Genomic DNA, 56,555 nt, shown 5'->3' on the forward strand with positions numbered 1-56,555 from the left:
ATAGCCAAGCCGACCTCGACGAGGTCGCCCGCGAGCTCAACGGGCGCCCCCGTGAAACCCTGAACTGGAGAAACCCCGCCGAAGCCCTCAACCACCACCTCGTTGCAACAGCTCTTTGAAACCGCCCTGCACGGAGGCCACAAACTCTGGCCTCTCGACGGTGGGGTTGCGGCGGGTCAGCCCCTGTCAGCCCATGTGGGCCGGAGCGGCTCCGTCGGTGGCGAGCTCCTGGTGGCGCACGTGCAGCGCCACGAGGGTCACGATGCCGCCGACCGCGATCATGATCGCGGCGACGAGGTAGGCCCGGCTCGCACCGTAGGTGAACGCCTCGTCGGCGATCATCTTCTGCGCGGCGGCCAGCTGCTCCTTGGACGGAGCCGGACCGCCCTGCGGGAGCTTGGCGCTCAGCTCGGCGACCTTGCTGTTGAGGTTGTTGACGAAGATCGTGCTCAGGGTCGCGAGACCGAGGGTGCCACCGACCTGCTGCATCGTGTTGAGCACCGCGGAGGCGACCGAGGAGTCCTCGTGCGCCACGCCGTGCACGGCGGTCAGGGTGAGCGGGACGAAGATCAGGCCGAGCCCGAACGCGAGGACGACGATCCACGGGAGAAGGCCGGAGGCATACGTGCTCTGCGGCGTCAGGTGCGTGAAGCCCCACATGCCGAGCGTCGCGAAGCCGGCGCCGGCGCCGGAGATCCAGCGGGGGTCGACCTTGGCGATGAGGAAGGACGCGACCTGCGCCGCGACGACGATGCCGACCGAGAACGGCAGGAACGCGAGGCCGGTCTTGAGCGGCGAGTAGCCGAGGATCGTCTGGATGTAGATCCCGAGGAAGTAGAACATCGCGAACATGCCGGCGCCGACGATGAGCATGACGAAGTACGACGTACCGCGGGTGCGGTCACCCGGGATGCGCATCGGCAGGAGCGGGTGCGCGACCCGGGTCTCGATGACGACGAAGGCGACGAGCAGGGCCACGCCGACGGCGAGGTAGGTGATCGTCGTCGCGTCGCCCCACGAGGTGCTGGCGGCGTGCGTCAGGCCGTAGACGAGCGAGGACAGCCCGGCGATCGAGGTGATGGCCCCGGGCACGTCGAGCGAGCCGCGCCCGTCCTCGGACTCGGTGAGGATGCGCTGCGCGAGGAAGGCGACGACGATGCCGATGGGCAGGTTGATGAAGAAGTTCCAGCGCCAGTCGATCTCGGTCAGGGCACCACCGAGGATGAGGCCGATGGCTGCGCCGGCGCCCGACATGGCGGCGAAGACGCCCATGGCGCGGTTGCGCTCCTTGCCGGCCGGGAAGGTCGTCGTGATGAGGGCCAGCGCGTTGGGCGCGGCGAGGGCGCCGCCGAGACCCTGCACGGCGCGGGCGGCGAGCATCATCGTCTCGTTCTGGGCGATGCCGGCGACGAGCGAGGCGATGGTGAAGAGCACGATGCCCCACACGAACATCCGGCGCCGACCGTAGAGGTCGCCGAGGCGGCCGCCGAGCAGCAGCACGCCACCGAAGGCGAGCGTGTAGATGGTGATGACCCACTGGAGGTTGGCCTGGCTGAAGCCGAGGTCGGTCTCGATGTGGGGGAGCGCGATGTTCACGATGGTGCCGTCGAGCACGATCATGAGCTGCGCGGCGCAGATGACGAAGAGCGCCAGGCCGAGCCGCTTGGGCGGGGTGTCGTGGGAGGTGAACTCGCCGGTTGGCTCGTCCACCTGCGGCGCCGTGGTCGACGACATGGGTGTTCCTCTCGAAGGCATGCGGGAATGGTGGTGTGGACGCCTGGTCGCGGTCCGGCTCAGCGGGTGCTGGGCGCGGCGGCGAGGGTGGCGGCGCAGGCCGGCAGGACGACGTTGTCCACGAACTCGGCGATGCGGTCCGGCCCGGGTCGTCGTCCCGAGAGCAGCGCCTCGTGGATCGACAGGGACGGCAGGATCATCAGCAGGGTGTCGAGGTCGGCGTCGTCGCCGATCTCACCGCGCTGTCGGGCGTGCTCGAAGATGGTGCGGGTGGCCTCGATCTTCGGGGCCAGGAACCGCTCGTGGATGCCGCGGGCCAGCTCGGGCTCGCGGTGGATGACGGGGAGCAGCGCCCCCCACGTGCCGACGACGACCTCGTCGTCGAGGCCTCCGTCCGCGCAGGCCTGGGCGAGCAGGTCACCGCGCAGCGTGCCGGTGTCGGGGTCCTGCTCGGCGGGGCAGTCGATGAACAGACCGACCGCGTCGATGACGAGGTCGCGCTTGTGCGGCCAACGTCGGTAGAGCGTCGCCTTGGAGGCACGGGCCGTCGTGGCGACGGCGTCGAACGTGAGCCGGTCGTAGCCGAGCTCGCGCAGGACGTCGATGGCGGCCTCGAGGATCTCGACCTCGCGGTCACCGGCGACGCGCGGACGGCTCGCGTGTGCCGTGTCCGTCGCGTCCGTCGCGTCCGTCGTGCTGGCGCTGCCGGCGCTCGTCGTACCCATGCTCACCCCGTCCCCCCGGATAGAACGAAACTGTTTCGTTTCATCGACAGCGTAAGTCGGCCGCGCCGGAATGGCAAACGTGCCCTCAGCCCCGCTCCACGGGCGGGCTCGTGCGCACGACCCACAGGCCCACGGCGACGCCGCCCAGACCGATGACGTATGCCGCGGGCACCAGTCCCGGGGGACGCCCCGCGAGCAGCCCGGCGAGCACGGCGACGGGCACGGCGGCGGCGAAGGCCACGGCGGTGTGGCGTGCCCAGCGCCGCGCCGTCCGGACGGTCAGCGAGCCGGCGGGAGGCGACGAGGCCGACAGCGCGGTCGCCGCGTGCGCGACGATGCATCCCGCGGCCGCCGGCAGGGACCACCACGAGAAGCTGCCGGCGGGGGTCAGGGTGAACCAGCCCACGAGCAGGAGGGCCCAGTAGGTGAGGGGAGCCGCGGACCCCGCCCACCCCATGGTCAGCAGCGGCAGCAGGACGAGCGCCCACCAGACGGCGTCGAAGCCGCCGGACGCGAACGACAGGCTGGCGAGGTAGACGGCGACGCCGCCCATCGCCGCCGCGGTCGCGCCGAGCTGGCTCAGGGACCACTCGGACCCGGTGCCGAAGTGCACCGTGCGACGCATGGTCGGCACGGTCACCGCCTCGCCATCCGCGGAGCGGCCGCCCGGCGGGCGATGTCGCGCAGCACCTGGTCGGGCGACCCGGGACCCCGCCAGGGCACGACAGGCACCCCGCGCTGGCGCAGGGCGTGGATCTCCGCGTCGCGCGAGAGCAGGCGCATGCGCCACGCCAGGGCGAGGTAGACGCTCGTCGGGTCGGCGACGAGGTGGTCGGGGAAGGTGTCGACGACGACCACCGTCATCCCCCGCGCGGCGAGGGTGTGCGCCAGGGCCACCATCGTCGGGTCGATGAGCGGTGACAGCACGAGGCAGAGGGCGTTCGGGTCGACCCCGCGGATGGCGCGGTCGCCAGCGTCACGACGCTCCGTGGCCGGCGAGATCGCCGCGAGCGTGTCGAGCACGCGGCGCAGGTGGTTGGTGCCGGAGCCGACGCCGAGGGTCGGGACCTCGGCCGCGCCGACGGTGCGCAGGGTCAGCCGGTCGTTGCTGCGCAGGAAGTGCTCGCTGATGGCGCCCGCCGCCCGCACCGTGACGTCGAGGCTCGTCGGGCGCCCGTCGATGCCCTCCCTGGGTCCGACGTCGCTGAAGCAGTCGACGAGGAGGAAGACGTGGGCGTCCTCGTCGGTGAAGGTCGAGGTGACGTGCAGGGTGCCGGTGCGCATCGAGACGGGCCAGTGGATGCGGCGCAGCCGGTCGCCCGGGTGGAAGCGGCGGATCGTGTTGAACTCGGAGCCGGACCCCGGCCGGTTGGAGCGGTTGAGGCCGACGATGCCGCGCGGGTGGGGAGTGGGTGCGCTCGTGTCGAAGGCGGCCGGGACGGGCAGGGTGGCGCAGTCGAGGTCGGGGAGGTCGACCGGACCCGCCCGGAAGGCTCCCCATGTGCTGACGAGCGCGATGCTGACCGTGCCGATCCTGCGCCGTCCCCAGCGCGTGGAGCGCACCCCGAGGACGGCCGCGCCGTCCTCGAGCTCGGCGATCCCGCTCGAGGGCTTGCGCTCGACCCACGGCGCCTGGGCGAGCGTGGCGATCCCGTGCACGTCGGGCAGGGGTGGGTCGATGCTGACGCGCAGGCCGGTCACGGCGCCCTCGCGCATCGTCGTGTCGCCGAGGCGAGCGGTGCCGGTCACGTCCACGCGAGGTCGAGCCAGGTGGCCCCAGAGCGCCGCGACGACGAGCGGCGCGACGATGACGAGCAGGTCGGGACGCCGCCCGACGACCGCGACGATGGCGCCCGCGCCGGCGAGGACGATGGCTCGTTCGTGGGCAGCGGTCGTCTCCCATCCGGTCAGTCGACGGGTCACGGCCTTGTGCGGGCGCCACGCCGGCATGTCGACTCAGACGTCCGCGGTCGGCCCGGGCGCGAGGTGCTCGCGCGCCGACGGGGTGGCGACGGTCCGGAGCAGGCTCTCGACGATGCTGTGTCCCGAGGCGTTGCTCATCCACAGCTCCGGCTTGACCGTGATGCGGTGCGCCAGGACGGGCACCGCGACCGCCTTGACGTCCTCGGGGGTCACGTAGTCGCGGCCGTCGACGACGGCATACGCCCGGGCGCACAGCAGCAGACCGAGCGCGCCGCGCGGCGAGGCGCCCATGAGGACGTCGGCGTGGGTGCGGCTCGCCGCCGCCAGGGCCACGCAGTAGCGGCCGACCGACTCGTCGACGACGGTCGCCTCGACGGCCGCCTGCATCGCGAGCAGCTGCTCGGCGTCGACGACGGGCTCGAGCTCCTGCTCCTCGCGCCGGCGGGCCATCCGGTTGGACAGGATCTCCCACTCCTCGTCGAGCGTCGGGTAGCCGAACGAGATGCGCATGAGGAAACGGTCGAGCTGGGCCTCGGGAAGCGGGTAGGTCCCTTCGTACTCGACGGGGTTCGCGGTCGCGAGGACGTGGAAGGGCCGGGGCAGCTGGAAGGTGCGGCCCTCGACGGTGACCTGCTTCTCCTGCATCGCCTCGAGCAGCGCCGCCTGCGTCTTGGGCGGGGTGCGGTTGATCTCGTCGGCGAGCAGCAGCCCGGCGAAGAGCGGGCCCGCCCGGAACTCGAACTCGCTCGTGCGCTGGTCGTAGACGAACGACCCGGTGATGTCGCCGGGCAGCAGGTCCGGGGTGAACTGGGCCCGCCGGAAGTCGAGCCCGAGGGTCTGCGCGAAGCTGCGCGCGGCGAGGGTCTTGCCGAGCCCGGGGAAGTCCTCCAGGAGGACGTGCCCGCCGGCGAGGATGCCCGACAGGACGAGCCGCAGCGCCTCGCGCTTGCCGACGACCGCGCGGTCGACCTCGTCGAGGACGGCGCTGCTCAGCTGACTGACCCGGGCCAGGTTCATCTCGGTCATGCGTTACCACTGCTCGATTCGTCGGAGGATGGGGTCGAGGCGCTGCGGGCGGTAGAGGTCTGGCGGGGGGAGCCCGACGAGCAGGTCCCACAGCTCGGGTGGCGTCGCGCCCTCAGCCCAGCGGGGCTCGTCCTCGGCCACGATGCCGTGCTTGGCGTAGAGGCGCTCGCGGATGAGCACCTGCAGCTGGCGGTGGACGTCGTGCACGACGGTCTCGCGGCCCTCACGCCGGGTGTCGGCTGCCTCGAGGCGTGCCGCGAGGTTGGCGACGCGGAAGTCGTTGCCGCGCGAGTGGTTGCCGAACTCCCCGTCGACGAGGGGCCAGACGGTCAGGTGCATCGGTGCCGTGTGGTCGATGAGGTGCCACACGAGGAGGGCGACCGCGACGAGGATGGCGAGCAGCACCGGCACGTCCGGCTCGAGGCCGAGCACGGCGGTCAGCGCCGAGAGCGCGACCCACGTCAGCAGGAGCAGGACCAGACGTCGTCGCCAGGGTCGCAGGGCGGCCGCCACCGCGCGCAGGGAGGTCGGTCTGCGGCGCCGAGCGCCCTTCGGCAGCGCCGAGACTGCCTTCGCGCGCTCCGGGGCCTCACGTCGGGTCCGTGCGGGTGTGTCGTCGGGCCGGCTGCTCATGGCCGTTCCCTGCGACGGGTCGACGAGGGGCCTTGTGTGCCAGGCGTGCCCACCTGCCCGGCGACCAGCGCCCCGGCTCGTTCGGCCGCCTGCCGGGTCGCCACCCTCTCGAGGTCGGCGATGAGCGTCCGGAGGTCGGAGATGGCGCGGTCGCGGTGGCTCTCGTCGAGCGGGTGCACCGAGAAGCGGGCCTCACGGTAGAGCGCGGCGAGGTCGCCGAGCCGCTCCGCGTCCACCGGCCAGACGCCGATGACGCGCTGGGTGTACTCGCTGGAGGTCTCGGCCGCCAGCCGCGGCAGTCCTGTGGCGGCAGCCGACGTCTCGAGGCCGAGCCACGCCGCGACGATGGCGTTGCGCGGCTCGCCGGACTCGAGGTCGAGCAGGCGCTGGCGGGCCTCCTCGAGCAGCTCGGCCGGCACGAGCGGGATGGCGAAGTCGGGCTCGACGTGCAGCTCGAGGTGGGGCCGTCGCCCCAGGAGCGAGCGGATGAAGAAGCCCAGCACCACGAGCAGGGCGATGATCGTCAGGACGACGAGGATCTGGACGAGGGTGATGAGCACCGGGGACGGGTCGAAGGGCTCGCTGTTCGTGTTGGCCGCCGCGGCCGGGGTCGCGGACGCCGGCGGGGTCGAGGTCAGGGTCGGCCGTCGCGTGACCGTCTGGGTGTCGGCGGGCCGCGACAGCACCGCCATCGGTGCGCCGATGGCCGCCACGACCAGGGCGACCATGACGACGACGCCACCGGCGATGGCGATCCGCAGCCCCCGTCCCGACATGCGAGAGACCTTATGCCAGCCGGGGGCCCGTGGGTCCGGTAGCGGGCGGATCGTTGCCGTCCCGAGAGGTCGGGACGGCAACGAGAGACGTCAGGCCGATCGCGACGGTCGGTCAGGCCTGGCTGGGCTGCTTCTCGACGGGCACGAGCTCGGCGTCACGGACGGCGACGGTCTCGCCCTCGGCATACGTCATCTCGCTGATGCGGCCGCTGGCGCGCAGGTCGGCCTCGGCCGCCTGCACGTGCGCGACCGACGCCGCGGGGGCGACGAGCGTCATGGTGCGCACCTCGGCCCGCATGCCGACCTTGGCCTCGGACTTGACCTTGCGCACGCCGGCGAGGGCCGCACCGACCGACGGGAGCAGCATGGCGTCACCACCGGCGGGCAGCTCGTCGCGCGTCGGCCAGGACTGGCGGTGCACCGAGCCCTCACCGAACCACGACCAGACCTCCTCGGTCGCGTAGGGGATGAACGGCGCGAGCAGGCGCAGCAGTGTCTCGAGCGCCAGACGCAGGGCGGCACGGGCGCTGGCCGCGGCCTCGTCGCCCTGGCCGCCGTAGGCGCGGTCCTTGACGAGCTCGAGGTAGTCGTCGCAGAAGGTCCAGAAGAAGGTCTCGGTGGCCTCGAGCGAGCGGGTGTAGTCCCAGCTCTCGAAGCCCTGCGTCGCCTTGTCGACGACGTCGGCGAGCGCGGCGAGCATCGACAGGTCGAGGGGGTGCGTGACGGCAGCCCGCAGGTCGCCGTCGACGTCACCGAAGCCCAGCGCGAACTTGCTCGCGTTGAGCACCTTGATCGCCAGGCGGCGCCCGACCTTCATCTGGCCGGTGTCGTAGGCGGCGTCGGTGCCGAGGCGTCCGGAGGCGGCCCAGTAGCGCACGGCGTCGGCGCCGTTGGACTTCACGACGTCCTCGGGCGTCTCGGCGTTGCCCTTGGACTTGCTCATCTTCTTGCGGTCCGGGTCGAGGATCCAGCCGCTGATCGCCGCGTGCTTCCACGGCGCGACGCCGTGCTCGAGGTAGGAGCGGGTCACCGTGGCGAAGAGCCACGTGCGGATGATGTCGTGCGCCTGCGGCCGCATGTCGTAGGGGAAGAGCGAGGCGAAGAGCGCCTCGTCGGAGCCGAGACGGTCGCCCTCGGCCGCGCCCTCGCGCACCGGCCAGCCGGCCGCGATCTGCGGCGTCAGCGACGACGTCGCCCACGTGTCCATGATGTCAGGGTCGGCGACGAAGCCTCCGGGCACGCCGCGCTGGCTCTCCTCGTAACCCTCCGGCACGTCGATCTGCGGGTCGACGGGCAGCGCCGACTCCGGGGCGACGATCGGGTGGGCGTGGTCGGTCTCGCCATCGGCGGTGACGGGGTACCACACGGGGAAGGGCACGCCGAAGAAGCGCTGGCGCGAGATGAGCCAGTCGCCGTTGAGGCCCTCGACCCAGTTCTTGTAGCGCGAGCGCATGAAGGCCGGGTGGAAGTCGACCTCGTCGCCCATGCCGACGAGCTTGCCGCGCAGCGCCTCGTCCCGGCCGCCGTTGCGGATGTACCACTGGCGCGAGGTAACGATCTCGAGGGGCTTGTCGCCCTTCTCGTAGAAGTTGGCCTTGCGCTGGGTCTTCTGCGGCTCGCCCTCGAGGTCGCCGGACTCGCGCAGGGCTGCGACCACGGCCTCACGGGCGCTGAACGTCGTCTTCGTCGCGAGCGACCCGGCATACAGCTCCTCGCCGGGGCCACCGACGAGCCACTCGGGCGTCTCGGCCTGGAGGCGGCCGTTGCGGGTGATGAGCGAGCGGATCGGCAGCTGCAGCTCACGCCACCAGATGACGTCGGTGAGGTCGCCGAAGGTGCAGCACATGGCGATGCCGGCGCCCTTGTCCATCTCGGCCGCGTGGTGCGCGAGCACGGGCACCTCGACGCCGAACAGGGGCGAGGTCACGGTCGTGCCGAAGAGCGGCTGGTAGCGCTCGTCGTCGGGGTGGGCGATGAGCGCGACGACCGACGGGATGAGCTCGGGACGCGTCGTCTCGATGTGGACGGGCTCGCCACCCGCACGGTGGAACGCGACCCGGTGGTAGGCGCCGGGGTAGTCGCGCGCCTCGAGCTCGGCCTGCGCGACCGCGGTCTGGAACGTCACGTCCCACAGGCCGGGGGCCTCGCTCTGGTAGGCCTCGCCGCGCGCGAGGTTGCGCAGGAACGCCTGCTGGGCGACGGCACGCGAGCGCTCGTCGATGGTGCGGTAGGAGATGTCCCAGTCGAGGCTGAAGCCGAGGCGGCGGAAGAGCGACTCGAAGGTCACCTCGTCCTTGACCGTCAGCACGTCGCACAGCTCGATGAAGTTCTTGCGGCTGATCGGGCGCTGGTCGGCCGGCTTGATGGCCTTGCCCTTGGCGTCGACGCCCTCCTCGAAGGGCGGCGTGAAGCCCTCCTCGTAGGGCAGGCTCGCGTCGCCGCGCACGCCGTAGTAGTTCTGCACCCGGCGCTCGGTCGGCAGGCCGTTGTCGTCCCAGCCGATGGGGTAGAAGACCTCGAGGCCCTGCATGCGCTTGTAGCGGGCCATGCAGTCGGTGTGCGTGTAGCTGAAGACGTGGCCCACGTGCAGGCTGCCGCTCGCCGTCGGCGGCGGGGTGTCGATGGCGAAGACCTGCTCACGGGGGAGGGAGAGTGCCTTCTCGCGGTCGAAGGAGTAGGTGCCCTGCTCGGCCCATGCCTGCATCCACTTCTCCTCGAGCCCGTCGAGCGAGGGCCGCTCGGGGATCCGCGAGGTCGTGGTGGCAGGCGTGTCAGTCATGCGCCCAATCCTTCCATGAGCGCCGGGGTGCCCTCGACCGCGTTCCCGGCCGCGTGCCGTGCCGCAGATCCCGTATGCCGTGTCGCCGGGGTGTCCATGAGCTCGAAGGAGAAGAGCGGGCCGGCGGCGTCGGCGGTCGCGAGGTCCGCGCGGAAGCCCAGGGCCTGGATCCGCGGGCCCACCCGGCATACGCCAGATGCGGCAGTCCCGCCGAGCCCGTGCTGTGCGTGGCGTACGTCACTGCGACGGTCGTGCTCACGGTCATCCCCTGTTCGCCGGCACCCCTGGTTGCCGGCATCGGCGTGCCGAAGCGTAGGCACGCAGGGCAGAGTGTCCCCATGGAGCCCGTCTACTCGTCCGTCATCGGTTTCGCCCGTGGGGTGTTCGCGATGCAGGGACTGAAGTTCACCATCCTCGGCGACGACAACGTGCCACGCACCGGGGGAGCGGTGATGACGATCAACCACACCGGCTACATGGACTTCGCGTACGCCGGGCTCGCCGCGAACCCGTCCGGGCGCCTCGTGCGCTTCATGGCCAAGGACGGCGTCTTCTCCCACCCCGTCAGCGGCCCGCTCATGCGGGGGATGCACCACATCCCCGTCGACCGCACCGCCGGCGCCACGTCGTATGCCGCGGCCGTGGCGGCGCTCCGGGCCGGTGAGATCGTCGGCGTCTTCCCCGAGGCGACGATCTCGCGCTCCTTCGAGCTCAAGGACTTCAAGACCGGTGCGGCGCGCATGGCGATCGAGGCGGGGGTCCCCGTCCTGCCGACCGTCATCTGGGGATCCCAGCGGGTCTGGACCAAGGGCCACCCCAAGCGTCTCGGCCGCACCAACGTCCCGATCCTCATCAACGTGGGGGAGCCGATCCCCGTCGCGCCCGACGCCGACCCCGTCGCCGTGACGGAGCAGTACAAGGCCGTCATGGCCGAGCTGCTGGCCGTCGCCCGGGCCGCCTACGAGCCGCTCACCGGGCCCGACCTGAAGTTCCTCCCGGCCAGCATGGGCGGCACCGCACCGACCCTCGCCGAGGCGACCCGCCTCGACGACGCGGAGACCGCTGAGCGGCAGCGCCGCGCGGACGAGCAGCGCGGGTTCCCGACCGACTGAACGGTGCACCGGCCGGTCGCCGGTAGCCTTCCGGGCATGGCTCGTCAGGCACGTCAGCGCGTCCCCGAGGGTCCGGCCCCGGACCCCGCGGTCCAGAAGCTCCGGATCCGCTACACGAAGCGGGGCCGGCTGAGGTTCACCTCCAGCCGGGACTTCCAGCGCGCGCTCGAGCGGGCGCTGCGTCGCGCCGACGTGCCGATGGCGTTCTCCGCCGGCTTCCACCCGCACCAGAAGATCAGCTACGCCAACGCGGCGGCCACCGGCACCGGCAGCGAGGCGGAGTACTTCGAGATCTCGGTGACCCAGCGCGTCGATCCCGACTCGGTCCGGGTCGCCCTGGACGAGGCGCTGCCCCGGGGGATCGACATCCTCCAGGTCGTCGAGGCCGCACCCGGGGCGCTCGCCGACCGCCTCGAGGCGAGCGACTGGCTCCTCGAGTTCGCCGGCCTGCCGCTCGAGGTCCTCGAGGCTGCCGTGGGCGCCCTGCTCGAGCGCGACACGGCCGAGGTGACCCGCCTGACGAAGTCGGGCCCGCGCACCTTCGACGTGCGCGGCTCGATCGTCTCCGCTCGCGTGCTGGCGCCCCGCGACGCGCTCGACGACACGGTCACGACTCACGAAGTCGGGGCCGACTGTGCGATACTGCGCATGGTCGTACGGCACACCACACCGGCTGTACGCCCCGACGACATTCTGACCGCGCTGCGTGAGATCGCCGACCTGCAGCCTCCGCGTCCACCCCTGGTGACGCGTCTGGCGCAGGGACCGCTCGACACCGCAAACGTGCGGGTGACCGACCCGCTGGAATGACCTGCCAGGTCATGACGGCGAACCGGTTGCCGACCAGGACGTCGACGGCATTCGATCACGGGGCCGCGCCCAGCGCGAACCGTTTTCGGATGTAGCGAGACGACTTCCGTCCCGTCGCACACGCGGCGCGACGACTGCAACCGCACTCGTGCGGTGACGGCGGCTCCGGCCGGGTGTGGGTCGCACCGCACCTGACGGGAGACTGCCTGATGGCACCCAACGACACCCCCTCCGGCGACGACGCGACCCTGTTCCCGGCCAAGCACGACCACGGCGGCAACGGACAGCAGGACACCTTCTCCCCGCAGGACGCCCCGACGGCCGAGGCCCCGGCGCCGCGCCGACGCGCGCCGCGCCGCAGCACCAAGAAGGCGACGACGATCGAGCCCAGCCCCGCTGCCGAGGCGGACGCGGCTGCCGCTGCGGCGCCCACGGACGAGGCGGGCGCATCCGCCGTCGGCACCACCGAGACCGGTGCGACCGGCGAGAGCTCGCAGGCCACCCAGCCCGCCGACGCCGTCGACGCCGTCGACGCAAGCGAGCCCGACGTCGCGACCGAGACCAAGCGTCCGGCGCGCAAGCGAGCCACCCGCAAGAAGGCCGACGGGGGCGATGCCGCCGCGGCGCCCAGGACCGCCAAGCGTGCCTCGCGCACCAAGGCCGACCGCGCCACCGCCGCCGTCGAGGAGCTCGTCGCGGGCGTCCAGGCCGAGGCTCCGACGTCCGTCGAGCCCGCGGCCACGCCGGCTGCCGAGGCTCCGACGGACGGCGACGAGGTCCTCGACCCTACCGCCCTCATCGACACCGACGCGTTCGACGAGACCGAGAGCACCGACGACCTGCCCGTGCTCGGCGCCGGCGACGCGGACTCCCGCCCGTCGGCCGTGGTCCCCAGCTTCAGCGTGCTGTTCCAGGCGCCCGACGCCAGCCAGGCGACGCCCACGCGCCGTCGCCGGGGCGCGGCCCAGGCCGAGACTCCCGAGCCGGTGGACGAGCCGGTCGAGGAGCAGCTCGACGAGGTCCAGGACCACGAGCCGGAGACCGGCGACGAGGGCCGGGCCGACGAGCAGTCCGACGAGGACAACGGTCCCCGCCGGTCCCGTCGCCGCCGCGGCGGCAAGGGCCGCCGTGGGCGCACCACCGACGAGGACGAGACGCAGGACCAGCCGTCCGACGCCGGCGACTCCCGCCGCTCGGGCGACGCGCGTGCTGCATCCGCCGACGACAGCGACGACGCCGACCACGAGGCCGAGGGCGACACCGAGGCCGAGGGCGACACGGACGACGAGGGCGTGTCGAGCCGTCGTCGCCGCCGTCGGCGCCGCGCGGGCTCGGCAGCCGACGCGGGTGACGACACCCCCAACGTCTCGACGCGGGTGCGCCAGCCGCGCAGCCAGAGCGACGAGCCGGTGGCCGTCAAGGGCTCCACGCGTCTCGAGGCCAAGAAGCAGCGCCGCCGCGAGGGCCGCGAGGCCGGCCGTCGCCGCACGATCATCACCGAGGCCGAGTTCCTCGCCCGCCGTGAGGCTGTCGACCGGGTCATGGTCGTGCGCAACAAGGACGGGCGCACCCAGATGGGTGTCCTCGAGGACGGCGTCCTCGTCGAGCACTACATCGACCAGGCGACCAACGTCTCCATGGCCGGCAACATCTACCTCGGCCGGGTCCAGAACGTCCTGCCCTCGATGGAGGCCGCCTTCGTCGACATCGGCAAGGGCCGCAACGCCGTGCTCTACGCCGGCGAGGTCAACTGGGACGCCGCGGGCCTCGAGGCCAACCAGCCCAAGCGCATCGAGAACGCCCTCGGCTCCGGCCAGACCGTGCTCGTCCAGGTCACCAAGGACCCCATCGGCCACAAGGGTGCGCGCCTCACCTCGCAGATCTCGCTGCCCGGCCGCTACCTCGTCTACGTGCCGAACAGCTCGATGACCGGCATCAGCCGCAAGCTGCCCGACACCGAGCGCGCCCGCCTCAAGAAGATCCTGCGCGACGTCGTGCCGGACTCCGCCGGCGTCATCGTCCGCACCGCGGCCGAGGGCGCGAGCGAGGAGGAGCTGCGCGCCGACGTCGAGCGCCTGACCCGCACGTGGGAGGACATCCAGGCCAAGGCCGAGGCCGCCTCGACCCCGCGTGCCGGCAAGAGCAAGGGCAAGAAGAAGAACGGCGCTGCTGGTTCCGTCACCGGCGGGCAGGCCCCGATGCTCCTGCACGGCGAGCCCGACCTGACCGTCCGCGTCATCCGCGACGTCTTCAACGAGGACTTCAAGCAGCTCGTCGTCGCCGGCGACCAGGCGTGGAACGAGATCCACCCCTACATCAGCTCCGTCGCGCCCGACCTCGCCGACCGCGTCAGCAAGTGGACGGCCGAGGAGGACCTCTTCACCCACCACCGCGTCGACGAGCAGCTCTCCAAGGCGATGGACCGCAAGGTGTGGCTGCCCTCGGGCGGCTCCCTCGTCATCGATCGCACCGAGGCGATGACCGTCGTCGACGTCAACACCGGCAAGTTCGTCGGCTCGGGAGGCAACCTCGAGGAGACGGTGACGAAGAACAACATCGAGGCGGCCGAGGAGATCGTGCGCCAGCTGCGACTGCGCGACATCGGCGGCATCATCGTCATCGACTTCATCGACATGGTCCTCGAGAGCAACCGCGAGCTCGTCGTGCGTCGACTGCTCGAGTGCCTCGGTCGCGACCGGACCAAGCACCAGGTCGCCGAGGTCACCTCGCTCGGCCTCGTCCAGATGACCCGCAAGCGGGTCGGCTCCGGCCTCATCGAGGTCTTCTCCGAGACCTGCGACCACTGCAACGGCCGCGGCTTCATCATCCACACCGACCCCGTCGACAAGGGCGCCCACTCGCACGAGCAGGGCCAGCCCGACAACGGCGGCAGCACCGGCAGCCGCCGCCGCGGTCGCGGCCAGGGTGCCGCCCAGGGCTCCGGCCAGGGGGGCAGCAACCAGAACGGCAACGGCCAGAACGGCAACGGCCAGTCGGGTCAGTCGGGCTCGCAGGGTCAGCAGGCCGCCCACGCGGAGTCCAAGAGCGGTGGCCCCACCGCCGCCCAGATCGCGGCGGCCGCCCACGCGGCTGCCCTCAAGAGCGCCTCGGGCCAGCCCGCCGGCGAGGCGGCGGCCGAGGCCATCGCCGAGGTGAGCGCCGAGGTGGCCGCCGGCCACGCGTTCCCCCAGGACGACGGTCCGTGGTCCGGTGACGACGCCCACGCCGTCGACCCCGCCGACGACCAGGCCACCCAGGGTGGCACGCACGTCGAGCTGGAGTCGGACGTCAGCGACGCCGCCGAGGCCCGCCCCGATGCCCAGACCGATGCCCAGACCGAGGCCCAGGCCGACGCGCAGGCCGACGCACACACCGACACCCGGACCGAGGAGCGCCCGGAGCCCGAGGTCCAGGCCCCGCCGGCCGCACGCGGTCGACGCCGTCGCGGACGGGTCGTCGCTCCGGCGGGTCCGCCGCGGGGAGCGGGCGACGGCGCCAGCTGACCTCGGTTTGGAGCTGGGCCTTCCCAGCCGGTAATCTTTGTCCTTGGTGCGCCCACCGGGCCCGTGTTGACGGGCCGGTGCCGAAAGCGGCGATACCAACCCTTGATGAGAGAGTGAGTTTCACTGTGTACGCGATTGTTCGCGCTGGCGGTCGCCAGGAGAAGGTGTCGGTGGGCGATGTCCTGCTCGTCGACAAGGTGACGGGTCAGCCCGGCGATGCCATCGAGCTCACGCCGCTGCTCCTCGTGGACGGGACCACGGTCACGTCCGACGCCGACAAGCTGTCGAAGGTGTCGGTCAAGGCCGAGGTCGTCAAGGCCGCCAAGGGCCCCAAGATCGTCATCATGAAGTACAAGAACAAGACCGGCTACCGCAAGCGTCAGGGCCACCGTCAGCCGCTGACCCAGGTCAAGATCACCGCCATCAACGCGTGATCCGCCCGGAACCCAGAGACTCACGAGAGAAGGACTGACATGGCACACAAGAAGGGTGCGTCCTCGACCCGCAACGGTCGCGACTCGAACGCACAGTTCCTCGGCGTCAAGCGTTTCGGTGGCCAGAAGGTCAACGCGGGCGAGATCCTCGTCCGTCAGCGCGGCACGCACTTCCACCCGGGTGAGGGTGTGGGTCGCGGTGGCGACGACACGCTGTTCGCCCTCGTCGCCGGCGCCGTCAAGTTCGGCACCAAGCGCGGCCGCAAGACGGTCAACATCGAGCAGCCGGAGCCGGCTGCCGCTGAGTGATCGCCTCGATCACGCACTGAGCTTTTTCCGGAAGGGCGGGCCCGCGTGGCCCGTCCTTCCGTTTTTCTTTCCCGGGCGACCCGACCTATGCGATCTTGCGTATGCCGTCCGCCCACCCTGATCTGGAAGAGTGACCTCCCATGGCAGTGACCTTCGTCGACCGCGTGGTGCTGCACCTCAGCGCCGGGGCGGGCGGGCACGGTGTCGCCTCCGTCAAGCGCGAGAAGTTCAAGCCGCTCGGCGGCCCCGACGGCGGCAACGGCGGCCGGGGAGGCTCGGTCATCCTGCGCGTCGACCCGTCCTCGACGACGCTGCTCGACTACCACCGCCACCCGCACCGCAAGGCCGGCAACGGCGCGCCCGGTGCCGGTGACGAGCGCAACGGAGCCGACGGCGACGACCTCGTGCTGGCCGTGCCCGAGGGCACCGTCGTCAAGGACGCGTCCGGCCAGATCATCGTCGACCTCGTCGGCATGGGCACCGAGCACGTCATCGCCGCCGGCGGCCGGGGCGGCCTGGGCAACAAGGCGCTGTCCAGCGCCCGCCGCAAGGCACCCGGCTTCGCCCTGCTCGGTGAGCCCGGCGAGGACGTCGACGTCGTCCTCGAGCTGAAGTCGCTCGCCGACGTGGCCCTCATCGGCTTCCCGAGCGCCGGCAAGTCCTCGCTCGTCTCGGTGCTCTCTGCCGCCAAGCCCAAGATCGCCGACTACCCCTTCACGACGCTCGTGCCCAACCTCGGGGTCGTCACCGCGGGCTCCAGCCGCTTCACCGTCGCCGACGTCCCGGGCCTCATCCCCGGCGCGCACGAGGGCAAGGGCCTGGGCCTGGAGTTCCTGCGCCACGTCGAGCGCTGCTCGGTGCTCGTCCATGTCATCGACTGTGCGACGCTCGAGCCGGGGCGTGACCCGATGAGCGACCTCGACGTCATCGAGAACGAGCTCTCGCTCTACGTGCCCGACGCCGACCTCGGCGGCCGCCCGCTGTCCGAGCGCACCCGCATCGTCGTGCTCAACAAGGCCGACGTGCCCGAGGCTCGCGAGCTCGCCGAGATGGTCAAGCCCGACCTCGAGGCCCGCGGCATCGAGGTGTTCATCGTCTCGGCCGTGGCGCACGAGGGCCTGCGCGAGCTGGGCTTCGCGATGGCCCGCCACGTCGACGCCGCCCGCAAGGAGATCGGCGAGGCCGTGCCCAAGCGGGTCGTGCTGCGACCGCGGTCGGTCGACGACCAGGGCTTCACGGTGACCAAGGAGGACGGCCCCGACGGCGTCTTCTTCCGCGTCACCGGGGCCCGTCCCGTGCGCTGGGTGCGCCAGACCGACTTCAGCAACGACGAGGCCGTCGGCTACCTCGCGGACCGGCTCGGCCGGCTCGGGGTCGAGGACGAGCTCTACAAGGTCGGCGCGGTCGCCGGCGACACCGTCGTCATCGGTGCCACCGACGACGCCGTCGTCTTCGACTGGGAGCCCACGCTGCAGGCCGGCGCCGAGCTGCTCGGCTCGCGCGGCACCGACCTGCGCCTGTCCGAGTCGGCGCGTCCGACCCGTGACGAGAAGCGCGAGGCGCAGAAGGACCGCTACGCGGCCCGTGCCGCAACGCAGGAGGAGCTCGACGCGGAGCGTCGGTCCGGCCTGTGGCACGTCGCGGCCGACGAGGACGACGACCAGAGGGCCTGACCCCCTCCGCCTCACAATCAGCCGATTCGATGTAGGTGCGCGGCCCCAGGACCGCGCACGTACATCGAACGGAACAGGCGCGTCGGGCGTCAGCGGGCCGCATACAGTGTCGCCATGAGCTCGTGGGGCGCGCTGCTGCGTCGCGGTCACCTCGGCACCGAGGCCGACCGCGCCACCTACCGCACCCTGCACACGGCCCTGCTGGCCTCGCCGCCGCTGCGCATGGGACTGACCCCAGCGGCCGCCGAGCGCTCGCTCAAGCACCTGCGCTCGCTCCTCGGGGCGACCGCTGTGGCGATGACCGACACCAACGGGCTGCTCGCGTGGGACGGCGGCCGGTCGCACCACGCCCCGCAGACCGCCGTGATCTCGGCGGGCACGCTCGCGCACGGTCGCACGACCGTCGTGGACGGCGCGGACGTGGCCTGCGCCGAGCCGTCCTGCGTCGTGCGCCAGGCGATCGTGGCCCCGCTCGACGTCGACGAGAAGGTCATCGGGACGCTGCAGGTCTTCACCGACCGCGCCTCGGCCGGCCTCGTCCGGGCCACGAACGAGGTGGCCGGCTGGGTGTCGGGGCAGCTCGAGCTCGCCGAGCTCGACGCCTCGCGCACCCGCCTCATGGAGGCCGAGGTCCGGGCGCTCCGGGCGCAGATCAGCCCGCACTTCATCTACAACTCGCTGACGGCGATCGCGTCCTTCACCCGGACCGACCCCGAGCGGGCGCGCGAGCTGCTGCTCGACCTCGCCGAGTTCACCCGCTACTCCTTCCGCCGGCACGGCGAGTTCACGACGCTCGCCGAGGAGCTGCGCTCCATCGAGGCCTACCTCGTCATCGAGAAGGCGCGCTTCGGCGACCGGCTCACCGTGACCGTGCGGGTGGCGCCGGAGGTGCTGCCGGTCGTCGTGCCGTTCCTGTGCCTGCAGCCGCTCGTCGAGAACGCCGTCCAGCACGGCATCGAGGGCCGGGAGGGGAGCGGGGAGATCAGCATCCTGGCCCAGGACGCGGACCACGAGTGCGTGGTCACGATCGAGGACAACGGGGTGGGTGAGGACCCGGAGCGGGTGCGGCGGGTGCTGGCCGGCGACCCGGGCAGCGACTCCGTGGGGCTCGCCAACGTCGACGAGCGCCTGCGCACCGCTTTCGGCGACGACTACGGCCTCGTCGTCGAGACCGCTCCCGGCGCCGGCACCAAGGTCGTGGTCCGGCTCCCGAAGTTCCGACCGGGGGTGCACGTGTGACCGGACCTGCCAGCACCACCGAGGCCCACGGCGACGCTCCGTCCTCGCCCGAGGCGGCGCCGCTGCTCAAGGTGCTCGCCGTCGACGACGAGGCGCCAGCCCTCGACGAGCTGGCCTGGATGCTCGGCCGGCACGAGTGCGTGCGCCAGGTCGTGCCGGCCGGCTCGGGCGAGGCCGCGCTGCGCGTGCTGCACGAGGAGCAGGTCGACGCGATCTTCATGGACGTGCAGATGCCCGGCCTCAGCGGGCTCGACCTCGCGCGAGTGCTGTCGCGCTTCACCACGCAGCCGCCGATCGTCTTCGTCACCGCGCACGAGCAGCACGCCGTCGACGCCTTCGAGCTCAACGTCGTCGACTACGTGCTGAAGCCGGTGCGCGACGAGCGGCTCGACCAGGCCGTGCGGCGGGTGGTGCGGCAGGTCAGTGGCCGGGAGCCCGCCGCGGCGTCCGCCGACGAGAGCATCGTCGTCGAGCTGGCCGGAGTGAGCCGGCTCGTGCCGCGCTCCGAGGTGCTCTTCGTCGAGGCCCAGGGCGACTACGCCCGCCTGCACACCGCCACCGAGAGCCACCTCGTCCGCGTCCCGCTCACGACGCTCGCCGACCAGTGGCGCGAGGCGGGCTTCGTGCGGATCCACCGCTCCTCCCTCGTCGCGCTCGGTCACATCAGCGAGTGGCGCACCGAGGGCGGACGCACGACCGTCGTCGTCGGGGGCCACGAGCTCGTCGTGAGCCGCAGGCACACCCGCGCGCTCCGCGACCTGCTCGTCCGCCGCGCCCAGCCGCTCGGACGCGCCGGCTCATGACCGTCCCCGAGGCGCCCGACCCCGGTCCCGACCCACGCGGGCGTATGCCGTCCGCCGACCCGCGAGGCAGGGGGGACCGTGCGCGGACGGCGGGGGAGACAGGCTCGCGCGCGAGGGTGCGCGTCACGAGCCCGCGCACCTCCGCTGCCCGGACCCGCAGCGTCTCCATCGCGTCCGAGATCGACGAGCAGACGCGACTGGGCGAGGTCTACATCTCCTCCCTGATGCGCAGCCAGCTCCGCCTGGCACTGACGGTCCTGCTCGTCCTCGCCGCGACGCTCGGCCTGCTGCCCCTCGTCCTCACGGCCGTCCCCGGGATCTCGGACATCGACGTCGTCGGGGTGCCGCTGCCCTGGGTGCTGCTCACCGTCGTCGCGTTCGCGGAGATCATCGCCCTGGGATGGTTCTACGTGCGCCAGTCCGAGCGCAACGAGGACGACTTCAGCGACCTCCTCGAGGGCCGGTGAGCGGCGGTGCGTGACCGGTGAGCAACGCCGCGAGCATCGTCGCCGTCGTCATGGTCTCGATCGCGTCCCTCGCCGTCGGCGCGTTCGGGCTGCGGCTCTCCAGGACCATGAGCGACTTCTACGTCGCGTCCCGCGGCGTGAGCCCGGTGCTCAACGCGTCGGCGATCAGCGGGGAGTACCTCTCTGCCGCCTCGTTCCTCGGCGTGGCCGGTCTCATCCTGGCGCGCGGCGTGGACATGCTGTGGCTCCCCGTCGGGTGGACCGCGGGCTACCTGCTGCTGCTCGTCTTCGTCGCCGCGCCGCTGCGCCGGTCGGGCGCCTACACCCTGCCCGACTTCGCCCAGCTGCGGCTCGAGTCGGTCGTGGCGCGCCGGGCCTCGAGCCTGCTCGTCGTCGCCATCGGGCTGCTCTACCTCATCCCGCAGTTCCAGGGCGCGGGCCTGACGCTGCGCACCCTGACCGGTGCCCCGTCCTGGGTCGGCCAGCTCGCCGTGGCCGTCGTCGTCTGCCTCAACGTGCTGCCCGGCGGCATGCGCAGCGTCACCCTCGTGCAGGCGTTCCACTACTGGCTCAAGCTGCTCGCCCTGCTGACGCCGCTCTTCTTCCTGCTCGGGGCGCTCGGCAGTCGCAGCGGCGGCCCCGGCGCCGGAGCCGTCCTCGTCTCCGACTGGGTGGAGCCGTTGCGTGGCGACCACGCCCTCTACCTGACCTACTCGCTCGTGCTCGCGACGTTCTTCGGCACGATGGGCCTGCCCCACGTCGTCGTCCGCTTCTACACCAACCGCGACGGCCGGGCCGCCCGGCGGGCCACGCTCGCGGTGCTCGTGCTGCTCTCCGGCTTCTACCTGCTGCCCGTCCTCTACGGCGTCATCGGCCGCTACGTCGCCTTCGACCTCGTCGCCGCGGGACGCGCCGACTCGGTCGTGCTCGAGCTGCCGAGCCGGCTCTTCGACGGACCGGTCGCCGAAGGGCTCACGGCGCTGCTCGCCGCCGGTGCCTTCGCAGCGTTCCTGTCGACCTCAACCGGTCTCGTCGTGTCGGTCGCCGGAGTCGTCAGCCAGGACCTCGTGCGCTGGGGAGCCGGCCACCGCCCGGGGCACCGCCAGGGGATCCGGACCTTCCGGCTCTCGACCGTCCTCGTCGTGACCGTCTCGCTCGCCCTCACGGTCGTCTCGGCGGGGGTCCCCGTCGCCCACGCCGTCGAGCTGACCTTCGCCGTGGCCGCGTCGACGTTCGGCCCGATGCTCCTGCTCGGCATCTGGTGGCGCGGCCTCACGGCCCGCGGAGCCATCGCCGGCATGGTCGTGGGTGGTGGGCTGTCCATGGGCGCCGTCGTGTCGACGACGTTCGGCATCGCGACCGGAGGCTGGTTCGGCGTCGTCATGACCCAGCCGGCAGCGGTGAGCGTGCCCCTGGCCTTCACGACGATGGTCCTCGTGTCGCTCGCCACCCGAGCCAGCGCGCCGGAGCACCTCGCCCAGACGATGGTGCGGCTGCACGCGCCGGAGCACATCGACCTCAACCGCGGCTCGTTCCACCCCGAGCGGTGGGACCGGCGTCAGTCCCCGACGCCCCCGACGCCCCCGGCGACCTCGGCACCGGGCGGCGGGGACGTGACCCCTTAGGGCCGGAAGGTCACGGACGGCGGCTCGCGGCACACGGCATACGCCGGCGGTGACCCGACCGTTCGTCGCTCGAGGTCGACCGCTCGTCGCGACTGAGCCCGCGCACGGCGAGCGGTCGGCGCCACTGGGCGATGCCGCACGTCCTGCGCCTGCCCCGACGCCGCGGCGACTCCTACCTTTGCTCTCGCCGGCCGTGTGGCCGGCAGCGCGGAGCGACAGGGGCGTCGACTCACCACCGCACGGGCGGGGGAGCGTCGACGGCGGCAGGACCGCGCCGACCGACCGAGACACCCAGGCACGACCAACCGCCCCGGAGGTGGCCCAGTGAGCAAAGAGGCTCCAGAGCGCGTGGTGGACGATCCCAACGTCGCCATGCAGGACTCACCCGAGTTCGCGCAGCTGCGCACCAAGTTCCGCAAGTTCGTCTTCCCGCTGACCGCGCTCTTCCTCGCGTGGTACTTCCTCTACGTCCTGCTGTCCGTCTTCGCGAAGGACTTCATGGGCACGCGCGTCGTCGGCAACGTGACGTGGGGCCTGATCCTGGGCCTGCTCCAGTTCGTCTCGACCTTCACCATCACGATGGTCTACGCCCGCTGGGCCGACCGCGTGTTCGACCCCGAGGCCGAAGCCCTCGCCCGCAAGATGGGAGGGGAGCAGTGAGCGCCCTCGTCGCAGCCCCGTCGCTCGTGCCGTCGCTGGTCCCGGCGGCGACGACCGTCGGCAACCCGGCGATCAACATCGGCATCTTCGCCCTCTTCGTCGTCGTGACCCTCGCGATCGTCATCCGGGCCTCGCGCAACAACCGCAGCGCCGCCGAGTACTACGCCGGTGGCCGGGCCTTCACCGGGCGGCAGAACGGCATCGCCATCGCCGGCGACTACCTCTCGGCGGCCAGCTTCCTCGGCATCGCGGGGGCCATCGCCATCAACGGCTACGACGGGTTCCTCTACAGCATCGGCTTCCTCGTCGCCTGGCTCGTCGCCCTGCTCCTCGTCGCCGAGCTGCTCCGCAACGTCGGCAAGTACACGATGGCCGACGTCCTGAGCTTCCGGCTGCGCCAGCGTCCGGTCCGCATCGCCGCCGCGATCTCGACGCTCGTCGTCTCGTTCTTCTACCTGCTCGCGCAGATGGCCGGAGCCGGTGGGCTCGTCGCCCTCCTGCTCGGCATCGAGGGCGCGATCGGCCAGCGGCTCGTCATCGTCGTCGTCGGCATCATCATGATCTTCTACGTCATCTACGGCGGCATGAAGGGCACGACCTGGGTGCAGATCATCAAGGCGGTGCTGCTCATCATCGGCGCCGCGATCATGACCGTCTGGGTCCTCGGCAAGTTCGGCCTCAACCTCTCCAGCCTCCTCGGTGAGGCCACGACGGCCTCGCAGGACGCCGGTGGCAAGGACCTGCTCCAGCCGGGGCTCCAGTACAAGAACCCCGTCGACTTCATCTCCCTGTCGATGGCCCTCGTGCTCGGCACCGCGGGCCTGCCGCACGTGCTCATGCGCTTCTACACGGTGCCGACCTCGCGCGAGGCCCGCCGCTCGGTCGTCTGGGCGATCTGGCTCATCGGCATCTTCTACCTGTTCACGCTGGTGCTCGGCTTCGGCGCGGCCGACCTCGTCGGTGCCAAGGAGATCAAGAACGCACCCGGCGGCGTCAACTCCGCCGCTCCGCTGCTCGCCTTCGAGCTCGGTGGCGAGATCCTCCTCGGGATCATCTCGGCGGTGGCGTTCGCGACGATCCTCGCGGTCGTCGCCGGCCTCACCATCACGGCGAGCGCGTCCCTGTCGCACGACATCTACAACACCGTCGTCAAGGGCGGGAAGGCCACCCCGGAGGAGGAGGTCAAGGTCGCGCGCATCGCCGCGCTCGTCCTCGGCGCCATCGCCATCGTCGGCGGCATCTTCGCCCTCGGGCAGAACATCGCCTTCCTCGTGGCGCTCGCCTTCGCCATCGCGGCGAGCGCGAACCTGCCGACGATCCTCTACTCGCTCTTCTGGAAGCGGTTCAACACCAGGGGTGCGCTGTGGAGCATCTACGGCGGCCTGGTCAGCGCCATCACGCTCATCGTCTTCTCGCCCGTGGTGTCGGGCAAGGCTATCGACAAGGTCACGGGCAAGAGCCCGTCGATGCTCCAGGGCGTCGACTTCCACTGGTTCCCGCTCGACAACCCCGGCATCATCTCGATCCCGCTCGGCTTCGTCCTGGGCTACATCGGCACGGTCACGAGCAAGGAGTACAACGCGGCCAAGTACGCGGAGATGGAGGTCCGCTCGCTCACCGGTCACGGCGCCGAGACGGCCACCCACCACTGAGCGTCGAGGCGACGGCCACTGGCCTCGCACCGGCGTCGAGTGCCCGCGCACCCCACGGGAGTGCGCGGGCACTCGTGTGCCGGGGGGTCCGTGCTTCACCGGGACAAACCTGCCCGCCCGTGACAACCTTTGGGCACCCTGGGCCGTCGTCGTTGTCGAGGGCCGCGAGGGCGGACCACCGGACAGGGAGCCAGCATGACGACCGACGCCAGACGTGAGCGTGACCCCTACTCGTGGCATCCGGGTCGCGGCTACGCCGGCGGCGCCGTGACCGGCGTCTGGTTCGCCGTCGTGCTCGCCCTGCTCACCGGGGTCGCCGACGCCCTCGTCTCCGGCTGGCGGGTCGCCCTCGTCGGTGTGGTCGTCGCCGAGCTGGCCGGCGCCCTCGTCGTCGCCGTCCCCGTGCTCACCCTCGTCGGTGGGGCCGTGCGCGCCGGCTCTCGCGCCCTGACCGTCGGGGCGTATGCCGCGGGCGCCCTCGTCGCACGCCTGCTCCTCGGGCGGCTGCTCGGGTCGGCCGTCGACATCGCCCCGGCTCCGGCCCAGCAGGTCGCGGTCCTGGCCGCGCTCTGCGTGCTGGCCGCGGTCGCGGCTGCCCTGTTCACCACCCGGCCCCGGCTGCCGCGGACGAGTGGACGCGTGGCGTTCCGCGCTGGTGGGCGCCCCGACGCCGCCGGTGTCCCCGGGCCGTCGGCCGCGCCGGCGCCGGCCACCCGCTACTCCGGCGGTCCGTGAGCCGCGGCTTCATCCGACCCACGAGCCTCGGGTCCACCCGCTCGAGCCGATGCGGCTGGGGTCGCGGGCTCAGATGACGACGAGGTCGTCGCGGTGGATGACCTCGCGCTCGTACTCAGGTCCGAGGTCACGCGCGAGCTCCTTGGTGGAGCGTCCGAGCAGCGCGGGCAGCTCGCTGCTGTCGTAGTTGACCAGGCCGCGGGCGACGGTGGTGCCGTCGGGCCCGCATACGTCGACCGGGTCGCCGTCGTGGAAGGTGCCCTCGACCGCGGTGATGCCGGCGGGCAGCAGGGACTTCTTGCGCTCCACGAGGGCGGTGACGGCGCCGGCGTCGATGACGAGCCGCCCGCGTGCGGTCGTCGCGTGCTCGAGCCAGAGCCGCCGGGACCGGCCCCGCACCCCGACGGGGAGGAACACGGTGCCGACGTCCTCGCCGGCGAGCACCTGGACGACGCGCTCGGCGGCCGTGACGGCCGTGACGACGCCGGCGGCCGTGGCGATGCGGGCCGCCTCGATCTTCGTCGTCATGCCACCCGTGCCCACCTTGGACCCGGTGCCGCCGATCTCGATGCCGACGAGGTCGTGAGGCCCCCGCACCACCGGGACGCGCTGCGCCCCGGGCCGGCTCGGCGGGGCGTCGTAGAGCGCATCGACGTCGGAGAGCAGCACGAGCGCGTCGGCGTCGATGAGGTGCGCGACCAGGGCCGCCAGCCGGTCGTTGTCGCCGAAGCGGATCTCGCTCGTGGCGACGGTGTCGTTCTCGTTGACGATGGGCAGCACGTCGAGGTCGAGGAGGCGCTCGAGGGTGCGGCGGGCGTTGGCGTAGTGGGTCCGGCGCGTCACGTCGTCGGCGGTGAGCAGCACCTGACCGACGATGATCTCGTGGCGACGGAAGGCGTGCGTGTAGGCCGCGAGCAGGGCGCCCTGCCCCACCGAGGCCGCGGCCTGCTGCGTCGCGAGGTCGCGCGGGCGGGTCGCCAGGCCGATCGGATGGATGCCGGCGGCGATGGCGCCCGAGCTGACGAGCACGATCTGGGTGCCGTCGAGGTGCTTGCGCGCCAGGGCGTCGGAGAGCCCGACGAGGCGGTCGTGGTCGATCCCGCCGTCGGGGCCCGTCAGCGAGCTCGACCCGACCTTGACGACGAGCCGTCGGGCGCTGCTGATGACGGAGTGGGGCGACACACCTCGAACTCTAGTGACGCTCCGTGGTGCGTGCAGTGGCGTCCACCAGGGACCGCCCGCGGCCGTCGGTTGGTCGGTCGGTCCACGCGACGGAAGCGCGGACGGCCTGACAGCGGCACGAATTACGCTGGTGGCATGTCCCAGACGATCGACCCCACCGTCGTCGCGCAGGTGACCGCGCTCGCCGAGAAGGCACGCGTGGCCTCCCGCCGGCTCGCCCTGATGTCACGTGCCGAGAAGGACGCTGCCCTGCTGCTCCTCGCCGACGCCCTCGACGCGGCGGCCCCGACCGTCGTCGAGGCCAACGCCGAGGACATCGAGCGCGGGCGCGCCGCGGGCATGAGCGAGAGCCTGCAGGACCGCCTGCGCCTCGACGAGGCGCGGGTGGCAGCTGTCGCCCAGGCGCTGCGCGACGTCGCGGCGCTCCCTGACCCCGTGGGTGAGATCGTGCGCGGCTCCACCCTGCCCAACGGCCTGCAGATCCGCCAGGTCCGTGTGCCCATGGGCGTCATCGGCATGATCTACGAGGCACGCCCCAACGTGACCGTCGACGCGGCCGGCCTCGCCCTCAAGTCCGGCAACGCCGTCCTGCTGCGCGGCGGCTCGGCCGCTGCCAGCAGCAACCACGCGCTGGTCCAGGCGATGCGCGACTCGCTTGCGGCGCAAGGACTTCCGGTCGACGCCATCACGCTGCTCGAGGAGGGAGGGCGCGACGCCGCCCGAGCCCTGATGACCGCGCGCGGCTACGTCGACCTCGTCATCCCGCGCGGCGGCGCCGACCTCATCCAGACCGTCGTGCGCGAGTCCACGGTGCCCGTCATCGAGACCGGCGTCGGGGTCTGCCACGTCTACATCGACCGCGCCGCCGACCTCGACAAGGCCCAGGCCATCACCCTCAACGCCAAGACGCACCGCCCCAGCGTCTGCAACGCCGCCGAGTCGCTGCTGGTCCACCGGGCCGTGGCCGCTGACTTCCTGCCCAAGGCGTTAACCGACCTCGCGGGCGCCGGTGTGCGACTGCACGTGGCGCCCGAGGTGACGGCCTACGCGGAGGCGGCCGGGGCGGCATACGCCCTCGCGAGCGAGCAGGACTTCGGCACCGAGTGGCACGGCCTCGAGATGAGCGTCGCGGTGGTCGACGACCTCGACGAGGCCATGGACCGCATCCGTCGCTACGGCACCGGCCACACCGAGGCCATCGTCACGGAGGACCGGGCGGCCGCCCGGCGCTTCACCGCCGAGGTCGACGCCGCAGCCGTCATGGTCAACGCGAGCACCCGCTTCACCGACGGCGGCGAGTTCGGTTTCGGCGCCGAGATCGGCATCTCGACGCAGAAGCTGCACGCCCGCGGACCGATGGCGCTGCCGGAGCTGACGACGACGAAGTGGATCGTCGAGGGCGACGGGCACGTCCGCTGACGGCCGTGTCGGCAGCTTGCAGAAGTGGATGGCATGATGACCGACCATGGAAGGCACCGAGGTCCGCAAGCTCGCTGAGCTCGAGGACGACCACTGGTGGTACCGCGAGCGACGCCACCTCCTGGCCAAGGCCATCTCGGGGCTGACGCCCGGGCGAGCCATCGACATCGGCGCGGCGGGCGGCGGCAACACGCGCGTCCTGCGTCAGCACGGCTGGGACGCCGTCGCTCTCGAGTACGGCGCCGACGGCGCCGAGGTCGCGCACGGCCGCGGCCTCGCGACGATCCGCGGGGACGCGACGCGCCTCCCGCTGGCCGACGCCTCGCTCGACCTCGTCATCGCCTTCGACCTGCTCGAGCACCTCGTCGACGACGACGCGGCGGTCGCCGAGGTGCGACGCGTGCTCAAGCCGACGGGCACCTACCTCGTCGCCGTCCCTGCCGACCCCCGGCTGTGGTCCGACCACGACGAGGCGGTCGACCACGTGCGGCGCTACACGCGCGAGGGACTCGTGGGCCTGCTCGAGCGGGGCGGTTTCGAGGTCACCGACGTGCGCTCGTGGAACGTGCTGCTGCGCCCGGTCGTGGCGATGCGGCGCAAGACGAGCTCGGGGTCGGACCTCGACGACATGCACCCCGTCGTCAACTGGGGCCTGCGCACCATCATCACGGCCGAGCGCTATCTGCCGGTCGGCGGCCTGCCCGGCGTCAGCCTGCTGCTGCGGGCCCAGCCGCGGCGCTGACCCGCCCGCGTCAGCTGCACCGCTGTCCGCCCGGGTCAGCGCAGCTGGCTCGGCTCCTGGGCCGATGACGACCGGGCCTGCTGGAGACCCGCCTCGAGGGGCGTGTCGCCGGCGAGCCCGGTGTCGGCCGACGGGCTGTCCGCCGGGGCCGAGGGCTGGGCCACGGCCGCGCCGCCCGCGGAGTGCTGCTCCATGGAGGGCTGACCCGGCAGGGGCGTGTCGGTGGGACCGTGCGCCCCGGAGTCGGCCGTCATCGAGTCGTAGGCGATGAAGTAGGTGGGCCGGCCCTGCATGTGGCCGTACATCCGGCCGATGTACTCCCCGAGGATGCCGACGCAGACGAGCTGGACGGCGCCGACGCCCGCGACGATGGCGACGGTCGAGGTCCAGCCGGCCACCGTGTGACCCTGCGAGCGCGAGATCAGGGTGTAGAGCACGAGCAGCACCGCGAGGAGCGCGCCGCCGAACCCGGCGAAGGTCGCGAGCCGCAGCGGCGCCGTCGAGAAACCCGTCAGCGAGTCGAGCGAGAGCTTGATCATCTTCATCAGGGGGTACTTCGAGTCCCCGGCCGCGCGCTCCTCGCGCTTGTAGTGCACCGTGTCGGACGGGAAGTTCAGCGCCGGGACGATGAAGCGCAGCACGCGGTTGTGCTCGGGGAGGCTGTTGATGGCGTCGACGGTGGCGCGGGACATCAGGCGGTAGTCGCCGGCGTCGGCGTGCGCCGAGGTCTGGGACATCAGGCCGATGAAGCGGTAGAACGCGCGGGCCGAGACGCGCTTGAACCACGTGTCGGTGGAGCGGTCGTTGCGCACGCCGTAGACGACGTCGACGCCGTCGTCCTTCGCGGCGGCGAGCATCTCGGGGATGATCTCCGGCGGGTCCTGCAGGTCGGCGTCGATGGTGACGACGTAGTCACCGAGAGCGCTGACGAGGCCGGCGGAGATGGCCGCCTGGTGCCCGGCGTTGGCGCGCAGCCGCACGACGCGCAGCGCGGGCCACTCGCGGTGGTAGCGCTGGAGGCGGACGGCCGTCAGGTCCTTGCTGCCGTCGTCGACCGCGACGACCTCGTAGGTCGTGCCCATGGCGTCGAGGAGCGGGCGGAGCCGCTCGACGAGGAGGGGGAGCACCTCCTCCTCGTTGTACATCGGGATGACCACGGACAACTCAGGAACCATGCGTTCTAGGGTACGGCCGCCGATGGGCTGCGTCTGTCACGTCACTGTGTCGCGTCTGTGCCCCTTCGCCGGACCCGGCGGTAGGGTTCCCGCGTGAGCGAGCCGAGCGCGCAGCACCCGCCGGGGCGCGGCATGCCGCCGGAGGGGCTGGCTCCGGGCACCCCGGTCGCCGGCCGGTTCACGAAGTGGGGCGGAGGCCGTCACTGGGAGTGGGTCGGCCGCTACCTCGGCGGCGACGAGCACGGCCACTGGTGGTACGCCCCGGTAGGCACGCGCTGCGCGCGCCCGGGAGCCGACTTCGTCGAGTCGAGCGGCTGGGTCTCGCTCGTGCCGCACGAGGGGGCGTATGCCGTGGGCTTCTACCCCGCCCACCGCGAGATCAGCATCTACGTCGACCTGACGACGGAGCCGAGGTGGTGCCGTCGCGAGGCCACCGAGGCCACCGGGGCCACAGAAGCAGGCGATGACGCCGGGCCGGAGTGGGAGGTGACGATGGTCGACCTCGACCTCGACGTCGTGCTCACCCGCGAGGGCCACCTCTTCGTCGACGACGAGGACGAGTTCGCCGAGCACCAGGTGCAGCTCGGCTACCCGCCGGAGGTCGTCGCGCTCGCCGAGCACTGGCGCGACCGCGTGCACGCCGCGGTGGCTGCCGGTGAGGAGCCGTTCGCGACGGTCGGCCACGCCTGGCTCCGCCGGGCCGAGGCCGGTGAGGGCGCCAAAGGTGCCGACGGCGCCGAGCGTCCCCGGGACGCGGCCCGGGGGACGGGCCGCGGCCCGGGGGACGGGCCGCGGATGAGCCCACCGGCCGGCATACGTGCACGGACTGGCGGCGTAGACGGTGCGGGGCGGGCGCTAGGCTGGGCGCATGTCTGATCGTGTCCTCGCACTCGCCACCGAGGGGGAGCAAGCCGCGCGCGACCTCCCGCTGCCGGTGATCGCCTACTTCCTCATCACGTTCGCGCTGTTCCTCGTGGCCCTCGGCGTCACGTGGAGCTTCCGCAACACCGCCTACAAGGTGCAGGCGCCCCGCCCGGCCCGTCCGACCGAGGGCACGCACGGCAGCTCGAGCGGATCCGACGTGGCCCACCACTGACCATGCGCCTCGGCGTCATGGGCGGGACCTTCGACCCGATCCACCACGGCCACCTCGTGGCCGCCAGCGAGGTCCAGTCACGTTTCGACCTCGACGAGGTCGTCTTCGTCCCCACGGGCCAGCCGTGGCAGAAGGCCGACCGTCACGTCTCACCGGCCGAGGACCGCTACCTCATGACCGTCATCGCGACGGCGTCCAACCCCCGCTTCACCGTCAGCCGGGTCGACATCGACCGGCCCGGCCCGACGTTCACGATCGACACCCTGCGGGACATCCGGGCGGAGCGGCCCGGGGACGAGCTGTTCTTCATCACCGGTGCCGACGCGCTCGCCGAGATCCTGTCGTGGAAGGACGCCGAGCACCTCTGGGAGCTCGCCCACTTCATCGGGGTCACCCGCCCCGGGCACGAGCTCTCCGACAAGGGACTGCCCGAGAGGCAGGTCACCCTCCAGGAGGTCCCGGCCATGGCGATCAGCTCCACCGACTGCCGCTGGCGCGTCGCCGCCGGCGCGCCCGTCTGGTACCTCGTGCCCGACGGGGTCGTCCAGTACATCAACAAGTACCGCCTGTATGCCGACCCACAGGGGGCTCCGCCCCCCGTGCACCCCCCGACGACCCGCGTGGCCGAGCCCGCGGACGCAACAGGGGCCACCGCGCCCCGAGGAGATTCGTGACCGCAGCAGACCATTCGATCCAGCTCGCGAAGGTGGCCGCCCTGGCCGCCGAGGAGAAGCTCGCAGAGAAGGTGCTCGCCATCGACGTGAGCGAGCAGATGCCCCTCACCGACGTGTTCGTCATCGCCTCCGCCCCGTCCGAGCGCCAGGTCGGCGCCATCGTCGACGAGGTCGAGGACCGGCTGCGCGAGCTCGGCAGCAAGCCGATCCGTCGCGAGGGCGAGCGCGAGGGCCGTTGGGTCCTCATCGACTTCGGCGACATCATCGTGCACGTCCAGCACGAGGAGGAGCGCGAGTACTACGCCCTCGAGCGTCTGTGGAAGGACTGCCCCGAGATCGACCTGGCGACGGTGACGGCACCGGCGCGTCCGGGCGTCGCCGGTGCCGACGAGGCCGACGAGGCGTGACCTCCGGCTCCCCGTCGGCCTCGGGCCCGCGTCGCGTCGTCGTCGTCCGGCACGCCGAGACGGTCGACAACGCGGCCCGGATCTGGCAGGGGCACAAGGACACCGAGCTGTCCGACCGTGGCCGTGAGCAGGTGCAGGCCGCGGCTCCGCACCTGGCCGCGTACGCGCCGGCCCTGATCGTCTCGAGCGACCTCCGCCGGGCTGCCGCGACGGCCGACGCGATCGCCGCCCTCACCGGTCTGGGGGTGCGCCTCGAACCCCGCCTGCGGGAGGTCCACGTGGGGGAGTGGCAGGGCCTGCACGCCGACGAGGTGCGCGAGCGCTACCCCGAGGTCGTCGCTGCCCTGGACCGCGGCGAGGACGCCCCCCGTGGCGTCACCGGCGAGACCCGGGCGCAGGTGGCCGACCGGGCCGGGGCCGCCCTGCGCGAGATCGCCGACGAGCTCGAGCCCGGTCAGACCGCCGTGGTCGTGGCCCACGGGGTCAGCGCGCGGGTCGCGGCGAGCGTTCTCGTGGGACTCGACCAGGACACGTCGGACGCCGTCTTCCGAGGTCTGGACAACTGTCACTGGATCGAGCTCGTCGAGGCCGGGAAGAGCTTCTCCGAGGTCACCCGGTGGCGCATCAGCGGCTGGAACCTCGGGCCCTGGAACGTCTGAGGCCAAAGGGCGCCCCCGATTTTGGCTCACGGGCGCGAACCCGCTATGGTTACGCAGTCGCTTCGACGAGGTGACAAACGCACGGGGCTGTGGCGCAGCTGGTAGCGCACCTGCATGGCATGCAGGGGGTCAGGGGTTCGAGTCCCCTCAGCTCCACCGATGCGAAGAAGACCGGACAGGATCCCTGTCCGGTCTTCTTGCGTCCCGGGCACGACAAGGCGACCGGGTGGCTCGGACGGAGCCGCTCAGACCGTGGTCGCAGTCGTGGTGTGGGGCGACCTCGAGGAGGTGGAGGGTCCGGTGCGGGCCCGGGCCAGCACGCGGCGGTAGGCGCTCTCGTAGCCGGCCTCCATCGTGTCGAGTCCGAAACGCCTGCTCGCGTAGCGCCGACAGTCGGCGGCGTCGAGGGCGGCGCAGTCACGGATGGCGCCGGCGAGCTGCTCGGGCCGGTCGACGACGAAGCCGGTGCGTCCCTGCTCGACGACCTCCGGCGCGGCCCCGCGTGCCAGCGCCACGACGGGCGTCCCGCAGGCCATCGCCTCGACCATGACCAAGCCGAACGGCTCCTCCCAGCGGATCGGGAAGACGAGGCACCGCGCGCCGGCCAGCAGCCGTCGCTTGAGGGCCTGGCCGGCCACCCCGACCTCGACCGCGTCGGGACCCAGGAGCGGCGCCAGCCGGTCGCGGTAGTAGTCGTGCTCGACCTCCTCGCTGCACTTGCCGGCCAGGATGATCCGCACTCCCGCGCGGCGAGCCGCCTCGACGGCGAGGTGTGGCGCCTTCTGGGGGTGGAAGCGCCCGAGGAAGAGGACGTAGTCGTCCTTCTCGGCGCGGTAGGGGAAGCTGTCGACGTCGATGCCGTTGTGCACCGTCGCCACCCAGTTCAGGTCGGGCGCCCGGGCTCGTTGGGCGTTCGAGACGGCGACGAGGCTGACGGCGTGGCCCAGGGGTCGGTACAGGCCGGCCAGGTCGTCCATCGCCCCGTGCACCGTCACGACGGTGGGCGCCGTCCGGGCGTCCGCGGTGAGCGGGCCGGCGAGCGTGTGGTCGTGGACGAGGTCGACGGTGTGCTCCCGCAGCAGGGCCTCGACCCGGGCGGCGTGCACCACCTCGGGCAGGGCCAGCGTCAGCTGGTCGGTGGGCGGCGTCTCCCAGGTGCGCACGAAGTCCTGGGCGGCCGTGCCCCGGGTCCCCGCGGCGAACAGGGTGACGTGGTGCCCGTGCGCCACGAGCCGGTCGACCAGTCCGGCGACGACGGACTCGACGCCCCCGTAGCCCTGGGGAGGGACGGAGTAGTAGGGGGGCGCGACCATGGCGATGCGCAGGGGACGTGGTCGAAGCACGACGCGCGGTCCTGCCCCGGTCGGCCCGGCCGACCCGGTCGTCGACATGGTGCACCACCCCCAGGGTCCGGGACGGCCCCACACCGTCTCGTCGATGGACCCACTTTCACCGTACTCGGCCGTGCTGCCGCCGGGCAGGGACTGCGACCCGCCTCACTCGCCGGCCGGGCGGGTCGTGCCCACCCCACGCTCTCCCCGCTCGACCCGAAGGCCGTCCGTCAGCCCGGAGACCTGCCAGCCGGAGGCGTCGACCGACACCTCGAGCAGGTCGCTGCCGACGTGGAGCTGCCCCACCGACAGTGGGAGGAGCTCGTCGGGCACCCGCGGGTCGAGCCGCACGACACCTCGGGGCAGGTCCACCTCGAGGCCGCAGAGGGACCGCAGGAGCAGCAGCGGGGACGCCGCGGCCCAGGCCTGGGGTGAGCACGACGTCGGGTAAGGGACCGGGTGGGCGAACTCGTGCCGGTCGAAGCCGCAGAAGAGCTCGGGCAGGTGGTCGCCGAAGCCGGCGGCCGCGTCGAGCAGGCCGAGCACCACCCGGCCCGCCTCCTCGACGAAGCCGTAGCGCCGCAGGCCGGCGGCGATGATGGCGTTGTCGTGGGGCCACACCGAGCCGTTGTGGTAGCTCATCGGGTTGTAGGCCCCGGCGGCCGAGGACAGGGTGCGGATGCCGAAGCCGGTGAACATCTCGGGCGACATGAGCGCCTCAGCCACCTGTGCCGCGTGCTCGTCGTCCACGATGCCGGTCCACAGGCAGTGGCCCATGTTGGAGGCGAGGGAGTCGACGGGCCGCTTCTCGGCGTGCGCCGCCCGGGCCAGCTCGGCACCGGCGAGCTGGGCGGCGTAGGCGTAGCCCTGGACCTCGGCGAGCGCCAACGGCGCCTGTGCGACCTCTCCGGAGTCGTAGGTGATGCCGTCGAAGGAGTCCTTCCAGCCCTGGTTGACCAGCCCGCGGTCGGTGGCTCGCGCGTACTCCACGAACCCGTCGCCGTCGGCGTCGCCGTGGTGCTCGATCCACGCCAGCGCCCGCTTGACGTGGGGTGCGAGCGAGGCCGTCTCGGTCTTCGAGGCGCCCCACCGGTGCAGCTCTCCGGCGAGCATGACGAACAAGGGGGTGGCGTCGACCGTGCCGTAGTAGACCGTCTCCTCGCCCTCGCGTGCCTCGTCCGGCAGCCCGGACCGGATCTCGTGCAGGATGCGTCCCGGCTCCTCCTCGGTGCGGGGGTCGACCACCCGGCCCTGGCTCTCGGCGAGGGTCTCCAGCGTGCCGCGGGCCACGCGCGCGTCGAGCGGGAGCAGCATCCAGGCGGTCAGCAGCGAGTCCCGCCCGAAGAGCGTCATGAACCACGGCGCCCCCGCGGCGAGGACGATGCGCCGGGGGTGGTGGGGGTCGTCGATCCGCAGCCCGGCCAGGTCGTCGGTGCACGTGCGCACGAGCCGGTCGAGGCGGGGGTCGGCTGCCGCGACGACGGGACTGCGCTCGCGCCACCGCCGGTGCTCCTGCGCCGGGTGGCTCTCGCGGCGCGCCACCCCGGTGCGGTAGGGCGACGGCAGGGGGACGTCGCGGAAGACGGGGACCACCCGCACCGTGAACGTGGTCGTCGACCGGGCCCGGACCGCCAGGTGCCAGACGAGGCCGTGGCTGAACACCTGGCACCCACCGGTGGCGCTCAGCTCCACGGCCCGGGAGTCGGCCCGGTCGACGCGACGACGCAGGGTGCCGTCGTCGGTCGTGACCTCCACCGGTTCCTTGCGCCGGTCGAGCCGTCCCTCCTTGACGTCGAAGAGGCCGGCGAAGTCGGTGGTGGCCGTCAGGGTCAGGGTGACGTCGACCGCGCCGCCGCTGAGGTTCTCCAGCGTCACGTCCTCGACCATCCCGTTCCCGACGTAGCGGCGCCGGACGACGAGGAGGGTGCTGTCCGCCAGGCCCGGGCGTGGTCGCCGGCGCGTGACGAACGTCGCGGCGTGCGGCCCGATGTGCTCGACGGTCAGGGGCTCGAGCGGCTCGCCGTCGACGCGCAGCTCGAGGTGGTCGAGGAACCGGGTGTCCCTGACGACGAGTCCGTGGCCCCCGGCCGTCCCGATGTCGCCCGACGGGCCGGAGACGCAGAAGCACCGGCCCTCGACAAGGGAGACCGTCGCGAGGCTGCCCGAGGCGGGAGGGCCGCCGGTGAACGCCCAACCCTCTGTCATGGCAGTCCAGTCCACGCCGCGGCAACGGTGCTGTCAACGCTCCGGGGCGAGGCGGGGCCGGCCGGTCTCATCGGCGTGGCCGCGTGGTGACGACGAAGACGGAGTCGGTGCGCCAGTCGGCGCCCGCAGCGGCAGCGGCCCTCGGTCCGAGGCGCCTCGTGCGGGTGCCGTCCAGGACACGATCGAGGCCGGAGCGGGGAGTGGACGGCACCTCGGCGCTACGCGTGGTCGCGGCGGGTGGCGCGCTCACGTCGAGCTCCTCCTGCTCGAGGGAGCGCGGGTCGAACTCGACCGTGCTCGTGACGACCATGAGCTGGTCGCGCAGCGAGAGGGTGCCTGCCTGCCAGGCGGGGTCGGCCACCTGGCCGAGCAGCTCGACGGCGGTCGACTCGCCGGGCCCGAGTGCGACGGACCCGGCCGGGAAGGCGTCGGTGAAGATGCCGTACGTCTCCGTCAGGTCGAGCAGCGCCGCCCAGAGCGGGGTGGAGGTGGTGTTCGCGAGACGGACGGAGAAGCGCGGCGCCTCGCTCCCGGCATACGCGATCGTCAGGGTGCCACCCACCCCGACGACTCCCGATCCCGCATCGACCTCCACGCGCACGGAGTCGGGGCCCAGCCGGGTGGCCGGGTTGGACAGGGCGGACAGGCGCAGCCAGCGCGCGACACGCTCGAGGGCGAGGACGGTGCGCTCCTCGCGCCCGGCCCCCGCGACGACGGGCACGAGGGGCCGGATGACGCCGGGACGGGTGATGACGAAGCCGTCCGGGGTGGCGCGCACGAGCAGGTCGGCATCGGGGTGGCTCGCGTCGCCGTGGGCTCCGTCGGTTCCGTCGGTGAGTGCGACCAGCTCGACGAGCGTCTCGTCGGCCCGGGCGGCCGCCTCCCGCAGGGCGGCCGCTCCCGCGGCGTCGCCGAGGACGCCCACCCGCAGGGGTGCCAGCGGGATGGAGGTCACGACGGCTCGGTAGACGTAGGCGGCGTCGAGCGCGGGGGTGAGGTCCACCAGGCTCCGGTCCGTCAGGACCCTCGTGACGATCGCCGTCGCGAGCGGAGAGCCCGACGTCTCGCCCGACAGCGGGTAGACGGCCAGCTCGGTCGTGTCCTCGCCGATGGGCTCGGGGACCCCGTGCACGGCGCCGACGTCGATGGACCACCCGTCCGGGAGCCGGCTCAGGGTGAGCGGCCGCGTCGTCGCCGCGAGGGCTCCCCCGAGGAAGGGCCGGTCGAGCTCCGTCGCATCGGCCGTCTCGACCTGCGGGTGCTGGTCGGTGACCCGGCTCGCCACGTCGGCCGTGACCTGGCGCAGCACGTCGCGGTAGGTGGGGCGCCCGTCCGAGCCCGACAGCGCCGCGGCGAGGGCGGCGGACAGGGCGCCGTGCCGCTCCCCGTCGACGGTCACCTCCTTCGCCTGCTCGGAGGCGCGACAGGCCGCGAGCAGCACGTGACGGCCGGGCGGCGTCCACCGACCTGCTCCGCGGACCGGTCCCGTGCCGTCCTGGGTGGCGACGTCGACGGTGGCCGCGAGGTCCTGGCCGACGTAGGTGGAGGGTGGGCGCGGGCGTGGATCCGGCGGCGCGAGCCGCACCACCTCGTCGGCGCGGGTGCCTCCGCCGGAGTGGCAGCAGTCGAGGACGACGAGAGTGTGGGCGCCCGACGCCGTGACCGTCCCGAGCAGGGCGGCGAGCTCCTTGTCGGCCAGGTCCCAGCTGCCGGGGGAGCGGCTGTCGACGCACACCAGCGTCTCGTCCCGGTGGTCCGGCTCGAGGGACCAGGACGTCTCGGGAGCCACCTGCTGCGAGCCGTGCCCGCTGAAGTAGAAGAGCGCGACGTCCTCGGCGGCGGCCCGCCCGAGGTGCTCCGCCAGGTGGGTCGTGACCGCCGACCGGGTCGCCTCGGCGTCCGTCAGCACGACGACGTCGAGCGCGTCGCCGCCCACCCTGTCACGGAGCACCTCGGCGAAGCGCGTCACGTCGTTGACGCAGCCCGACAGGTGGGGGATCGGAGCCGGGTAGGCGTCGATCCCGACGAGGAGGGCGTGGACGCGGCCGCTCATGTCAGGAGGCCGAGTCGGCCAGGGTGATCGTCTGCCACCCGTGCGGGAAGCCCTGGGTGTCGGAGGTGCGGGCTGCGTTCGTGCTCTTCATCGTGCGCAGCGTCCACGCGGCGGGGGCGGTCGTCGCGTCGCTGATGTTGACGTTCATCGAGAAGACCGAGCCACGGACCGGTGCCGTGCCGAGCTGGAGCGCCGACCACGGCACTCGGGCCTCGAGGTCGTAGCCGCTCACGGCGTCCGCCCTGCCGACGGTGATCTCCGGGTGGCGTGCGCCCGCCACGAAGGTGCCGCGGGCTGCCGGGTTGATCGACGCCACGCCCGAGGTCGGCGCGTCGTCCGACAGGCCCACCATGACGTTGACGTCCCGCCCGCGGCGGGTCGTCGCCGTCGGGGCGAGGTCGCGTGCGTCCGGACCGAACTCGAACGAGAACCCGTCGCCGTTGAAGTACGCGCCGGGCTGGGCGACGTCGACGCCGCGCAGGTCGGAGTCGTCGACGTGCACCCGCAGGTAGAGGGCGCCGGTGTCCCAGACGACCTGCCAGTCGCCACCGAAGCCGCGCTGGGGTGTGCCGCGCTGGGCGATGACGTGGGAGATCGGGAGCGTCGGCACACCGTTCCAGTCGGCGAAGTCGCCGTCGATGGTGGGGGTGCTCGTCGCGCACCCGGCGACGAAGGTCGTCGCCGCAGCGGACGCAGCGGCCGGGGCGGCGGCCGCGGACGGACCGCAGGCCGAGGTGACGTCGGCCGTCGCCTTCTTGAACCATCCGGGGACCTGGGTGAGCCCGACCCAGAAGAGGCCGAAGAGCACGACGAGACCGACGAGGCTGCGCACGAAGCCGTTGCCGCGGCGACGTCGCCGAGGCTCGAGCTCAGGCTCGGGCTCTGGCTCTGCCTCGCGGTGGCTCTCCGCTTCTGGGTCGTCCTGGAGCCGGGTGTCGGGCTCGGATGCGGTGTCCGGCTGCGTCAAAGGCCTGGCCAGCGGCTGCGTCAACGGCTGCGTCAACGGTTGCGTCAGCGCGAGCCGGTCGGGCCCCGGCGTCGGCACGTCGGGGTCGGGCGGTGACCCGGGACGGATCCGGGTGAGCAGCTGCGTGACGTCCTGGTAGTCGGGGTGCTCGGACGCGATCTGCTCGAGCAGCGGCAGCGCCGTCGCGGGGGCGCTCGCCTGCAGGGCCCCCTTCGCGGCGTCGTACAGGGACTCGAGGCGGCTCACGGGTCGCTCGGTCCCGGTCGTGGCACCGGCCGTGAACGAGAAGGGCTGGTCGGCGCCCGACCGGAGCAGCACCGCGGTGCCCCACTCCGAGGCCTCGTCGGAGACCGCCATCGCCTTGCGCACCTCGCAGATGGCGGCGTCGATCCCGAGCCCACGCGTCAGGAAGTAGTAGAACTCGTGGCTGAAGACGAGCGCGGCGCGGTCGGAGATCTCGGTCTGCATCGCGACGACGGCCGGCAGTCCCTGGCGCACGAGCGCCTGGGCCACGCCGGAGAATGCGTCACGGCCCGACGTGCGCGCGCCCTCGCAGGCGTTGAGGACCGCGAGCTGCATGGTGCGGGCGTCGTGCAGGAGCGTGCCGAGCCGGGCCCCTGACACGCGGTGCGCCGTGCCGTCGTCGCGCTCGAGGACGAGCACGCCCTCCTGCGCGTCCTGGTCGAAGCCGCCGTGACCGATGAAGTGGAAGACGTGGAAGTCGTCGAGCAGGGCCCGCTGCAGGGCCGTCAGGGTGGCCTCCTCAAGGACGGTGACCGTGAGCCGGCCGCTCGCGACGAGGTCGCCGGTGGTCGCCATGAGCAGCTGTCGCTCGCGCTCGACGGCGAGCTCGGGCATGTCGCTCGGGCTGGAGATCATGACCAGCACGCGCAGCGGCGCCTCCACCCGCACGACCGGGGGCCGTTCGAGCGAGTCGAGCAGCCGCACCACCGGGGTCTCCTGCGAGAGCGTGAGGAAGCGTCCGAGCGCCGTGTCGTAGAGGTACTCCCAGGGGACCGGGTCGAGGTCGGGCACGGCGTCGAGCCGAAGCCGCAGCCGCAGGTCGCGCCCGTCGGCCCGGGCGGCCGCGAGGCTGTCGCGGAAGGCGCGCCCCACCTCGCCGGAGAGGAGGGCGTCGCCGAGCCGGCGGCCGTACTCCTTGACGTCGAGGGCGCGCGCCTCCGCCGGCACGAGCCGTCGAGAGGACACCCGTGGTGGCCCGACCGCGATCATGAACTGGGCGAGGTCCGTGGCGGCGAAGGGGAGGGTGAAGGGGGCCGACGCCTGCCCGACGGGCGAGGCGAGGACGTGAGCGGCATACCCCTGGCCCTCACGGGTGACGGCGACGTCGAAGTCGAGATAGTCACGGCTCATGGCGATCCTCTGTCCGCAGGAGCGCGCCTGCACTCGACAGTACGCCGGGGGTGGGGCCCTGATACGTCGTTTCGTCCGGGTGGCCCCTGTTCGCTAGGCTGGTTCCGAGCGCGCGAGCCGCGTTCGCGGACGAGGGAGCCGTACCCGCACAGCGACAAGACGGCCGGAACGGATCGTCATGCACTGGCTCGTCCTCATCCTCGCCGGCACGCTGGAGGCCGTCTGGGCCACCGCGCTCGCCGCGTCCGACGGCTTCCGCCGTCCTCGCCCGACCGCCCTCTTCGCCGTCTCGCTCGTGCTGAGCATGGTCGGCCTCGCGTGGGCCATGACCGCCCTGCCGACGGGGACGGCGTATGCCGTGTGGGTCGGCATCGGCGCGGTCGGCACCGTGCTGCTCGCCGTGGTCCGCGGCGAGGAGCGGCTGGGTGCGGCCCGGGCCGCCCTGCTGCTCGTCCTCGTCGCCTGCGTCGCCGGGCTCAAGGTGGTGGCGTGATGCCGTGGGTCGTGCTGCTCGCCAGCGCCGTCCTCGAGGCGGTCTGGGCGTCGGCGCTCGCCGCCTCCGACGGCCTCTCCCGTCCGCTGCCGGCCGCCGTCTTCCTCGTCGCCGGCGCCCTGAGCATGGTCGGCCTGGCCCGCGCGGTGCGCTCGATCCCGATCGGGACGGCGTATGCCGTGTGGACCGGTCTCGGGGCGGCCCTCACCGTGACGTGGGCGATGACGACGGGCGGCGAGTCCTTCTCGGTCGCCAAGGTGCTCCTGCTGACCGGGATCGTCGCCGCCGTCGTCGGCCTCAAGGTGGTCGGTCACGAGCCGGCGCGCTCGGGCCGATCCACGGACGGGCAGGCGCCGCAGCGCTAGGGTCGCGGCCATGGGTTCCTGGTGGCTCGAGGCGGTCGGCTGGGCAGGCTCGGCGGTCCTCGTGTGGTCGCTGCTGCAGACGCAGCTGCGCCGGCTCCGGCTCATCAACCTCGTGGGCTGCGTCGTCCTCATCGGCTACAACGCCGTCAACCACGTCTGGCCGATGGTCGGGCTCAACGTCGTGCTCGCCGGCATCAACGTCTTCCACCTCGCGCGGATGTCGCGGCAGAAGCACGACGCCGAGGTCTACGAGGTGCTCGAGGTCGCCGGCGACGACACGTACCTGCGGCATGTGCTGCGGGTGCACGAGGGCGACATCCGGCGCTACAACCCGCAGTTCGTGCACGACCCCTTCGCCGGCGACCCGTCCTACCTCGTGCTGCTGGGCGACGAGACGGTCGGCGTCGTGCTCATGCGCGACGCCGGTGACGCCACCGCGCAGCTGCTGCTCGACTGGGTGACGCCCCGGTACCGGGACGTCACTCCGGGCGAGTTCGTTTTCGGACCCGAGGGGCCGTTCCGGCGACGCGGGTTCCGGCGCGTCCTGACACCGCCTGACATGGTCGAGCCGTACTACGAGAGCCTCGGCTTCCGCCGCGACGGCGACGCCTACGTGCTCTGACCCACGGTGAGCGCTTTGGGCGAGTCGCGTTGGGGGAGTGGGTGATCCATCGCACGCTCTCACGCCGGGGGTCGGCGCCAGGCCTACGCTGGAGTGAGGAGCCGTGTGGGTCCGCTGCACGGCGGCCCGCGAAGGAGCGGTGAGCACCATGACCGCGAACCAGGTCCCGGTCGAACCCCATCCCGACGTGCCCGACCCCAGCGTCGACCACGTCGTCCCGGAGGACGACCTGCGCGGCAGAGCGCTCGGCCGGCTCAAGAAGAAGGCGGACTTCCGGGTCCACCTGCTGATCTACACCCTCGTCAACGGCATGCTCGTCCTCATCTGGGCCATGACCGGGGCGGGCTTCTTCTGGCCCGCCTTCGTCATCGCCGGCTGGGGCATCGGCCTCGTGGCCAACGCGGTGGGCGCCTTCGTGGTGGACGCGCCGACGGAGGAGCAGATCGAGAACGAGATGGAGCGGCTGCGGCGTCGGTGACCCCCGGTCAGGGGCGCCGCGACGCGTCGTGCTCCTGCGCCGGGGCGGGCTGCGGCGTCGGGCTGCTGTCGGCAGGGTCGGTGGCGCTCGCGGCAGGTCGTCCGCCCGGGTCTCCCGCCTCGCCCGGCTCGGCACGGCTCGCCAGGGCGATGCACCCGGCGAGAGTGACGACGAACGCCGCCGCAGCCCAGGGCGCGCGCCCCGGCCCGACCCGGTCCCCGAGCGCCACCAGGCCCACTGCCGCCGGCAGCACCGTCTCGGTCGCGAAGGTCAGGGCGGCGACCGTCGTGACGCGCCCTCGGCTGAGCGCCATGCCGTAGGCGACCGTCGCCAGCACCGCGTGCACGACGAGCGCCCAGGCGAGGCCGTCGGTCGCGAGCGCCCAGACGGGGGAGGGGATCTCGAGCAGCCGGGCAGCGACACCGACACCCCCGAAACCGAGACCTGCGGCGACGCTGAGCAGGACTGCGCCGCGGCTGCGGTCCCGGACGCCCACGACGAGCAGGACAGCCACGAGCACGGCCGCTGCGAACAGCCACCACGTCGCCGCCGGCCCCGGATGCACGGCCGGCCCGTCCGCCGCCGTGAGGGCGAGGCCCGTCAGGCCGGCGCCGACGGCGAGGAGCGCGACGACCTCCGGCACGCCGAGGCGCACGTGGAGCACGAGGACGGACAGCACCGCGGTGACCGCCACCGACGAGGCGATGGCGGACTCGACGAGGAAGAGCGGCAGCGTGCGCAACGCCGCCACGGACGCGAGGAAACCGACGCCGTCGAGAGCGAGGCCCACGGCATACGGCCACGCGGCACGGACGCGCCCGAGGACCGCGGTGCCGGGCGGCAGGGCGGCAGCACGGCGCACGCCGACCGCCTGCAGCACGGTGGCCGCGCCGTAGGCGAGCGCCGCGAGGAGGGCGCCGAACAGACCGAGCGTCACTCGGTCATCGTCGCAACAGCCGCTGGGAGGCGGCTCAGAGCACCCGCTGGCACTTGCTCATGAAGCGGTCGGGGTCGACGACGGCCCGGTGGATCTCGCCCCGGGCGAGCTCCTCGCCCTCGGAGTCCTTGACGGTCACGTGGCACACGAGTCGCCGGCCGTCGTTGATCGGCTCGGCGCACAGGACGGTGATCTCGGAGCCGACCGCGCTGCCCTTCACGTGCTCGATCTTCACCGTCGTCCCGACCGTCGTGTGGTCGGCGTCGATGGTCTGCTGGCAGACCTGGAAGGCGGCGTTCTCGCACCACGTGATCAGACGCGGTGTCGCGAGGACGTCGAGGTCACCGCTGCCGACCGAGGCGGATGTGTCGTCGGCAGTGACCGTGTGCTGGAACTTGCGCATGGGCATTGGACGAGTCTGGCAGAGAACTGCACGTTCGCCGATTCGTCTCGACAGGTGGTGGACGACAGGCGCTCGTGGTCGCCCAGGCGTGTCTGCACCCCGGAACTGGGCGTCGGCTGGGAACGTGGCGTCGTGACCACCCATCTGTGGGTTATCAGCGTGGCGCTCGGGGTGACCGCGATCCTCAACTGGCGCTCCGTGCTGCGCGGTGACGAGGCCGTCGAACGCCTGACCAAGCCGCTCGTCGTGCTCCTCCTCATGGCGCTGGCCTGGTCGCTGCACTGGGACGGCTGGGTCCCGGGGTCACCGCCCCTGCTACCCGTCCTCGTGGCGCTCGGGTGCTGCCTGGTCGGTGACGTTGCGTTGCTGCGTGCGACCGAGGTGCGCTTCCTCGTCGGGCTCGGCGCCTTCCTGCTCGGTCACGTCGCGTACGTGTGGGCGATCCTCGAGACGCCGGGCGTGGTGGGCTTCCCGTGGCCGCTGCTCGTCGCCGTGCCCGGGCTGGTGCTCCTGCACGCGGGCGTCGGCCGCGACATCGTGCGCCACTCGGGTGCCCAGCGGGTGCCGGTCTTCGTCTACCAGCTCGTCATCAGCGCTCTGGTGCTCGTCGCGGCCTGGAAGGGGGACTGGCTGCTCGTGCTGGGCTGCTCGGTCTTCGTCGCGTCCGACGCGGTGCTGGGCCACGACCGCTTCGTCCACGAGCGGCGCTGGGCCCCACTGACGGTCATCGTCACCTACCACCTCGCCCAGGCCCTCATCCTCGTATCCCTCTTCCGCTGAAAGTCGAGTGGCCTCGTCGTCACACGCCCCCGTCCACACCCCACGTGTCGGCAAGGCAGCTGTGCACAGGTCCGGGACTCACCCGACCGAGAGGCCGTGCGCGCCCGGACGCTGGAGAGATGCGAGATCCGGGACAGAGACGCGGCTGGATCGTGGACGAAGCGAGCGTCGGCGCTCACCGAGCTCTCGTGCAGGCCTGCCGTGCGGCCCTGTCGGTGCTTCCCGTCGGAAGCGTCTTCTCGCACGTGACCGCGGCGCAGCTCCACGGACTTCCGCTGTCGTACGCGATGGAGGAGGACTGCCGACTCCACGTGACGCGGCCGATCACGAGCAACCGCGTGCGGCTCCCCTCCGTGATCGGCCACCGTGCCCTGCATGCTCGGCGCGTCGTCGAGATCGGCGGGCTACCGGTCGTAGACCTCGCCGACACGTGGGTTGACCTCGGAGAGCTCGTCGGCCGGGGCAAATTGGTAGGGCTCGACGACCTGGTGGTGCTCGGCGATGCGTGCGCCACTCGACTCGGCTCGCGCGTCCCTCTCATCCAGGCCTGCCTGCTGCGCAACCGGCCGCGGGGCAAACGCACCTTGCTCGAGGCCTACGAGGAGATCCGCGTCGGCTCGGCGTCACCGCGCGAGTCGTTGGCGCGGCTGGTCCTGACGAGAGGGGGTCTGCCCGAGCCGCAGCTCAACGAGCCGATCTTCGCCTCGTGGGACCCGGGACTGCTGCTGGGCGTGGGAGACCTGGTCTGGCGTGTTCCCACAGAGGACGGTGGCCTGCTCAAGGTTGTCGGTGAGTACCAAGGTGAGCTCTTCCACTCCGGCGACGAGCAGCGGCGCCACGACGGGATCCGCGGGAGTGGGATGGCCTGCGATGGATGGGACGTCCAAGAGATGTGGAACGCGGATCTGAACAGCTCGCAGTCCCGTGTCTCGACCCTGCAGCGCTTCGCGGCGGCCCTTCGCGTTCCGTCGGACTGTCTCCGCCCTCAGGACGTGACGCCGCGCTTCTTCTCGAGCCACGCCATCGACCAGGCGATCCAGCGAGAGATGCAGCGCTCCGCGCGGTCCTGACTCGAGGTTGCCTGTGTGACGACGGGGCCACTCGAATTTGGGAGGCGTGTGACGACGGGGCCACTCGAGGGTGGGGCGGGTGGGACTGCGGGGCCACTCGAGTTTGGACGGGTGGGGAGGGCGCTCGAGGTCGGGGGTGGGAGGGGCTGCGCTAACCTTGGGAGCATGGCTGGCCTGCTGCTTCTTCCGCAGCCGCGTTGACGAAGGTCGGGACTCCCGACATCAACGCGGCTTTCCCCTCCTGTGTGAGGGGTTTTCTTTTGCCCGGGACCAGCAGCGACGAAAGAGAAGACATGAGCGAGCAGAGCAACGACACCCCGTTCCGCTACACCGCGGCGATGGCGCAGCAGATCGAGACCGCCTGGCAGGACCGCTGGGAGGAGGAGGGCACGTTCAACGCCCCCAACCCCGCCGGTCCGTGGGCCGAGCCCGAGAAGGTCGCTGCCCGCGGCGAGAAGCTCATCGTCCTCGACATGTTCCCCTACCCGAGCGGCGTCGGTCTCCACGTCGGCCACCCGCTCGGCTACATCGCCACCGACGTCTACAGCCGCTTCCACCGGATGCTCGGCAAGAACGTCCTACACGCCCTGGGCTATGACGCCTTCGGCCTGCCCGCGGAGCAGTTCGCCGTCCAGACCGGGCAGCACCCTCGGAAGACCACCGAGGAGAACATGACCAACATGAAGCGCCAGCTGCGCCGGCTGGGGCTGGGCTTCGACAACCGTCGCACGTTCGCCACGATCGACGACGACTACTACCGCTGGACGCAGTGGATCTTCCTGCAGATCTGGGACGCCTGGTACGACGCCGACGCGGTGCGCGAGGACGGTGGCCGCGGCAGGGCGCGCCCGATCAGCGAGCTGGTCGAGGAGTTCGAGTCGGGTCGGCGGGCCGTCGTCGAGGCCGACGGCCGGGGCTGGGCCGACCTCTCGGCCACCGAGCGGGCCACGGTCCTCGAGCGTCACCGTCTGGCCTACACCGACGAGGCGCCGGTCAACTGGTGCCCCGGCCTGGGCACGGTGCTCTCCAACGAGGAGGTCACCAACGAGGGCCGTTCCGAGCGCGGCAACTACCCCGTCATCCGCCGCAACCTCAGCCAGTGGAAGATGCGCATCACGGCGTATGCCGACCGGCTGGCCGACGACCTCGACGGGGTCGAGTGGCCCGAGAAGGTCAAGCTCATGCAGCGCAACTGGATCGGCCGGTCCAAGGGTGCCCGAGTCACCTTCCCGGTCGTCACCGGCTCGGGCGAGGACGACGGCATCGACGTCTTCACGACGCGCCCCGACACGATCTTCGGTGCGACCTTCATGGTCATCGCCCCGGAGCACCCGCTTGTGGATTCCCTGGTGCCGCAGGGTGACTGGCCCGACGGCACCAAGGACGCCTGGAAGGGTGCGGACGCCGGTGCGAGCGCGACCCCGAAGGAGGCCGTGACGGCATACCAGCTGGCCGCGTCGCGCAAGGGTGACGTCGAGCGCCAGACCGAGGGCAAGGACAAGACCGGTGTCTTCACCGGCTCATGGGCCACGAATCCCCTGACGGGAGAGCGCATCCCGGTCTTCGTCGCGGACTACGTCCTGATGGGCTACGGCACCGGCGCGATCATGGCCGTGCCCGGGCAGGACACTCGCGACTGGGAGTTCGCGGAGAAGTTCGGCATCCCGATCGTCCGCACCGTCCAGCCGGTCGAGGGCCACCCGGACGACGAGCCCTTCCTCGGCGACGGCGTCGCGATCAACAGCTCCAACGAGCGCATCTCGCTCGACGGCCTCCACGTCGAGGACGCCAAGGCCAAGATCATCGACTTCCTCGACGCGGAGGGCATCGGCGAGGGCACCATCAGCTATCGCATCCGCGACTGGCTCTTCAGCCGCCAGCGCTACTGGGGCGAGCCGTTCCCGATCATGTTCGACGAGGACGGGGTCGCGTATGCCGTCCCCGACGACGAGCTGCCCCTGACCCTTCCCGACGTGCCGGACTACAGCCCCAAGACCTTCGACCCGGACGACGCGCAGAGCAGCCCCGAGCCGCCGCTGAGCCGCGTCCCCGAGTGGGTCGAGGTCGAGAAGGACCTCGGCGACGGTCGCGGACTGCGGGCGTTCCGCCGCGAGACCAACACCATGCCCAACTGGGCGGGCTCGTGCTGGTACTACCTGCGCTACCTCGACCCGGCCAACCACGACGCGTTCGTCGACGCGGCCAACGAGGCGTACTGGCTGGGCCGTCACGACACGGCCGTGGCCGGCGCCCCCGCGGGCACGCGTGACCCGGGCGGCGTCGACCTCTACGTCGGCGGTGTCGAGCACGCGGTGCTGCACCTGCTCTACGCCCGCTTCTGGCACAAGGTGCTCTTCGACCTCGGCCACGTCAGCAGCGGGGAGCCGTTCCGGAAGTACTTCTCGCAGGGCTACATCCAGGCCTACGCCTACACCGACAGCCGTGGTCAGTACGTCACCGCGTCCGAGGTCGAGGAGCACCCCGGCAGCCACGGCGAGGAGCCGACCTTCACGTGGCAGGGCCAGCGCGTGAGCCGCGAGTACGGCAAGATCGGCAAGTCGCTGAAGAACTCCGTCAGCCCCGACGAGATGTACGACGCGTACGGCGCCGACACCTTCCGCGTCTACGAGATGTCGATGGGCCCGCTCGAGCTGTCCAAGCCGTGGGAGATCCGCGCGGTCGTCGGCAGCCAGCGCTTCCTGCAGCGCCTGTGGCGCAACGTCGTCGACGAGGCGACCGGCCAGGTGCGCGTTGTCGACGCGCCCCTCGACCAGGCCCTGACGACGCAGCTGCACCAGACCATCGCCGGCGTCCGCGAGGACTTCGAGGGGCTGCGCTTCAACACCGCGATCGCGAAGCTCATCGAGCTCAACAACGCCGTGACGAAGCTCGACGCCCCGCCGCGCGAGGTCGTCGAGGCCATGGTGCTCATGCTCGCGCCCGTCGCCCCCCACATCGCCGAGGAGATGTGGCAGCGGCTCGGTCACGACGGCGGGGTGGCGTATGCCGCGTTCCCCGTGAGCGACCCCGCGAAGATCGTGCAGGAGCAGGTCACCTGCGTCATCCAGATCAAGGGCAAGGTGCGCGACCGGGTCGAGGTCAGCCCCGACATCTCCGAGGACGACCTGCGCGAGCTGGCGCTGGCCCGTGACAGGGTGAGGTCGGCGACCGAGGGCGGCATCAGGACGGTCATCGTGCGGGCGCCCAAGCTCGTCAACGTCGTCCCGCTCTGACCGGTTCGGCGCCCGTGCACCGACGAGCCCCTGACCTGCTGGCTCGCCGGAGCCTGAACCGCTGACTGGCTGCGACGGAAGGAGCGGGACATGACCACGAGGATCATCACCGACTCGACGGCCTACCTCCCGAAGGAGGTCGTCGAGCGGCACGACATCGAGGTCGTCCCGCTCCACGTCGTCGTCGGCGGAAAGGACTACGTCGAGGGCCGCGACATCTCGGCGGCCCAGGTCGCGGCCGCCCTGCGCGACTACACGATCGTCACGACCTCGCGGCCCACGCCGCAGGTCTTCGCCGAGACCTACCGCCGTCTCGTCGACGAGGGCGCCACCGGCATCGCCTCGATCCACCTGTCGTCACAGATGTCGGGCACCGTCGAGGCTGCACGGCTCGCGGCCGCCGAGGTGTCCGTTCCCGTCGAGGTCGTCGACAGCGAGACGATCGGCATGGCAATGGGATTCGCGGTGGTCGCTGCAGCCGAGTCCGCGGCGGCCGGAGCAGACCTGCCGACCGTCGTCGAGGCCGTGCACGAACGGCTCGGACCGTCCGGTGTGCTCTTCTACGTCGACACGCTCGAGCACCTGCGCCGGGGTGGCCGCATCGGTGCGGCCTCGGCCCTGCTCGGCTCGGCTCTCGCCATCAAGCCCATCCTCGCGGTGCGTGCCGGCCGCATCGTGCCGGTCGAGAAGGTGCGCACCTCGTCCCGGGCGGTGGCGCGCATTGAGGCGATGGTGCTCGAGCAGGTCACCAAGGGAGGTCACGTGGTGGACCTCGCAGTGCACCACCTCGACGCGCCGGCCCGGGCGGAGCAGATCGCGGCCGAGCTGCGCGAGCTCGTGCCCGGCCCGCCGGAGGTCCTCGTCGTCGAGCTCGGAGCGGTGGTCGGCGCCCACGTCGGACCCGGCACCGTCGCGATCGCCGTCTCGCCGCGTCCCGGCGAGCCGTTGCCCGAGACCCCGGCGCCGGGTGAGGCCTCCGGGTCGTGAACCTCGCCACCGCGTTCGCCTGGGCCGGGGGAGTCCTTGCTGCCTTCCTCGTCGGCTCGCTCAACCCGGCCACGATGATCGCCCGTCTGCTCGGCAAGGACCTCGCGTCGTCGGGGTCGGGCAACCCCGGGGCCACCAACGCCGGACGGGTACTGGGACGCAAGTGGGGAGTCGTCGTCGGTGTGCTCGACGTCCTCAAGGGCCTCGTCCCGACGTTCGTGGCGGGTCATCTCTTCGGTGCGCACGCTGCCTACGCCGTCGGTATCGCGGCGGTGCTCGGGCACATCTGGTCGCCCTACCTCAAGGGACGCGGCGGCAAGGGCGTCGCCACCACCCTCGGCGCCATCCTCGGGGTGCACCCCTGGGTGGCGCTCGTCGTGCTCGTCGTCTTCGGGGTCGCCGTCCTCGTCACGCGCTGGGTCGCTGCGGGCTCCATCTTCGGCGCCCTGGCGATGGGCGTCGTCGCCGTCCTGATCTTGACCGGCCACGCGCCCGGCGATGCGTGGACCGGCTTGTGGTTGATGGGGATCGGGCTGGTCGTGCTGCTGCGCCACAAGAACAACGTCGTCGGCTGGTGGCGCCAGCGGCACGTCGGCTGAGCCGGGTCAGCCGCCCGCCGTCCCGCCGGTCGCCGCCCCTCTGCCGGCACCCCCGGCGCCGGCCCCGCCGGTGCCGGCAGCGCCGCCACGGCCGGCGAAGCCCCCGCCGCCCAGGCCGCGCAGACCTGTCGTCTGGTTCGTGGGCAGCGGGGCCGTGGTGTCGGCGAGGACCACGCGGTCACCGGGCTGGAGCCCGGTGAGGACCTGCGCGAAGCCACCCCCGACGGCGCCGACCGTGACGGCCTGCGCCTTCGTGCCGGTCCCCGCCAGCAGCTGCACCACGGCGGAGCCGGACTGCACGCCCGAGAGGGCGGAGACGGGCACGCGCACCGCGTCCGCCGCCTGACCCACCGTGATCGCGACGGACACGACCGACCCGCTCGCCATGGACCGGGTCGGGCTGGGCACGATGACGGCGGGGTAGGACGGGGTGGTGGCGTTGGACGACGCCGGCAGGAGCGTCACGTTGTCGACGGTTCCGGGCACGACGGCCACGTCACCGGCCGGGGTGACGGCGGCTGCCAGGCCCGCGTGGACCATCCCCATGTCGGCCAGCGGCACGTCGACCGTCACGTCGGCAGCCCCCGACCCCACGATGACGACGCCCGTCGATGCCGTGGAGGCCTGGCCGACGGCGAGGTCGATCCGGCCGACGGTGCCACTGATCGGCGCCTTGAGCGTGGCTCCGGCGAGGTCGGAGCGTGCCTGGGTGACGGCCGCCTGGTCCTGCAGGATGGCCACCTCGTCGGAGGCGACGCGGGCGGCGGGACTGCTGCTGCCGCCGCTCGCGGCCCCGCTGGTCCCCCCGGTCCCGCCTCCCGAGCGGGACGCGGTGCCGGCAGCCGTGCTCGAGGTGCCGGTGCCGACGGTGCCGGCGGTGCCGGTGGCAGCGCGCGAGGTCACAGCCTTCCCGGTGGAGGACCCGGCACCGGCCGTGGTTCGGCCGGTCGCGCCCGGCGCGGGCGTCACGGTCCCCCACGTGGACGAGCCGCCGCCCGAGCCTGGGGTCGAGGTGTGCCCGGTGGAGGCCGACCCCGACGCCTGACCGGCAGCGGACCGCATGATGACGGTGAGCTCGTGGACGATCTGGGTGGCGAGGGTGGTCATGGCCGTCTCTGCCGCGTGCTGCGCCGTCGCGACGGACGCCATCGCGGCCGCGCAGGTGCGCAGCTGGTCACTGGTGGGGGCGCTCCCGCCGGGAGGTGGGCTGGTCGGCGACGAGGTCGGCGTTCCGGTCGGGCTGCCGGTCGGGCTGCCGGTCGGGCTGCCGGTGGAGGTCGGGGTCGGCGTGCCCGTCGAGCTGGGAGTGCCGGTCGACGTGGGCGACGCGGTCGCCGGCGCGCTCGGGGTCGCGATGGGGGTGGTGGCCCGGGTGAAGGCTGCCGGGTTGGCGCGCGTCGACGAGCCGGTCCCCGACGGGGTCCCGGTGGGGCTGGGCGTGCCGGTCGGTGGGCGGGTGTGACCACCGCCGGGCGAGCCCCCGCCGAGCACGGGCGCACACGCCTGCGCCTCGGCCAGCAGCGCCTGTTGGGCCAGGGCCAGCGAGCGCTGCAGCGAGCGCGTGCTCAGGGCTGGGAGGGTCGAACCGCTGCCCGAGCCACCTGAACCGCCCGGGCGACCCGTGCCGGTCCCGCCGGTGCCGCCCTTCGTGCCCGTCGAACCGACGCCTGACGCGGAGTGCCCCGACGACGAGGACGAAGTGCCGCTGCCGGTGGTGCCGCCGCCGGCGGCCGAGCCCGTGGCGCTGCCCGTCCCGCCGCTGGCAGAGGACGTTCCGCCCGAAGAGCTGGAACCGGACCCCGACGCGGCGCCGCCCGACGTCTTCGACCCGCCCGCACTCGTGGCCGCCGCAGCGCCTGTCGCGCCGGCGGCCGAGCTGGTGCTGGTCGTCGCCGTCTGGTCGGCGATGAGCGAGGTCTGGTCCTGCGCCAGCGTCGCCTGTGCGGAGAGGAGGGCGGCTCGCAGCGCAGTCGGGTCAATGGTTGCCAAGGCCTGTCCGGAGGTCACGTGGTCGCCCACCGCGACCTGGACGCGCGTCACGGTGCCGTTGGCCGGGAACGTGGCGGTGACCTGGTCGACGCGCTGGGCCGTGCCGGTCAGGGTCAGCACCTGACCGACTGGACCCGGGCCCACGACCGCGGTGCGGTAGTTCGCTGCGCTCGCGCTGCTCGTGCTCGCCGAGGCCGAGTAGACCCCGCCCGCAGCGAGCAGGACCGCGAGCAGGCTCGCGCCGGCGACCAGCGGTCCGCGCCCGACTCCGGAGCGGTCAGGCATTGCCGGCTCCCGCGGTGCTGGTGGCCCCACCGGTGCCGCGGCCGCCGCCGAACCCGCGTCCGCCGAAACCGCTCTGGCAGGTGCCGTTGGTGGGCGCGCTGATGGCCACGGCCCTGGCCGTCAGCGCGCCGGTGTCGTCGGTGCGGCCCTGGGCCGTGACGCACACGCCGACCCTGACGGCTGACGCGTTCGCCGCGGCGAGCCGGGTGAAGACGGTCGACGACGTGTAGGTGACCGTGACTGGCGAGGAGGAAGCGGAGGACGAGGCGCCCCCGGCGGGGTTCACCGGCGTGACGGTGAACTGGCCGGAGCCCACGGCAGAGACCGTGCCGACGGCCCCGAAGCCGCGACGTCCGGCTCCGGCAGGCCCGCCCGCTCCACCTGTCTGGGGGGACGTCGACCCGCTGGGGCTGCCCGACGGTCGCGTGCCCGTGCGGCCACCGAAGCCACCGAGTGCGCCGAACGAGCAGGTGCCGCCCTGGGTGGGCAGCAACTCGACCGTGGCGGCGGCGACGGTCGTCGACGAGGGCGTGCTCGCCTGAGGGCCTCCCGTGCTGCCGCCGACGGCACCGCGCGCGGGCCTCGCCATGACGCACTCGCCGACCTTGACGGCCGAGGCCGTCGACGCGACCTGGTCGGTGAACCGTGTGGTCCGGTCCCAGGTGACGGCGGTCTGCTGGGTCGGGCCCTGCACCTGTGCCGTCGTCCCCGTGACCGCCGCAACGAGGCCGGAGACCCCCGGGAAACGGGCGTTACCGGCTCCGGGAGCGCCGGGGGACGCGCCCGTGGCGGCGGTCTGGCCCGAGCCGGACACCGAAGCAGACTGGGTCGCGCTGCTGCAGCCGGCGAGACCGAGGGCGGCAGCTGCGGCGACGATGACGGACAGGGTGCGCTTCATGGGACTCACTCACTTCTCAGGGCGTCGATGGGGGCGAGGCGGGCGGCGCGGTTGGCGGGGTAGACCCCGGCAGCGATGCCGATGACGAGGGACACGGCGAGCGCGCCGAGCGCAGCGGCTGCCGAGAGGGCGACTGGCTGGCCGAGGAGCTGGGGGAGCGTGAGCGCGCCGGCGATGCCGAGGCCGACCCCCAGCACTCCGCCGACGAGACCGAGCAGGCTTGCCTCGGTAAGGAACTGGCGCAGGATGACCCGGGGGGTGGCGCCGAGGGCCTTGCGCAGGCCGATCTCGCGGACGCGCTCGGTGACGGAGACGAGCATGATGTTCATGACCCCGATGCCGCCGACGAGCAGCGAGATCGCGGCGATGCCGCCGAGCAGCACGGTGAGGGTGCGGGCGGTGCTCGTCGCGGTCTGCACGAGGGACGCCTGGCTGCTGACCTGGAAGTCGGCGGACGCAGCCGTCACGCCGTGCGCCGTGAGCATCGCGTTGTTCGTCTCCTGGTAGGCCGCGGAGAGGTCCTGCTGCCCGGCTGCCTGGAGGTAGATCGAGGAGACCGACGTCCCGCCGGAGGAGAAGTCGTCGGCGAACGTCGTCGCGGGGATGACGACCTGGTCGTCCTGGTCGCCGCCGACGGTGGACCCGGCGGTGTTGAGCTCACCGATGACGGTCAGCTGCACCCCACCGACGGAGAGGGTCTCGCCGACGGGGGAGCGCGCGCCGAAGAGCTGCTGCGCCGTCGTCGACCCCAGCACCGCCACCGGGGCGGCGGCGCCCATCTCCGACTGGCTGAAGAAGCGGCCGGTGTCGGTCGAGCGGGCGCGGACCGTCGGCCACTGAGGGGTGGTGCCGACGATGCCCGTCGTCCAGTTCTGGCCGTTGGCGACGACGCTCTGCGACGAGGTGGAGACCGGGGCGACGGCCGCGACGTCGGGCACGACCTGCCGGTTCGAGAGCACCGCCGCATCGGCGGTTGTCAGCGTCGTGGCGGATCCGCGCCCACCCCGGACCCCGCCGACCTGGGTGCTGCTGCCGGGGGTGACGATGAGCAGGTTGGACCCGAGGGCGTTGATCTGGCTGGCGACCTGGGCCTGTGCGCCCTGGCCCAGGCCCACGGTCAGCATCACGGCGGCGATCCCGATGAGGATGCCGAGCACCGTCAGCGCCGACCGCATGCGCCGGGTCCGGATCGCGTCGTATGCCGTGCGCAGCGTCTCCGCCCACGTCATGAGCTCGTCCCCGTCGTCACGAGCTGGTCGTCGACGACCTGCCCGTCGAGGATGTGGATGACCCGCTCCGCCTGCGCCGCCACGTCGGGTTCGTGGGTGATGAGCACCACGGTTCGCCCTTGTTCGTGCAGCTCGCGGAAGAGACCGAGGACGTCGGTCGTCGAGACGGAGTCGAGGTTGCCCGTTGGCTCGTCGGCCAGGATCAGGCTGGGGTCCGTGACGAGCGCCCGCGCGACCGAGACGCGTTGCTGCTGACCGCCGCTCAGCTCTCCCGGACGGTGGGCCACCCTCTCGGACAGGCCGACCCGTCCGAGCGCCTCGAGGGCGCGAGCGCGGCGTTCGGCACGCGGCACCCCGGCATACACCAGCGGGAGCTCGACGTTGCGCCACGCGGACATGGCGGGAAGCAGGTTGAACTGCTGGAACACGAAGCCGATCCGGCGGTTTCGGATGTCGGCCAGCTGCCGCTCCTCCATGTCGCTGACGTCCTCGCCGGCGAGCCGGTAGCGGCCGCTCGAGGGGACGTCGAGACAGCCGAGGATGTGCATCAGGGTCGACTTGCCCGAGCCCGACGGGCCCATGACCGCGACGTACTCACCCTCCTCGACGGTGAGGTCGACACCCCGCAGGGCATCGACAGCGAGCGACCCGCTGCGATAGGTCTTGCCGACCTCGACGAGGTCGAGGATGGGTGCCGGTCGGCTCGTCGCCTCGCCGACCCCGTCCTCGGACCGGGCCGGACGGTGCTGGAGGATCTCGGTGTGCAGGGGTAGCTCGGCCACGGCTCAGCCTCCGTTCCGCGCGCCGATGCCGGTGCCGGCTCCACCGCCTCCGCCGAAGCCGGCGCCGCCCCCGAAGCCGCCGCCCCCGCCGAACCCGCCACCGCCACCGAAACCGCCTGTCCTTGAGCCGGTCCCGGTGCCGGTACCGCGTGTGCCGAACGTCGTGGGCAGCACCACCTGGGCGCCGTCCGACAGGCCGCCGGTGATCTCGGTCCGGGCGCCGAAGGTGCGCCCCACGGTCACGGCCATGGTGACCTGCTGACCTGCCCGGAGCACCGTCACCGTCGTGCGGCCGCCGGAGCTGCTGAGGGCCACGGTCGGCACGGTCAGGACGTTGTCGAGCTGCTTGACCACGATGGAGACGGTGGCGGCCGTGCCGGCATACAGTCCGGCAGGGGTGCCGGTGACGGCGACGGTGACGGGGAACTGGGACGTCCCGCTCGAGCTCGACGAGGCGACGATGCCGATGGCCTGCACCGTGCCGAAGATCGTCGTGCGTGACCCGGTGGGCAGGATCTGTGCCTGCAGGCCCTTCTTGAGGCTCGCGAGGTCGGCGTTGGCGACCTGGGTCTGCACGACCCACGCGTTCGTCGAGATGACCGAGACGGCCGCCGAGCCCGTCGACGACCCGGTCGTGCTCGCCGCGCCGCCGGAGCCCGAGGCCCCGGACCCGCCGGACCCGCCGGACCCACCGGCGCCGCCCGTGCCTCGACCCGAGGTCGATCCGGCCGTCGAGGAGGAGCCTCCGGTCCCGCCCGAGCCACCGACGGTCGAGCCGACCTTGACGTTCACGGCGGCCACGACCCCGTCGATGGGGGAGGTGAGCCGCGCCTGCTACAGCGACTGCTGCGCCGCCACGAGCTTGGCCTGAGCCGAGGCGAGCTGGGCATCGGCGGCGGCGACCTGGCTGGCGGACCCGCTGGACCCGGCCGCGGTCACCTGGGCCTGGGCCTGGGTGACGACGGCCTGGGCGAGGGTCACCTGGCTCTGCAACGACGTCGCGTCGATGGAGGCGAGGACCTCGCCCTTGGTCACGTGCTGACCGACGTCGACCCCGACGCTGTCGACGGTGCCGGCGGACTGGAAGGACAGGTCGTCCTCGGTGGCCGGCTCGATGGTGCCGCTCGCCGAGACGGTCTGCTGCACGGTGCCGTGCGAGACGGTGACGGTGCGCGGCTGCGTCTGCGCACTCGCGGTCCCGTGGTTGACCGCGAAGGCCACGCCACCGCCCGCCAGGACGAGCGCCCCCGCCGCGATGACGACCACCCTCCGGCTGTGCCACCCGTTTCCGTGCCGTGCCCTGGCCATCTGCTCTCCGCCGTCTCGCGCTCCCGAACGTCCCTGTCAGGCGTGAACGTAGGTCGGCAGGCTGGAAGAAGTGGTGGCCGTTGCTATCAGCAGGCTATGTGTTGTCCACGAGCCCGCTGAGCGGCCCGTCCGCGTCGGCGGTGCGGCGAGGAGCGTCACCGCGCGTCACCCTCGGACGCTCCCACACGGCATACG

52 protein-coding genes, 1 tRNA gene, 1 pseudogene and 1 riboswitch are annotated in these 56,555 nt (G+C 72.4%); of the genes and pseudogenes, 31 read left to right on the top strand and 23 right to left on the bottom strand.

Going from position 1 to position 56,555, the window contains the following annotated elements; translation table 11 throughout:
• A pseudogene (locus ABD297_RS23700) lies at window positions 1-119 on the top strand (IS30 family transposase); the annotation flags it as partial.
• 67 nt (window positions 120-186) lie between these two features.
• Here the strand turns inward: ABD297_RS23700 and ABD297_RS07640 are convergent.
• The 9 genes from ABD297_RS07640 to ABD297_RS07680 all read right to left on the bottom strand — a co-directional run bounded on the left by ABD297_RS07640 (window position 187) and on the right by ABD297_RS07680 (window position 9,778).
• The gene (locus ABD297_RS07640) at window positions 187-1,734 is read right to left on the bottom strand and encodes an MFS transporter (protein WP_344254260.1); all 1,548 of its coding nucleotides are present in this window, start codon (window positions 1,732-1,734) and stop codon (window positions 187-189) included.
• 59 nt (window positions 1,735-1,793) lie between these two features.
• Complete coding sequence (locus ABD297_RS07645) at window positions 1,794-2,459, bottom strand: TetR/AcrR family transcriptional regulator (protein ID WP_344254261.1); 666 nt, start codon at window positions 2,457-2,459, stop codon at window positions 1,794-1,796.
• A gap of 85 nt (window positions 2,460-2,544) precedes the next feature.
• Complete coding sequence (locus tag ABD297_RS07650; RefSeq protein WP_344254469.1) at window positions 2,545-3,084, bottom strand: hypothetical protein; 540 nt, start codon at window positions 3,082-3,084, stop codon at window positions 2,545-2,547.
• Between the two features lie 11 nt (window positions 3,085-3,095).
• The gene (locus ABD297_RS07655; protein WP_344254262.1) at window positions 3,096-4,409 is read right to left on the bottom strand and encodes a DUF58 domain-containing protein; all 1,314 of its coding nucleotides are present in this window, start codon (window positions 4,407-4,409) and stop codon (window positions 3,096-3,098) included.
• A gap of 6 nt (window positions 4,410-4,415) precedes the next feature.
• Window positions 4,416-5,408, bottom strand: a complete 993-nt coding sequence (locus ABD297_RS07660; protein WP_344254263.1) for an AAA family ATPase — start codon at window positions 5,406-5,408, stop codon at window positions 4,416-4,418.
• A 3-nt stretch (window positions 5,409-5,411) separates the two neighbouring features.
• On the bottom strand, window positions 5,412-6,041 hold the full coding sequence (locus ABD297_RS07665) for a hypothetical protein (RefSeq protein WP_344254264.1): 630 nt from the start codon (window positions 6,039-6,041) through the stop codon (window positions 5,412-5,414).
• On the bottom strand, window positions 6,038-6,817 hold the full coding sequence (locus ABD297_RS07670) for a DUF4129 domain-containing protein (protein WP_344254265.1): 780 nt from the start codon (window positions 6,815-6,817) through the stop codon (window positions 6,038-6,040). The genes ABD297_RS07665 and ABD297_RS07670 overlap by 4 nt, the downstream gene beginning before the upstream one ends.
• 112 nt (window positions 6,818-6,929) lie before the next feature.
• A complete protein-coding gene (valS, locus tag ABD297_RS07675) occupies window positions 6,930-9,596 on the bottom strand; it encodes a valine--tRNA ligase (RefSeq protein WP_344254266.1) in 2,667 nt (888 codons plus the stop codon).
• The gene (locus ABD297_RS07680) at window positions 9,593-9,778 is read right to left on the bottom strand and encodes a hypothetical protein (protein ID WP_344254267.1); all 186 of its coding nucleotides are present in this window, start codon (window positions 9,776-9,778) and stop codon (window positions 9,593-9,595) included. Before ABD297_RS07680 ends, valS begins: the two co-directional genes overlap by 4 nt.
• 156 nt (window positions 9,779-9,934) lie before the next feature.
• On the opposite strand from ABD297_RS07680, the gene ABD297_RS07685 reads away from it, so the two are divergent.
• The 13 genes from ABD297_RS07685 (at window position 9,935) to ABD297_RS07745 (ending at window position 24,618) form a co-directional block, all read left to right on the top strand.
• On the top strand, window positions 9,935-10,708 hold the full coding sequence (locus tag ABD297_RS07685) for a lysophospholipid acyltransferase family protein (RefSeq protein ID WP_344254268.1): 774 nt from the start codon (window positions 9,935-9,937) through the stop codon (window positions 10,706-10,708).
• A gap of 36 nt (window positions 10,709-10,744) precedes the next feature.
• On the top strand, window positions 10,745-11,518 hold the full coding sequence (locus tag ABD297_RS07690; protein WP_344254270.1) for a TIGR03936 family radical SAM-associated protein: 774 nt from the start codon (window positions 10,745-10,747) through the stop codon (window positions 11,516-11,518).
• A 209-nt stretch (window positions 11,519-11,727) separates the two neighbouring features.
• On the top strand, window positions 11,728-15,021 hold the full coding sequence (locus tag ABD297_RS07695) for an Rne/Rng family ribonuclease (RefSeq protein ID WP_344254272.1): 3,294 nt from the start codon (window positions 11,728-11,730) through the stop codon (window positions 15,019-15,021).
• A gap of 125 nt (window positions 15,022-15,146) precedes the next feature.
• Window positions 15,147-15,455 carry a 50S ribosomal protein L21 gene (gene rplU, locus ABD297_RS07700; protein WP_028785644.1) on the top strand — a complete coding sequence of 103 codons (309 nt, stop codon included), beginning with the start codon at window positions 15,147-15,149 and terminating at the stop codon, window positions 15,453-15,455.
• A 39-nt stretch (window positions 15,456-15,494) separates the two neighbouring features.
• Window positions 15,495-15,764 carry a 50S ribosomal protein L27 gene (gene rpmA / locus ABD297_RS07705; protein WP_344254274.1) on the top strand — a complete coding sequence of 90 codons (270 nt, stop codon included), beginning with the start codon at window positions 15,495-15,497 and terminating at the stop codon, window positions 15,762-15,764.
• Window positions 15,765-15,904: 140 nt separating this feature from the next.
• The gene (gene obgE, locus ABD297_RS07710) at window positions 15,905-17,437 is read left to right on the top strand and encodes a GTPase ObgE (RefSeq protein WP_344254275.1); all 1,533 of its coding nucleotides are present in this window, start codon (window positions 15,905-15,907) and stop codon (window positions 17,435-17,437) included.
• A gap of 114 nt (window positions 17,438-17,551) precedes the next feature.
• Window positions 17,552-18,676, top strand: a complete 1,125-nt coding sequence (locus ABD297_RS07715) for a sensor histidine kinase (RefSeq protein WP_344254276.1) — start codon at window positions 17,552-17,554, stop codon at window positions 18,674-18,676.
• A complete protein-coding gene (locus ABD297_RS07720) occupies window positions 18,673-19,479 on the top strand; it encodes a LytR/AlgR family response regulator transcription factor (protein ID WP_344254277.1) in 807 nt (268 codons plus the stop codon). Before ABD297_RS07715 ends, ABD297_RS07720 begins: the two co-directional genes overlap by 4 nt.
• A gap of 116 nt (window positions 19,480-19,595) precedes the next feature.
• Entirely contained in the window at window positions 19,596-19,946 is a 351-nt protein-coding gene (locus tag ABD297_RS07725; protein WP_344254278.1) for a hypothetical protein, read from the top strand.
• A gap of 17 nt (window positions 19,947-19,963) precedes the next feature.
• Window positions 19,964-21,571 (top strand): sodium/solute symporter, encoded by a 1,608-nt coding sequence (locus tag ABD297_RS07730; protein ID WP_344254280.1) that lies wholly within the window; start codon window positions 19,964-19,966, stop codon window positions 21,569-21,571.
• 372 nt (window positions 21,572-21,943) lie between these two features.
• Window positions 21,944-22,231: a DUF485 domain-containing protein gene (locus ABD297_RS07735; RefSeq protein ID WP_344254470.1), complete on the top strand. Its 288-nt coding sequence runs from the start codon at window positions 21,944-21,946 to the stop codon at window positions 22,229-22,231.
• Window positions 22,228-23,883, top strand: coding sequence for a solute symporter family protein (locus ABD297_RS07740; protein ID WP_344254281.1), 1,656 nt, complete (start codon window positions 22,228-22,230; stop codon window positions 23,881-23,883). Before ABD297_RS07735 ends, ABD297_RS07740 begins: the two co-directional genes overlap by 4 nt.
• A 195-nt stretch (window positions 23,884-24,078) precedes the next feature.
• Window positions 24,079-24,618, top strand: coding sequence for a hypothetical protein (locus ABD297_RS07745; protein ID WP_344254282.1), 540 nt, complete (start codon window positions 24,079-24,081; stop codon window positions 24,616-24,618).
• Between the two features lie 69 nt (window positions 24,619-24,687).
• Here the strand turns inward: ABD297_RS07745 and proB are convergent, their stop codons facing one another.
• Window positions 24,688-25,800, bottom strand: a complete 1,113-nt coding sequence (gene proB, locus ABD297_RS07750; protein WP_344254283.1) for a glutamate 5-kinase — start codon at window positions 25,798-25,800, stop codon at window positions 24,688-24,690.
• Between the two features lie 135 nt (window positions 25,801-25,935).
• Between proB and ABD297_RS07755 the strand changes: the two genes are divergently transcribed.
• Together ABD297_RS07755 and ABD297_RS07760 are read left to right on the top strand one after the other, a co-directional pair.
• Window positions 25,936-27,219 carry a glutamate-5-semialdehyde dehydrogenase gene (locus ABD297_RS07755; protein WP_344254284.1) on the top strand — a complete coding sequence of 428 codons (1,284 nt, stop codon included), beginning with the start codon at window positions 25,936-25,938 and terminating at the stop codon, window positions 27,217-27,219.
• Window positions 27,220-27,265: 46 nt separating this feature from the next.
• Window positions 27,266-27,961: a class I SAM-dependent methyltransferase gene (locus tag ABD297_RS07760; RefSeq protein ID WP_344254285.1), complete on the top strand. Its 696-nt coding sequence runs from the start codon at window positions 27,266-27,268 to the stop codon at window positions 27,959-27,961.
• Between the two features lie 35 nt (window positions 27,962-27,996).
• On the opposite strand, the gene ABD297_RS07765 is transcribed toward ABD297_RS07760, so the two are convergent.
• Window positions 27,997-29,136 carry a glycosyltransferase family 2 protein gene (locus ABD297_RS07765; RefSeq protein ID WP_344254286.1) on the bottom strand — a complete coding sequence of 380 codons (1,140 nt, stop codon included), beginning with the start codon at window positions 29,134-29,136 and terminating at the stop codon, window positions 27,997-27,999.
• A 93-nt stretch (window positions 29,137-29,229) separates the two neighbouring features.
• Between ABD297_RS07765 and ABD297_RS07770 the strand changes: the two genes are divergently transcribed.
• The 6 genes from ABD297_RS07770 (at window position 29,230) to ABD297_RS07795 (ending at window position 32,128) form a co-directional block, all read left to right on the top strand.
• Window positions 29,230-30,012 (top strand): DUF402 domain-containing protein, encoded by a 783-nt coding sequence (locus ABD297_RS07770; protein ID WP_344254288.1) that lies wholly within the window; start codon window positions 29,230-29,232, stop codon window positions 30,010-30,012.
• Window positions 30,005-30,232, top strand: coding sequence for a hypothetical protein (locus tag ABD297_RS07775; protein ID WP_344254289.1), 228 nt, complete (start codon window positions 30,005-30,007; stop codon window positions 30,230-30,232). Before ABD297_RS07770 ends, ABD297_RS07775 begins: the two co-directional genes overlap by 8 nt.
• Window positions 30,233-30,249: 17 nt before the next feature.
• Window positions 30,250-30,906 carry a nicotinate-nucleotide adenylyltransferase gene (gene nadD, locus ABD297_RS07780; protein WP_425581150.1) on the top strand — a complete coding sequence of 219 codons (657 nt, stop codon included), beginning with the start codon at window positions 30,250-30,252 and terminating at the stop codon, window positions 30,904-30,906.
• On the top strand, window positions 30,903-31,313 hold the full coding sequence (rsfS, locus tag ABD297_RS07785; protein WP_344254292.1) for a ribosome silencing factor: 411 nt from the start codon (window positions 30,903-30,905) through the stop codon (window positions 31,311-31,313). Before nadD ends, rsfS begins: the two co-directional genes overlap by 4 nt.
• Window positions 31,310-31,972, top strand: coding sequence for a histidine phosphatase family protein (locus ABD297_RS07790; protein WP_344254293.1), 663 nt, complete (start codon window positions 31,310-31,312; stop codon window positions 31,970-31,972). The genes rsfS and ABD297_RS07790 overlap by 4 nt, the downstream gene beginning before the upstream one ends.
• 83 nt (window positions 31,973-32,055) lie before the next feature.
• Window positions 32,056-32,128 (top strand) — tRNA-Ala (locus tag ABD297_RS07795).
• Between the two features lie 89 nt (window positions 32,129-32,217).
• Here ABD297_RS07795 and ABD297_RS07800 read toward each other — a convergent pair.
• From ABD297_RS07800 to ABD297_RS07815, 4 genes are all read right to left on the bottom strand, one after another.
• Window positions 32,218-33,315 (bottom strand): glycosyltransferase family 4 protein, encoded by a 1,098-nt coding sequence (locus ABD297_RS07800; RefSeq protein WP_344254294.1) that lies wholly within the window; start codon window positions 33,313-33,315, stop codon window positions 32,218-32,220.
• Between the two features lie 153 nt (window positions 33,316-33,468).
• Entirely contained in the window at window positions 33,469-35,508 is a 2,040-nt protein-coding gene (locus ABD297_RS07805; protein WP_344254295.1) for an amylo-alpha-1,6-glucosidase, read from the bottom strand.
• 67 nt (window positions 35,509-35,575) lie between these two features.
• Complete coding sequence (locus ABD297_RS07810; protein WP_344254296.1) at window positions 35,576-37,561, bottom strand: caspase family protein; 1,986 nt, start codon at window positions 37,559-37,561, stop codon at window positions 35,576-35,578.
• Window position 37,562: 1 nt separating this feature from the next.
• Window positions 37,563-39,902 (bottom strand): CHAT domain-containing protein, encoded by a 2,340-nt coding sequence (locus ABD297_RS07815; RefSeq protein ID WP_344254297.1) that lies wholly within the window; start codon window positions 39,900-39,902, stop codon window positions 37,563-37,565.
• Window positions 39,903-40,005: 103 nt separating this feature from the next.
• A riboswitch (guanidine-III (ykkC-III) riboswitch) is annotated at window positions 40,006-40,070 on the top strand.
• A gap of 10 nt (window positions 40,071-40,080) precedes the next feature.
• Between ABD297_RS07815 and ABD297_RS07820 the strand changes: the two genes are divergently transcribed.
• From ABD297_RS07820 to ABD297_RS07835, 4 genes are all read left to right on the top strand, one after another.
• Entirely contained in the window at window positions 40,081-40,395 is a 315-nt protein-coding gene (locus tag ABD297_RS07820; RefSeq protein ID WP_344254298.1) for a DMT family transporter, read from the top strand.
• Window positions 40,395-40,760 carry a DMT family transporter gene (locus ABD297_RS07825; RefSeq protein WP_344254299.1) on the top strand — a complete coding sequence of 122 codons (366 nt, stop codon included), beginning with the start codon at window positions 40,395-40,397 and terminating at the stop codon, window positions 40,758-40,760. The genes ABD297_RS07820 and ABD297_RS07825 overlap by 1 nt, the downstream gene beginning before the upstream one ends.
• A 10-nt stretch (window positions 40,761-40,770) precedes the next feature.
• Window positions 40,771-41,382 carry a hypothetical protein gene (locus tag ABD297_RS07830; protein WP_344254300.1) on the top strand — a complete coding sequence of 204 codons (612 nt, stop codon included), beginning with the start codon at window positions 40,771-40,773 and terminating at the stop codon, window positions 41,380-41,382.
• A 148-nt stretch (window positions 41,383-41,530) separates the two neighbouring features.
• Window positions 41,531-41,860: a 2TM domain-containing protein gene (locus ABD297_RS07835; RefSeq protein ID WP_344254301.1), complete on the top strand. Its 330-nt coding sequence runs from the start codon at window positions 41,531-41,533 to the stop codon at window positions 41,858-41,860.
• A 7-nt stretch (window positions 41,861-41,867) separates the two neighbouring features.
• Here ABD297_RS07835 and ABD297_RS07840 read toward each other — a convergent pair whose 3' ends face one another.
• Window positions 41,868-42,797, bottom strand: a complete 930-nt coding sequence (locus ABD297_RS07840) for a hypothetical protein (protein WP_344254302.1) — start codon at window positions 42,795-42,797, stop codon at window positions 41,868-41,870.
• A 34-nt stretch (window positions 42,798-42,831) separates the two neighbouring features.
• Window positions 42,832-43,206, bottom strand: coding sequence for a thioesterase family protein (locus ABD297_RS07845; RefSeq protein WP_344254303.1), 375 nt, complete (start codon window positions 43,204-43,206; stop codon window positions 42,832-42,834).
• 126 nt (window positions 43,207-43,332) lie between these two features.
• On the opposite strand from ABD297_RS07845, the gene ABD297_RS07850 reads away from it, so the two are divergent.
• The 5 genes from ABD297_RS07850 to ABD297_RS07870 all read left to right on the top strand — a co-directional run bounded on the left by ABD297_RS07850 (window position 43,333) and on the right by ABD297_RS07870 (window position 49,869).
• Complete coding sequence (locus ABD297_RS07850) at window positions 43,333-43,980, top strand: lysoplasmalogenase (protein WP_344254304.1); 648 nt, start codon at window positions 43,333-43,335, stop codon at window positions 43,978-43,980.
• A 152-nt stretch (window positions 43,981-44,132) separates the two neighbouring features.
• Window positions 44,133-45,050: a hypothetical protein gene (locus ABD297_RS07855; protein ID WP_344254305.1), complete on the top strand. Its 918-nt coding sequence runs from the start codon at window positions 44,133-44,135 to the stop codon at window positions 45,048-45,050.
• Window positions 45,051-45,343: 293 nt separating this feature from the next.
• The gene (gene leuS, locus ABD297_RS07860) at window positions 45,344-48,283 is read left to right on the top strand and encodes a leucine--tRNA ligase (RefSeq protein WP_344254306.1); all 2,940 of its coding nucleotides are present in this window, start codon (window positions 45,344-45,346) and stop codon (window positions 48,281-48,283) included.
• Window positions 48,284-48,373: 90 nt separating this feature from the next.
• On the top strand, window positions 48,374-49,270 hold the full coding sequence (locus ABD297_RS07865) for a DegV family protein (RefSeq protein WP_344254307.1): 897 nt from the start codon (window positions 48,374-48,376) through the stop codon (window positions 49,268-49,270).
• Window positions 49,267-49,869, top strand: a complete 603-nt coding sequence (locus ABD297_RS07870; RefSeq protein WP_344254308.1) for a glycerol-3-phosphate acyltransferase — start codon at window positions 49,267-49,269, stop codon at window positions 49,867-49,869. The genes ABD297_RS07865 and ABD297_RS07870 overlap by 4 nt, the downstream gene beginning before the upstream one ends.
• A 6-nt stretch (window positions 49,870-49,875) precedes the next feature.
• Here ABD297_RS07870 and ABD297_RS07875 read toward each other — a convergent pair whose 3' ends face one another.
• The 6 genes from ABD297_RS07875 to ABD297_RS07900 are packed head-to-tail and all read right to left on the bottom strand — an operon-like array spanning window position 49,876 to window position 56,318.
• Window positions 49,876-52,143, bottom strand: coding sequence for an efflux RND transporter periplasmic adaptor subunit (locus tag ABD297_RS07875; RefSeq protein ID WP_344254309.1), 2,268 nt, complete (start codon window positions 52,141-52,143; stop codon window positions 49,876-49,878).
• On the bottom strand, window positions 52,136-53,041 hold the full coding sequence (locus ABD297_RS07880) for a DUF5666 domain-containing protein (RefSeq protein WP_344254310.1): 906 nt from the start codon (window positions 53,039-53,041) through the stop codon (window positions 52,136-52,138). The genes ABD297_RS07875 and ABD297_RS07880 overlap by 8 nt, the downstream gene beginning before the upstream one ends.
• A gap of 5 nt (window positions 53,042-53,046) precedes the next feature.
• Window positions 53,047-54,270, bottom strand: coding sequence for an ABC transporter permease (locus ABD297_RS07885; protein WP_344254311.1), 1,224 nt, complete (start codon window positions 54,268-54,270; stop codon window positions 53,047-53,049).
• A complete protein-coding gene (locus ABD297_RS07890) occupies window positions 54,267-55,052 on the bottom strand; it encodes an ABC transporter ATP-binding protein (protein WP_344254312.1) in 786 nt (261 codons plus the stop codon). Before ABD297_RS07890 ends, ABD297_RS07885 begins: the two co-directional genes overlap by 4 nt.
• A 3-nt stretch (window positions 55,053-55,055) precedes the next feature.
• Window positions 55,056-55,853 carry a permuted SH3 domain-containing protein gene (locus tag ABD297_RS07895; protein ID WP_344254313.1) on the bottom strand — a complete coding sequence of 266 codons (798 nt, stop codon included), beginning with the start codon at window positions 55,851-55,853 and terminating at the stop codon, window positions 55,056-55,058.
• A gap of 33 nt (window positions 55,854-55,886) precedes the next feature.
• Window positions 55,887-56,318, bottom strand: a complete 432-nt coding sequence (locus ABD297_RS07900; protein ID WP_344254314.1) for an efflux RND transporter periplasmic adaptor subunit — start codon at window positions 56,316-56,318, stop codon at window positions 55,887-55,889.
• Between the last annotated feature and the right edge of the window lie 237 nt (window positions 56,319-56,555).

Origin of the sequence: Terrabacter carboxydivorans (genome assembly GCF_039532035.1) — a bacterium.
Taxonomy (GTDB): domain Bacteria; phylum Actinomycetota; class Actinomycetes; order Actinomycetales; family Dermatophilaceae; genus Terrabacter; species Terrabacter carboxydivorans.

Excerpts from the sequence above, each read along its gene's own strand:
- ABD297_RS07640 (WP_344254260.1), bottom strand. The coding sequence starts at position 1,734 with ATGTCGTCGACCACGGCGCCGCAGGTGGACGAGCCAACCGGCGAGTTC.
- ABD297_RS07645 (WP_344254261.1), bottom strand. The coding sequence starts at position 2,459 with ATGGGTACGACGAGCGCCGGCAGCGCCAGCACGACGGACGCGACGGAC.
- ABD297_RS07650 (WP_344254469.1), bottom strand. The coding sequence starts at position 3,084 with ATGCGTCGCACGGTGCACTTCGGCACCGGGTCCGAGTGGTCCCTGAGC.
- ABD297_RS07655 (WP_344254262.1), bottom strand. The coding sequence starts at position 4,409 with ATGCCGGCGTGGCGCCCGCACAAGGCCGTGACCCGTCGACTGACCGGA.
- ABD297_RS07660 (WP_344254263.1), bottom strand. The coding sequence starts at position 5,408 with ATGACCGAGATGAACCTGGCCCGGGTCAGTCAGCTGAGCAGCGCCGTC.
- ABD297_RS07665 (WP_344254264.1), bottom strand. The coding sequence starts at position 6,041 with ATGAGCAGCCGGCCCGACGACACACCCGCACGGACCCGACGTGAGGCC.
- ABD297_RS07670 (WP_344254265.1), bottom strand. The coding sequence starts at position 6,817 with ATGTCGGGACGGGGGCTGCGGATCGCCATCGCCGGTGGCGTCGTCGTC.
- valS (WP_344254266.1), bottom strand. The coding sequence starts at position 9,596 with ATGACTGACACGCCTGCCACCACGACCTCGCGGATCCCCGAGCGGCCC.
- ABD297_RS07685 (WP_344254268.1), top strand. The coding sequence starts at position 9,935 with ATGGAGCCCGTCTACTCGTCCGTCATCGGTTTCGCCCGTGGGGTGTTC.
- ABD297_RS07690 (WP_344254270.1), top strand. The coding sequence starts at position 10,745 with ATGGCTCGTCAGGCACGTCAGCGCGTCCCCGAGGGTCCGGCCCCGGAC.
- ABD297_RS07695 (WP_344254272.1), top strand. The coding sequence starts at position 11,728 with ATGGCACCCAACGACACCCCCTCCGGCGACGACGCGACCCTGTTCCCG.
- rpmA (WP_344254274.1), top strand. The coding sequence starts at position 15,495 with ATGGCACACAAGAAGGGTGCGTCCTCGACCCGCAACGGTCGCGACTCG.
- obgE (WP_344254275.1), top strand. The coding sequence starts at position 15,905 with ATGGCAGTGACCTTCGTCGACCGCGTGGTGCTGCACCTCAGCGCCGGG.
- ABD297_RS07715 (WP_344254276.1), top strand. The coding sequence starts at position 17,552 with ATGAGCTCGTGGGGCGCGCTGCTGCGTCGCGGTCACCTCGGCACCGAG.
- ABD297_RS07735 (WP_344254470.1), top strand. The coding sequence starts at position 21,944 with ATGCAGGACTCACCCGAGTTCGCGCAGCTGCGCACCAAGTTCCGCAAG.
- ABD297_RS07745 (WP_344254282.1), top strand. The coding sequence starts at position 24,079 with ATGACGACCGACGCCAGACGTGAGCGTGACCCCTACTCGTGGCATCCG.
- ABD297_RS07755 (WP_344254284.1), top strand. The coding sequence starts at position 25,936 with ATGTCCCAGACGATCGACCCCACCGTCGTCGCGCAGGTGACCGCGCTC.
- ABD297_RS07760 (WP_344254285.1), top strand. The coding sequence starts at position 27,266 with ATGGAAGGCACCGAGGTCCGCAAGCTCGCTGAGCTCGAGGACGACCAC.
- ABD297_RS07765 (WP_344254286.1), bottom strand. The coding sequence starts at position 29,136 with ATGGTTCCTGAGTTGTCCGTGGTCATCCCGATGTACAACGAGGAGGAG.
- ABD297_RS07775 (WP_344254289.1), top strand. The coding sequence starts at position 30,005 with ATGTCTGATCGTGTCCTCGCACTCGCCACCGAGGGGGAGCAAGCCGCG.
- nadD (WP_425581150.1), top strand. The coding sequence starts at position 30,250 with ATGGGCGGGACCTTCGACCCGATCCACCACGGCCACCTCGTGGCCGCC.
- ABD297_RS07805 (WP_344254295.1), bottom strand. The coding sequence starts at position 35,508 with ATGACAGAGGGTTGGGCGTTCACCGGCGGCCCTCCCGCCTCGGGCAGC.
- ABD297_RS07810 (WP_344254296.1), bottom strand. The coding sequence starts at position 37,561 with ATGAGCGGCCGCGTCCACGCCCTCCTCGTCGGGATCGACGCCTACCCG.
- ABD297_RS07815 (WP_344254297.1), bottom strand. The coding sequence starts at position 39,902 with ATGAGCCGTGACTATCTCGACTTCGACGTCGCCGTCACCCGTGAGGGC.
- ABD297_RS07820 (WP_344254298.1), top strand. The coding sequence starts at position 40,081 with ATGCACTGGCTCGTCCTCATCCTCGCCGGCACGCTGGAGGCCGTCTGG.
- ABD297_RS07825 (WP_344254299.1), top strand. The coding sequence starts at position 40,395 with ATGCCGTGGGTCGTGCTGCTCGCCAGCGCCGTCCTCGAGGCGGTCTGG.
- ABD297_RS07830 (WP_344254300.1), top strand. The coding sequence starts at position 40,771 with ATGGGTTCCTGGTGGCTCGAGGCGGTCGGCTGGGCAGGCTCGGCGGTC.
- ABD297_RS07835 (WP_344254301.1), top strand. The coding sequence starts at position 41,531 with ATGACCGCGAACCAGGTCCCGGTCGAACCCCATCCCGACGTGCCCGAC.
- ABD297_RS07845 (WP_344254303.1), bottom strand. The coding sequence starts at position 43,206 with ATGCCCATGCGCAAGTTCCAGCACACGGTCACTGCCGACGACACATCC.
- leuS (WP_344254306.1), top strand. The coding sequence starts at position 45,344 with ATGAGCGAGCAGAGCAACGACACCCCGTTCCGCTACACCGCGGCGATG.
- ABD297_RS07865 (WP_344254307.1), top strand. The coding sequence starts at position 48,374 with ATGACCACGAGGATCATCACCGACTCGACGGCCTACCTCCCGAAGGAG.
- ABD297_RS07875 (WP_344254309.1), bottom strand. The coding sequence starts at position 52,143 with ATGCCTGACCGCTCCGGAGTCGGGCGCGGACCGCTGGTCGCCGGCGCG.
- ABD297_RS07880 (WP_344254310.1), bottom strand. The coding sequence starts at position 53,041 with ATGAAGCGCACCCTGTCCGTCATCGTCGCCGCAGCTGCCGCCCTCGGT.
- ABD297_RS07885 (WP_344254311.1), bottom strand. The coding sequence starts at position 54,270 with ATGACGTGGGCGGAGACGCTGCGCACGGCATACGACGCGATCCGGACC.